Source organism: Lysobacterales bacterium, assembly GCA_014946745.1.
Lineage (GTDB): Bacteria > Pseudomonadota > Gammaproteobacteria > Xanthomonadales > Xanthomonadaceae > Aquimonas.
Map to the genome: position 1 here is coordinate 749,081 of JADCRD010000003.1, position 56,790 is coordinate 805,870.

A 56,790-nucleotide genomic window follows, 5' to 3' on the forward strand; every position below is an offset into this window, starting at 1 on the left:
CCGGGCTGCGAAGAAGTTCGGTTTGGTGACTTCAATGTCACCAATCCCGAGCCCCAAGAGATCGAGGATCCTGCAAAAATGAACCCTGCTGCCGCTATTCGCTACGCGAGGGAGGGGGAGTGGTGGCTGCTCAAGGCGCGGGGCGCCAAGACGTCTGGCTTCGGCCAGTACAACACCCTTTGTCGCGCGCTGGTGGCCAGTGCGGAGTATTCAGGCGCGGGCTTCAGCTACGGGGACAAGCGCTATCAGTTCCATGCGCTCAACAACAATAAGCCCGGCAACTTCATGACGTGGCGGCGAGATGCCGCAAGCCATCATCTGGTGCTGACGGTTCGTCGCCTGAACCAGCTGATTTGACGCGAAGCAGGTCACGATCCCGCAGGGACGGACGGGTTCGCAGGATGCTGGTGACCCACTGCTTGATGGTCACCAGGTCCGAGAGCTCGGTCAACTGGCGATAGAGCGTCGCCCGGTTGGCTGAGGAGGACACCCTCGCGCCGAGTTGATTGCGCAGGATCGTGAGCACCTCGTCGCGCCAAAGCAGCGAGACGATGCTCTCGGCCTCTTGTCGCGGATGGTCGGCCGTTGGGCGCACCCGCTGCAGCGAGATTTCGCCGTTGGGGCCGCGGGCGGCCTGCAGGATGCCCCACCAGGCGGGGAGTAGGCGTTCGACCTGCGGCACGAAGGCGGGGGTTGTGACGATGGTGAGGGTGTCGAAGACGCGGTGATAGGCGTGCATCTGCCGGGCCAGGCGATCGAGCGTGTCGAAGTCGCTCTTGATCTCGAACCCATCCAATCGTCGGCCCAGTTTGGCGACGTCCACGCGGGTGCTGCCATGCTCGATGCCCAGCTCCTCTACCAGCAACTCGTCTGGCGCCAAGCCGGGCAGCAGCCAGGCGGCCAAGGCCTGACGAAGCTCAAGTTCGCTGACGCGCGGATGGTGGCGGCTCATAGTGGGATTATGCCACAGGCTATGCCATAATGCCAGTATGCCGAAAGGAAAACAGCCTATCGATCCCCGCATTCTGGACGCCATACCGCGCATCCGGGCGGCGATGGCTGGCCAGGGGCACCGACAGCAGGATGTCGAAAAGATAACATCCGTGCCGCAATATCAGATCAGCCGGATCCTTCGGGGAAAGCGCGCCCGCATGAGCCCGGCGGTGGAAGCGCTATGCCGATATGCCGGAATAAAGGTCAGCGCCGTTCGTCCGACGTCTTCTGCCGAGCAGCGCGTGTCTCGCGCCGTAAGACAGGCTTTAGCGGACAATCCTCACGGCGCGGAGGTCTTGGCCCGAATCATTGAGGCCCTTACCCCTGCGTTGGCTCGCTTGCGTGACGCGCCGGCCGCCCGAGCTGACAAGGAGCTCCCATGACTGTCCTTCCCTACCGTGACCTGATGGCCACCCTGCGACGCCTTGGCTTGAACAAGCGCCAGGTCGGCGCCCTGCTGCCTGCGTGGTGGGAGCTGCCGATGGCGGCGGCGCCGTCGGGGGCGTGGGAGTTCGCGTTGATGATCAGCCGGCGACTGGGACTGGATGCGGTGGCCCTGGCGCGTGGTGAACTGGTGCCCTTGGGCGCTGTCTCGGCGCCGCGGTTCAAACACACCGCCCGCGTCACCGCTCAAGACCTGGACGTCTCGAGCCGCATTGCCGGCGCGCTGGCCAAGGCCATCGTCGCCGCGATGCCGCCCCAGCCCCCCGTGCCGAGCCTATCTGCCCAAGAGGTCCGGGCCGAGATTCTGGCCAAGCCCGGCGGACGCGTGGACTTCGACAGCTTGCTCACCTTCGCTTGGGAGCGCGGCATCCCGGTGATCCCGCTGCCCAATCTGCCCACGGGCGTGAAGAAGATGGACGCGGTGGCGCTGAAGGTCGAGTCGCGTCCGGCGATCGTGATCGCCCGCAAGAACGACTCCAAGGCTTGGCTGAGCTTCCTGCTGGCCCACGAGTTGGGCCACATCCTGCTGGGGCACGTCCCCGCCGGCGGCTCGATTGTGGAGGGGTCGCTGCGGGACACCGCGGACTTCGAGGCCGAGGCCGAGCTCGACCAGCAGGAGCAGGAAGCCAACGCCTTCGCCCACGAGGTGTTGGGAGGGCGCGAGGTTCAAGACGCCGTGTCCCAGTGGGGACCCCGGGCGACGATGATGCAGTTGGTGGATCGGGCGCTTGAGGGCGGGCCGCGGCTTCGAACGGCGCCGGGGCACCTCATCCTTCGCTACGCCTTCCTCTACCGGCGCTGGGCCGATGCCAGTACCGCACTCAAGTTCCTGACCGATGACATGGACGCCCAGGCCACTCTCGTCGATCGCATGGCGTCGCAGATCGACACCAATGCCATCGCGGATGACCTGCAGGAGTTCGTCGAGCACATCACCGGGGTGGCTGCCCGGGCCGCCTGATGCGTTCGGTCCTGCTGCTGGCCGACAACGATGTTCTCCTGAGTGCAGCGCACTGGGGACTGCTGGACCTTGTTCCGGGTCTTGTGGGGGCTACCTGGGAGCAGATGGCCGTCCTGGACTCGTTCCCTCACCGCGTTCGCCGGGCGGACCCCAAGCTCTTTCGGGACCCATCTGTGGCGGCCGACCTGTCGACCCGAGTGGACCGGTGTGCCGCCCTGCCTGAGCCTTCACCAGACGCGATTGCAGTCTTGCAGGGGCAAACAGGCATCGACCCGGGCGAAGCGGTGCTGGTGGCCGCCCTGCTCAACCAGTCGGGACGAAACCTGGTGACGGGCGACAAGCGAGCGCTGGGCGCCTTGAGCGCTCTGCACGCAGCGCTGGGAGAAGACGCTCTGACGGGGCGGTTCCTTTGCACGCCGCAGCTGCTTTGGCACGCCTTGTCCGCGCTCGGGGTCGATGCCCTGGTGGAGCACGTTCGGCGCTACCCGGACTACGACAAAGCGACCTTGGCCGTCTTTGGCCGGACCGGACCACGCTCAAAGGAAGACATTGAGGCGGGTCTGCGCTCATACCTGGCTGATCTGGACCGCGCCGCGCCGGGCCTGTTAGTCCGTGCGTTCGGACTTGATCCACCGGCGTAGGCAGCGGCGAGGGCGGGAAAGACCCCTGGTGCGTCTGACCCCTGCATTCTGACTGTCGCGTCGCGTTCCGGAGGCCAAGGGTCGCCTCTTCGTGCCGAGCGGGGTCGGAGGCGGACGCCCCGAACGGGCCGGCTGACGCCCTCTGCGATGGGTGGGGAGTCCCCCAGAGGGCCGTCTTTAGCGCGAAAACCCGCCTTCTCGCTATGAAATCCAATTGAAGACGGGACGGTCTGGTTAAACATGGAACTGTACCCTTGGCTTTTGGGCTCTTCGGGCTCTGGTCGGAACCAACGGCCGCTGCCGACACCAGGACGGCAGCGCGGCCCCAGCGGGTTTCAATCGAAACGGCTGAGAAAGTGGCCGCGCAGGCGGGGCGCGAGCGTCTCTAGAACGCTCGGGTTTCCGATCAAGTCAATGTCGCGGGTCAAAGGCCACGGCGGCAGCAGGGTTGAGGACGCCGAAGGTATCGGCCTAGATGGCGAGAGCGCAGCCTCGCGTCAAGACCAAGTCAGCCTAGATGTGGAAAACGGATGGAGATCGAGGTGCGCGAACGCTCCGCGGGCCACCAGAACTTCGCCGTCCCCCTGGTCTTCGCCCCCGGGTCGTTTCGATGCGGCAGCAGGACCGGAGCACGCAGCGATGGGTCGGCCGTGTAGCGCTGAATCTCAGCGGCACGCAATGCTGCAGCCATTGCGAACAGATCGTCGCTCGCGGAAGCGTGGTGCGGACTGGGGCAGGGAGCGTACGTCGCTGTGTCCGGCGCCGAGCTGCGCTCAGGAAGAGTGAGCGCACGGTGACATGAGGTCAATCGCGCGATGTCCGCGCCGGAGCATACGGACCTGACGACCCGCCCGGCGACGCTCCCTTCGCAACAACAGGGCCGGCCTCGGAATACTTGATGAGCCAGCGATTTGCTCGGTGGTGAGGCGACCCTTGCGCGTGTCCGTCCTATCAGGGTGACTGAACCTACCTAGCCTCGGATGGTACGGCTGGGCGGGGGCAGGTCAGGCCATAATCGGACGCCGACTGTATAACCATCGGGAACACCCATGACGCACAGAAACTGCGAGCAGCAACGTGTGCACGATCAGGCTTGGCGTCAGGCCCTGAAAAGTCGCTTTCCGAAGATCTTTCCCGCCCGGTGCGAAATTGCTGTCTCAGAGGGCTGGCTACCGTTGCTGACCGAACTCTGCGAGCAACTGCAGGGGCTGGCAGATGCTGGCGAAGGCCAACCCGAAGCTGTTGAGGTCAAGCAGAAGTTCGGTGAACTACGCCTTTACTGCAGGCTCGTAGGTGGCCCATCGAAAGAAATTGCGACGAGGGTCAGAGAGCATGCAGGTGGAGTGACCATTGACGTCGGTCAGGACTCAGCATTCGACAAGATCATCGACGAGGCCCGGCGGCGTTCGCTCCGAACTTGCGAGACCTGCGGCGACGCAGGCCAACTCTGTGAGGTGCGCGAAGTTGTCACGGTGCGATGTACGCGGCACGCGCAACGATAGTTGAAAGGCCTTAGTGACCTGCCCGTGGAGTAGCCCCGCCCAGAATCGTGAAGGCGGCAGAGAAGGCAGTCGCGAAGCGTTCGTAGGACACTCACTACCGACTCACTGGCCACCAGGCACGTAGAAGCCAATGCCCGACAAGCTCCTGATCCTGCCGGCGCCGCTGGAATCCGTCTCAGCCCTGATCTCAGGAATCGAAACGGAGCGTCCGCCCACCGCCGTCGATGCCGCGACCTTCGTCCTCCTGGCGTTCGCCGCCACAGGCACAATCGACAAGCCACTTGGAAACGCGAGCCGCTTTCTATCGGATGCTGTTCAGTCTCTGCGATCTCCTGAGCAGAGAACAAACGCGATCGAGCAGGCCCGAGAACTCGTCTACGCTCACCGGCTTGCGGCCACACTCATCAAGGCGTGCCGCAATCTCGGCCTCGGCCTCGTCACAGCGAAAGAGCTGGAAGGGATCCGGCTCTATGCGCCTGACGGATCGTTCTCCAGCGACATAGCGGACCAGATCGACGCCAGGCAGATCTTTACCGTCGAAACGCGACATACACCGTTCGCTGGTCCGCGTGACCAGGTGGCGGCGCTCATGGCGCTGCGCTCCGACTTCCGCGAGTTCTCGAACGTAGAGGCCTTCGCCGGCACCGGCAAGACGCACCTGATCCGCACTTTGCTCGCTGCTGATCCCCCAAAGGGCTCGATCTACATGGTCCAATCGCGGGACCAAGGAATTGGATTGGGCACGGATGCCAACCCGGATGTTGGCGTGCTGACGTGGTGGCAAGTCCTCAACATGTCGCTTGAGGCATTCGTTCATAGGCACCGCTTTGCCAAGATGCAGCGCCATCCCTACGGCGGCTTTGGCCAACACCCCGAACTTCTCAAGAAGCGCGCCGCGGAGTTCGAGGTATCGGAGTCGCTGATCGAAGCCGCGTATTGGACGCTACGCCGCTGGGCTCCTAGGAATGAGCGAGACATCGCCAGTGTCCACGTCCCCTATCCTCTTCGCCCTGATGGCCTAAGCGGAAATCTGGCTACCGATCAACAGAGAGTTGCTGAGCTCGCACGGCAACTCTGGTCCCAGCAGGATGGTCTCCTCCATGGTCGATCCGCAACGATCCCGCTGACTACGAGCCTCTACGCCAGATTTCTCGAGCGCAACAACATTCCGCTTGCAGTCCAGGGCACGATCTTTCTCGACGAAGCGCACAACACACCCGCAGCACTCGCCCGCCTCTTGGAGGCCCATGAGGGCGGTGCCGTATGCTTCGGAGACAGCTACCAGGCATTCGGCCGCCGACCGCCCGCATGGCAAAGAGGCCGGCAGCTCACGATGAGTCAATCAGTTCGCTTCGGCGGAGCCGCGACAAGCCTAGTCAACAGTGCGATCGATCTCCTTGACAAGGATGCGCTTGGCCAGCGTGTGTTGCCGAACGTCACCATCAACACCAAGGTGATGACGATGCGAGGTGACGAGGGCCGCAACGCCGCTGGGCTACATGTTTACGGGAGCCCAGCAACGCTGCTGCGGGACGCGATGAGGTTCCTCTCGCATCGCCAGCGCGTGTACATCAACGGCTTCAGCCAAAAAGCCTGTAAGGCATGGGCGGAACACGCCAGCACCGCGCTGTCCCAGGACCGCGCCGGCGCAGGCGCCGGACTACTTCATCGGATAGAGGCGCTGGCAAAAGCCTCGGACGATCCGCATCTCCTCGGGTGGGTCGTGCAGTCCTTCTCGCGCCTGCAGGACTCGGCGGGCGTCGATCTTGTACTCGACGCAAGCACAGACCCGAACCGGGCCACATGGCTCGTACTTGCTGAGTCTTCGCGGAACCTAGAGAAGCCAGTTGTCGCCATTCATCCCTGCTGCTTCGCCCGCGAGTTGACGAACGATCACATCAAACACTACTACGTCGCGGCATCGCGAGCGCGCGAGACGATCTGGCTGCCTTCGAACGCTTGGCGTTAAGGGACCCCGCGCGGACTTCACGCGTCGCCTGGACCTAGGCCGGTGTTGCGCCCTGGGTGTGTCGCCTGATCGCGGCCTCAACCAACTTGGCTGCCCTCGGGGCGTCAATCAGGTGGGCCGAGTTCGGGCGCGGGGTGATGATCGAAGAGATCTCGTTCGCGCTAACCACAGCGCCCGTGTCGAGATAGTCTGCTTTGCATCCGACCGCGGCAACCACCTCGCGCTTGATGGCAAACACAACGTGCGAGCAGTGCAAGCAGATTGTCGGCGAGCTCCCCCAAGCCCGGATATCGTGGGTTCCGAACTTCACGCGGTTGTCCTTCATGTAGACGGTCTCCGTCTTGCTCCGCCGGCAAACAGGGCAATGCCACTGGTCGTCGACTGCGTTCCAACGCTCCGCGTTGTAGGGTTCGGAGAAGAGGATCGCCAGAAAGTTTGACGGGAGCGAGCGCCCTCGCGCAGCTCGCTCGAGTCGCCAGCGAGAGAGGTTGGCAGAGGCCTTGGCTCGCACGGGCCCGAGCGCCTTCACCAAGCCCTCGGCGCTGATCCACTCCCGAACGGTCGCCGGGAGAGTGCGCCAATTGAGCACGGGAACCGGATCCAAGTCGGCAGCGTGCGGCTCGTACCAATGAGCATTTGTCGCCGCAGCGTGAGCGACCTCATGGATTAGGCGAATCCGGAACTCGTAGGTGGGCTTAGCTGCGTGCCAGATTCGAACTACGGCTTCTCCGTCGATCTCGTGTGGCGCGTGGTCGCGAACGCGTACGAAGTCTCTGATCTGGCCGGGTGTGAAGGAGAACGATCGAGGGGCTTCTACGAGCTTCTTGGCTGCGGTGTCAGCGTTGTTACAGTCCTCACAAACGAGGATCTCTTCAAACGCAGCAAACGCTTTGCCGATACGCGCAGCAAGCCCGAAGCCCGATTCCTGCGGCGCCTGCGTCCCAAAGGTTTCCAACGCGGTTCGGAACGAAGCCTTCAGGACCTCGCCCATGTGGTCATGGTGTATGACCAGCTTGGCTAGCACCTGCCCCTTCTGACCACGTCGCGACAGTCGAAACTTGTCACGTCCACAGCAAGGGCAGAGCCAGGCTTGCGGAGTTCCGATCCAATTGCTGTTGAGTTCGAGCGCGTCAGAACCGTGGAACGAACGGATCCGCTTGGACAAGGGGGAGTCGAACCCGTCCAGGTAAGTGATCTCGCCGGCAGCGACGGACGCGACCAAGACTTCAAGAGCTTCTCGACGCAGAAGCGCGCGCTCTTCATGGGTGAACCGCGCGTGCTCCGCACACCAGGCGTCGAAACGGCTGTACCCGAGAGCGTGACTCATCGTCTTTACCTGCCGTGCTCTTCGCCTTCCACGTATCGGAAGACCACGCCCTGTGAGGCGTCGAGTTCTGCCGGCGGCGGAGCGAAACGGGTCGCCTCACTGAACGCGTTGATGAACGAGCGATCGACGCGTCGCGTGCCGCTCTGGCGGATCCACTTGAGGTTCAAGAGGCGCCCTTCGGCGTCGATCTTCGCCATCACCGAAAGGGCCGTACCAGGTGCAATGTCTGCAGGCTTCTCCCAGCGCTCAAGCACCTGGGCCAGGACCGACGCCCTCCATTGGTCGCTTTGCGAGCAGCGATCAACGTCGACACCCGTTGCCGTCAGCAGGGCGTCCGCAGTCGTCGGGTCCAGCTGGAACTTGATGTCGCGCTGCGTCGAGTCGCTGGGGTAGTAGCGGACCAGCAACGATTCCCCGGCGTGAAGCTGCTGGAAGACCTCGCAGTACATCGAGCCCGCTGTTCGCATCCGAAACGCCACGAGTGTGGGGTTCCATTCGAACTCCGATTCGCGTGCGCCGGAGTAGCTGATGGGCGCATGCGAGTCCACGCGCAGCATCAGGCCTTGCCGGCTAGAACCGAACATCCTGCCGCCGCCCAAGCGGAGAAATCCCCAGATGCTGCCGTCACTGCGGCGCATGATCATTAGCCGATCGCCGCCGGTGTTCTCGATGAATGCTTCTTCGACTGTCCGATCCGTCATCGCGTCGACACGCGATTCGAGCTGCCAGCCGGAAGCGATCACTCCTGAAGTGAAGCAAAGAAAAACTAGGAAAACACTTGCGGATTTCATGAAGACACCAGGATCTGGGGTGGATAGGTGGGGCGGAACGGCGGTTGTGGGAGGAGGGTAGATCAGGCGCGTCCCGCCCGGGCCGCTAACCATCGAACTCGTATCAGCAGTTCTCCTACCGCTGAGCAGTTTTCCTACCGCAGCGCCGACGCCTCGCCATGGCGCTGACACCCGCATCGATTCCGGGCGGCTCTTGGCGATGTACCCATAAGCTCCACATCACTGCGGGTTGCGGCCAAAGATCCTTCTGCCACGCGATCACCCCCGCTCCCAAGGGGCCTCGTGGTTGAGGAGGGTCTTCAGTGCATCTGGGTTCGGCGGTGGCGCGTCCAGCGCATCCATGAACGCTTTCATCTGCCGGGCCGAAAGGCTGAAGCGCGTGCGATCGGTGAGCAGGGCCTGGGCACGCTGGACGCTCGCTTCGACAACAAAGGCGGAGACGGACGTCCTCAAGACCTCCGCCGCACGACAGATGAGCGCTTTCTCCGCTGCATCGACGCGAAAACTGACTCTGGTGTGGCGGGGTGGCCTGGGCACGCTCATCCTCCTGATCCCTGACACAGCGGCGCGCGTTCACGGTGCGCCGGTGGCTTCTCGGGTGCAACACCTCAGGCTGTTCGGCCCTGTGAGCTGGCTAGCTAGTCTCGAGGTAACGGTCGAGGGCTGACTAGCGCGCTTGGCGCGGTGGTTCCGTGGCTGGGCCAGGTGGTAGCGCCGTGTGCGCGTAGCTACACCTTGGCGCGGTAGTTTTCGGGCCACCTCACTTGGGCGCGCTTGGCATCGTCTTCCGGGATCCAGAACAGGTCCGACGGGTTGAGTTCGCCGCTCCGAGCCCTCCGCCGGTCACTTGCGTGGGCGCGCTCGATCGCATGGCGGAGTTCGCGTGCACGACGCTCTGTCGTCCGACGTGAGCTGCTGTCGTCACCGTCTGTGGCATCCATGGCGAGAGACTAGCACCCGCGGGACCGATCCCGCGCGCGGTCAAGTCCGAGCTGGAGCACCTAGCTCGTCAGCGCCACACTCGGCGAAGGCCTGGACGAGTTCAGGTAAAGTCATCAGTTATTCGAGCCGCGGAGGTTGCGTGTGATTGCAGTCGTCCTGGATGCGAGTTGTCTCAGAAAGGAGGGGCTGGTGTCTCCTGCGATGCTCGAACTCGCCCGGCTTGCCGAAAATGGACGGGTCGTCGTTGTGTTGCCAGAGATGGCCGTTCGAGAGCATTTGTCGCAGCAAGAGGACGAGCTGGCGGCAAATCTGGACGCTGCGGTGAAGAATCTGAAGTCTGTTGCGCGAGGCCTGCGGATTCCGGACCCACCTGTGCAGGAGCTCGATCGGTTGACGGGCGCTGTCGCCGAGCTCGAGCGCCCGCTCCGCAAAGCGTATACGGCGGGCTTCAATGCATGGGCCGACCGCTGCAAAGCGCGCCAGATAAAATTCGACGGCGCGCGCATTGACGAAGTGGTCAACGATTACTTCTCAGGGACGGGAGCCTTCAGTGTCCGCAAGGCGAGGAAGGATTTCCCGGACGCACTGATTCTGAGTTCTGTCCGCGCAGCGGCCTCTGAGTTCGAGCACTTCCATCTGGTGGCCGCTGACGAGCATCTCAGGTTCGCTGCCGGACGGCTCGGAATGGAATGCCACGAGAGCCTGCTGCATTTCCTTGACGCGCCAGCGACACGCCGAGTTAGAGAAGCGTTGGCCACCGAGCAAAAGATTTGGGAGTTTTCGGACGCACTTCTGAGTGCTGACAATCTCGACAGAATCGCGACTTGGTTGCGGGCAGGCAATGATGAGCTCGAAGGCATCCGTCTCGAACACGAGGAGATTGACGGTCTAGAGGGAGTCGGCGTTACCGTGTATGGAGCCACAATCGACTATCCAATCTCCGAAGCCATCAAGTTCTTGGTGATCTCGCTGGCTTCTCCCCGAGGCGACGACAAGTGGGCACTGTCGATGAGCTTCGAAACCAAGTGTGAGCTGAGATTCGTGACGTCCTGGCCCGAAAGCATTAAGCTCAAGAATGAGCGGGATATCACCATCGAATGTAGCGATGATGTGGTTGAGCTGGGTGAGTTGTGGTGGGCTCACTTCGACGCCGAAATCGTCGTGGACATGACGCAGTGGCAGCCTGGTGTCGACACGAGGACCTTCACTATCGAGATGTTGAAACCGAAGCTTCTCGTCAATCGGGCAGTGCTTCTCAGGCCTGCGTAGGACGACTTTTCCACTGGGCCCAAATTCGACTATTGATGGGAAAGTAGGCTGATGCGCGACAACGATCAGTTCGAGAACGTGCTTGCAACGGTGGTGGCGCTGCTGATCGCGGAAGATCAGCACGAAGCCGCCCGGTTGATGCGATGTCTTCCGGCCCGGCTTGAGGAAACGGGGTGGGATAATTGGAATGGCGGCACGGCTCTATGGACCGTGTTCCTTGAGGCCGCACCGGAGCAGTACGCCAAGCTGGGTGCACGTCGCGCTGCGCTGGAAGAGGCCATTTCCAAGCGACTGCAGGCGGTGATCGCGCCCTCCACGCAGGATGGCTACAGCGTTCAAATAGTTCCGCGGGTCGTTGGACAATCCGATTGGCGAGAAACGACCGGGGATGTTTCCGAAGCCACCAGGCGAAACATTTTCGATGGGCTGCGCCTAGACCAGGTACGGTGGCACGGCCGGCTAGACGAGGTCGAATTTCTCGCGCGAATCTTCGACCTTAAAGCGCTTCCGTCGCACGACCCACGCTTTCCAGACGCCGCCGGAGACATCTGGCAACACTGCATCAACAACAACGATTGGGGCGACGATTGGGTTTATGGCGACAATCGCTTAAATTTGCTGCGCTGCGCGGCACCCACCTTCCTGCAGTTCCTTTGTGAAACGGTCCATCCGGTGGTTCGCCCTGACCGAAGCGAGGCTCTGCAGCTCGTCAAGCACTATAACGATCAGCTGCGCACCGAGTCCTGGGAGCTTGTCGAGCAGGAGAAGATCGCCGGTCGACCGCGCTTTTCGTTTCGCAACCTGCGCGAAACCACGGCGCGCAGCGTATCGCGCGCTCGTACGGTCGCTGATGCGCTTGATGCGGCATGGATGCAGAAGGAAATTGAGCGGCTCGAGCAGTCGATCGAGCGTGATCCTGCGCTGGCGATCGGCACAGCCAAAGATTTGGTCGAATCATGCTGTAAGAGCATTCTGGCTAAGCAAGGCATCGATTCTCCGAAAGGCGCTGACCTTGGAGATCTAACAAAGCTGTTGGCGAAAGAGCTCAAGCTGGTGCCCGACGACATCTCTCAAGCGACCAAGGGTGCAGAGAACATCAAGCAGATCCTGCGCAACCTGACGGCATTGACGCACAACTTGGCGCAGCTACGCGGCCTGTACGGAACCGGCCACGGTCGGGACGGAAAACATCGGGGTCTGGAGCCGCGGCATGCACGGCTCGCCGTGGCATCCGCCGTCACCTTCATTGATTTCGTGTGTGATACCTATCGCGTTCGAGTAGCGGGCGAGTGATTCCGCGACAACTTCACGCACTGATGCGGAGCTGCTCTGGGGGGGGGCTGATGAGTTGGCTACCAGTAGACGGGCTTGATGATAGGGCGCTTGCGGGTGGGGACCCTTTCGGGCAACTGGCTCGATGCCAGTTCTGCAGTCTTGATCTCGCGACGGATCCAGTCTGCGTTCTCTGCAAGCGCAGCGTTTGAGGGCCTGGGTGCTCCTTCTGAACGCGGGTAGATGAGGCCTCGCCGGATGTGCGGAGCATCGCGCTTGAGTAAGCTCAGCGCGAGCCTAAGGTCGGTGTCACTTGTTACAAGAATGACCTGTTCGCACCGATTGTGCAGTGCGTCGCTGTACATGTGTAGCGCCAGGCTGACATCCGTTTCCTTCTCTTCAAGGCGCCAGACCGGGACGCGATCCGCTTTGCGTGGGGGGGCGTCCTGCTCGTATCGCAGCGCAGTCGAGGGTTCGAGGGAGTACCAGCCGTTGTGAACCTCGACCCTCCCGCGGGCTTCTAGAGCGCGATGGTAGGCCGCTTGGGCGTGGCCGGCAGCGTCGCCTTGCGTCGCCAGCTTCGTTCTGATGGGGGCAGTGAAGTACTTGACGAGCTCTAGCGTCGATGACGGATCTTGAATGCGTAGGATCTGACCGACCAAGGCGACCAAGTCGAGCCATTTGTACGGCGTGTGTTTGACGCACCCGTAGTACAGGTTGTACCCGTCGACGTACGCGATGGTCCGCAATTTTGCGCCCCCAGAAATGCAAACACCGGCTTTCGCCGGTGTTTGCGCCCTAAGGACGGTAGCGAACTGAATCGCGCGGCCGAAGGGTGAGTTGTGTGTTTAGCGTAGCTGCGCGTTGCGCTGGGTGCAACACCCCCCTCCCTCCTCCTACTTCCTTGCTCTACTCCTTCCCTGGCGCGTTGCACTCCGGGTACTCGATCCGCCGTCCGATCAGCCCCGGCACCATCCGCGGCAGCTCGGCCGCGATCGCGTCCGCGTGCTGCGCCCACCAGGCCAAGCAGGTGCTGCAGGCGGCCTCGTGCGTCGGCCGATACGCCGTGTGATGTCGCCGATAGTCGCGACGGTGCAGACCCAGCCGCACCAGCCAGCGATCGCCCTGCGCCGTCGGCGCGACCCGCGCGATTTCACAGCCTCTCCATTCGAGTGCGTGGTGGCCGAACTCGCGGCGCCAGGTGGGGCTTTCGTCCATCTCGCCATCGTCGCCGGGCCTGGGCTCAGGTGCTGAGACCGCGTGTGAGCAATTCTCCTACCCGGATGCGCGCTGTTTGCCGACTGTGCTGGCCACGGCCTGGAAGCAGACTGCCGGCATGGACACACGGCGCGCTGCCTTCCTCGACCAGCTGACCAGCGCCATCGACGCCGGCGACCGCCAAGCGGCGGCAATCCTGCCGATGTTTCGCGACTGGCTGACCGATCTCGCCCAGGACCCCGAGGCGGCACGGTATGAGCCCGGGAGCGTGGGCTACGTCGCCCGCATGTTCGCGCTGCGCGAACTGGACGAAGCCGCCGGCTGACGTGTTGGCCACGCTCGGCAGGCTGCCCCACCCCGGAGGGCAGGGACCGCGAGCGAGGCATCGGAGCCCCTGCCAAGGATTGGCGGGGGCTTCTTCTTGAGCGGCTGCTATCGTGCTGGCCACGGGTCGGGGAGTGCCGCCCCCGATGTGGCGGCTTCGGCTGCGATCCTTCCACGGGCCAGGCCAACCCCTGATGGCCCGCAGGGAGCGTCGCCGGGCGGGTTGGCGGGCCGGCGTGCAAAGGCAGAGCCCTGGGCGTGCAGTCACGCTCGCCGCCCCCAGAGCAGGGCTTAGCGCTGCAGATCTGCCCGGCTTCCGGCTTGGTCTCGTGAATCTACGTGCACATTCATGGACTTAGGGAGATCTGTCCGCCCCGACTGAGCGTCCCTGGAGAGCCCACCGAGCGCATCGTCAGTCCCATATTTAATCGGACAGTCCCATGATTAAGCGGATTTCACAGCCGCCACCGACCAAGGCGACCGCGCTGGCGGTGTGGTGGGGCTGTCGGTACGGAGGTACGCGCCAGCGCGCGGGGTCGATGCGTCCGGCGGCCACTGAAGCGATGGCGGCGACCTCCAGCGCGGCGTCTTCATCCAGCGGCGGCAGGATGCCCGGCAGCCGCTGCGCCAACATGGACTTGCCGCTGCCCGGTGGCCCGCACATCAGCAGGTTGTGGCCACCGGCCGCCGCGATCTCCAGCGCACGACGCGCGAGCGCCTGGCCGCGCACATCGGCGAGGTCAGGCACCGAAGCGACCTGCGCGTGCGCGAGCTCGCAGCGCGCCACGGGTAGGCTGGACTGGCCGCGCAGAAAGGCACAGACCTCCAGCAGGCTCGTCGCCGTATGCGCGCTGCCGCTGCCCACCAGGCCCGCCTCGTGGCCGTTGGCGTGCGGCAGCACCATCGCACGCCCCTCGCGGCCCGCTGCCAGAACGGCCGGCAAGGCGCCATCCACGCCACGTAGATCACCGGTCAAGGCGAGTTCGCCGAGGAACTCGTACTCGCGCAGGGCGGTCACCGGCAACTGGCCTGAGGCTGCCAGGATGCCCAACGCGATCGGAAGGTCGAAGCGTCCGCCATCCTTGGGCAGATCGGCAGGCGCGAGATTGATGGTGATGCGTCGCTGCGGCAGATCGAACTGGCCGCAGATCAGGGCTGCGCGCACGCGGTCGCGGCTTTCCTTCACCGCGGTCTCTGGCAGGCCAACGATGGACATCCCCGGCAATCCGCCGGAGAGATGCACTTCAACCTGTACGGGCGGAGCACTGACCCCGTACTGGGCCCGACTGTTGACCACGGCAAGCGCCATCCTTGCGCTGCTCCTTTGGAGCCGTCCGCGCCAGACTCAGTTGCGCGTGGCAGCGTCGTCGGCGGCGCGAGCGTCGAGTCGCGCTTCGAGGTCGGCCAGGACGCGCTCCAGCAGGTTCAGCTTCTCGCGGGTGCGCAGCAGTACCGCCCGCTGCACGTCGAACTCTTCGCGGGTGACCAGATCGAGCTTGCTGAACCCGCTGTGCAGGGCCGCCCGGAAGTTCTTCTCGAGATCGGTGCGGGCGTCTTCCAGGCCCGGCGGCAGCAGTTCGCTCAGGCGGTGGGCAAGGTCGTCGAGGGCCTTCAGGCGGATCATGTGGCTTTCCTTGGCGGGTTGGCGCGGTGGGGCGAGTCTAGCCAGCGCGGGTGAGAGGACGCAGTCATCGATCCGCCCGCCGCGGGGTAGGAGTTCTCCTACCCCCAGGCACTGAGCCGAAGCCGGCAGGGCGGCGATCGCTCAAGGCGGAAAGAGCGCGCGCGATTCCAAGCGTCCCAGACCGAGTCGTCCTTGATTCTCGCACCGGCACGGGGTGTCGCGGGGCACATGCGGCCTCTATCCGCGTGGGCTCGGCCCTGCGTTGAGCGCGAACTCGATCAGCTCCAGACGACCGGGACGAGGATTCGTTCCCTCAGGCAGCGGGTCGGCGGCCAGCTGAAAGCGCGGACAGGCTGGCTCCTCGCTGGCCGCGACCGCGCGCATCCAGAACGCGACCGGCGTGCCGAGCCAATCCAGGCGCAGGGGCAGGGTGATGTGATCTTCGAGCGGCAGCTCGCGGTACTGCAGCGCCTCGACTTCGGCGGCCAGGCGCCGCGCGTGATGCACGCCAACATGGCGATCGCGCGCGCCGTGGATCAGCAGCGTGCACGCCGACGTCGAAGCCAGCAGTGGTGCAAGTTCGACGGTCTCCAGGTCTACGCCGAGCCGCGCGCTGCTCGCGGCGATCGCCGCTTCCACCCGCTCGGGCGTGAGGCGCAGGCGCAGCAGAGTGCGGACGGCGCGCTGCCACAGGCGCGGATCGGGGCTGTCGAGCAAGGCGGGCACCATATCGCGGACGGCATCCGCGGCATTGGCGAAGGGCTCCAGCAAGGTCACCGACGCGAAGCGATCCGGCAGGCGATGGCTCAGGTGGGCGGCGGTCGCGGCGCCGTAGGAAACCCCGAACAGATGCAGCGGGCCCGACAGGGCTGACTGTGCGTCCAGAACGGAGATCAGTTCGACCAGATCGTCGGCTTCATGGCGACCGTAGCCGGGCGGGGCATCGCCGCTTTCGCCATGGCCGCGCAGGTCGACCAGTAGGACGCGATGGCCGGCCTCGGCAAGGCTGAGCGCCCACGGGTACAGGCTGGTGCGATCCATGCCCCAGCCGTGCAGCAGAAGCGCTGTGCTTTCCGGCGACTGGCCGATCTGGCGCGGGCTGAGGCTGAAGCGGAAGCGCGTCTCCGCAGCGCGCTGCACCTGCGAGTCGAATCCGTAGGCGCCGGGTTCGATCAGCGTGTAGGCGAGACGCAGGCCGGCGCGCGTGTGCAGGTAATGAGTCTGTGCCCCCAGCGCTTCCGACAGACCCTCCGTGCCCTGCGGGAGCGGCGCGCGCGACAGGCGCGGATCCACCAGGCGGTCTTCGAGCGAGGGCAGCGCGGGGGCGGCGCAGGCCGCGACCAGGGCCAAGCCGGCGATCACGAGCCCCAGGCGGAAGCGCAGCGTACTCATGCGAGTGCCGCCGCGCGCTGGCGCTGCGTGTTGAAGCCCTCCAGCGCGTACACCGCCAGCGCTGCCCAGATCAGCCCGAATCCAATCGCCTGCACGCTGCCGAAAGGCTCCTTGAAGATGAGCACGCCGAGCAGGAACTGAATGCTCGGCCCGATGTACTGCAGCAGGCCCAGCATGGACAGCGGGATGCGGCGCGCGCCGTAGGCGAAGGCCACCAGGGGCAGGGCAGTCAGCAGGCCACCGGTGATCAGCAGCGCATCGGTGGCCCAGTCGCCGTGGAAGATCGCCCCGCCGCCGCCCTGTTCGGCCATCCACAGCCAGGCGGCGGCCGGCAGGAACAGCAGCACGCTTTCAACGCCCAGCCCAGGCACCGACTCGACGGCAACCTTCTTGCGGATCAGCCCGTAGAGCGCGAACGAGCCGGCCAGGCCCAGCGCGATCCACGGCGGGCGATCCTGCTGCAGGCTGAGCCAGAGCACGCCGGCGGTGGCAAGGGCGACGGCGATCCACTGCGCACGGCGCAGGCGCTCGCCGAGCACGGCCACGCCGAGCAGCACGTTGACCAGCGGGTTGATGAAGTAGCCGAGGCTGGTTTCGACCACGTGGCCGCTGTTGACGCCCCAGATGTACAGGCCCCAGTTGAAGCTGATCAGCAGGCTGGAGGCCAGCAGCATCCACGCCGCGTGGCGCTGGCGCAGGGCCCGGAACAGCCAGCCGGGGCCGTCCTTCCAGCACAGCCAGGCGACCACGAAGACCGCGCACCAGACGATGCGATGGGCCACGATTTCGAACGCGGGCACGTGCTTCAGCAGCGCCCAGTAGAGCGGAAATACGCCCCACGTCAGGAAAGCGAAGACGGCCGCCGCAAGGCCTTTGCGGTCGAGGGGTTCGGGATGGGTGTTCACGGGCATCGACCTGCAAGCGGCATGCAGCGATTCCCCGTCGCGGGCGCGACGGGCGGGCATGGCGGGAAGGCGCGGGAGTATGCGCTTGTGGCGCCTGTGGCGCCGGGATTCGGGATTGGGGATTCGGGATTCGTTAAAGCAGAGTGGCGGTGAGGCGAAGCCCGAGCGGAATGTCTGAGCCTCGTCAGCCGCGTAGCGCCGCAGTGACCGGCAGGCGCGCGGCGCGCAGCGCGGGGGCGAGGCCGCCGACCAGGCCGATGCCGAGCGCGATGATCAGCCCGGTGAGCACCAGCTGTGGCGTCACCGCGAACTCGAAAGCGACCTGAGTGAAGCCACCGCCCAGCGTGCTGACCGCGTAGCCGTTGAAGGCGAAGTAGGCGAGTGCTGCCCCCAGCACACCGCCGAGCAGGGACAGCAGCAGGGCCTCGGCCATCACCGAAGCCACCACCGGTGCGGCACCGAAGCCGAGCGCGCGCAGGGTGCCGATCTCCTTCGTGCGCGCCGACACCGCCGAGTACATGGTGTTGAGCGCGCCGAACACGGCGCCCACCCCCATGATCGCGGCGACGATGCCGGCCAGCACGCCGATGGTCGCGGTGAGGTTGCCGCTCTGGCCGGCGAAGAAATCGTCCTGACTGCGCACGTCCACGTCGAGCTGCGGGTCGGCCTTGAGCCGCGCCTCCATCACCGGCAGCAGGCCCGGATCCTTGATGCGCGCCAGAATCGAGGACACACCTGGCCGACTGAAGGCGCCCTGCGCGGTCTCGCGGTCGGTCCACAGCTCGCTGTCGTAGGCGCCGCCGGATTCGAAGTGGCCGACGATGGTCCAGCGCCCGCCGCGGAAGCGCAGTTCACGCCCCACCTCCAGCCCGCTGAACTGCCTTGATGCGCCGATGCCGACGATGATTTCCTGAACCCCGGGGCGGAACATGCGCCCCTGCACCAGCCGGAACTTCGGCCGCAGCGCGAGGCCCACCGGCTCGATGCCGCGCAGGCTGACGTTGGCGCCTGTGTCCTGGCCCGGGCGCGGAACTTCGGTGATCACAATGAGTTCGCCCGAAGCCAGCGGCAGGCCGTCGGGCCCGCGCGCGATCGCCGGGTCCTGCTTGACCAGGGTCATGCTGGCCACGGCAAGAAAGCTCGAGATCTCGCCCTGGCTGCCGCCGCGGCTCACGACGACCTGATCGGGCTCGCCGGTGCTGCCCAGCGTCTGGCCCAAGCCGGCCGACATCGACAGCAGGGCCACCAGCACGCCGACCACGCCGGCGATGCCGACCACAATCACCAGCGAAGGCGCCAGCCGCTCGGGGATCGAGCGCAGGTTCATCAGGGTGATCTCGCGGATCTGGGCCAAGCGGCTCATGCGCTGGCCTCCTCGTTGCGGCCGCCGAGCAGGCGGCGAAGCGCGCGCTCGAAGGCGGAGGGCTCGCCGCGGCCGGCGAGTGCGTCGACGATCTTGAGTCGGCGCGCGGCCAGCGCCGGCGGCAGGCCCACGGCCAAAGTCAGCACCGCCACGCTGATGCCGGCGATCACCCACACCCGCAGATCGGTGCGCACGGGGAAGTCAGGCGGAAGAATGCCGGTGGCCGCACTCGCCACCGCCATGCCGAGCAGGGCGCCGACCAGACACAGGGCGAAGGCCTCGGCCAGCACCAGACCCATCACCTGGCGATCGGTGAAGCCCAGACACTTCAGCACGGCCAGCTCGGGAATGCGCTCGCGCACCGCCTGGCTCATGGCCACGCCGGTCAGGAACAGGATCGAGAAGAACACCGCGCCGGTGATCAGATTGACGATCAGGCCGATGTCGCCGAGCTGGCGGATGAAGCCCAGCTGGAACTCGGATTCCTTCTGGGTCTTGGTTTCGTCCGAGGAGTTCTCGAACTTCGCGTCGATGACGCTGGCGATGCGCTCGGACGCCTCCGGGTCGGCGATGCGCACCACGAAGATGCCGGCGAGACCCTTGCCGCCTGAGCGCGCCTCGTCGAACTGCGCATAGTTCAGATACATCAGGTTCGCGCGCTGCGACCAGTCCTCGTTGATGCCGTCGAAGATGCCGACCACCCGCCACTCCCAGGTGCGGCTGCCGCCGGCCTGGGTCCAGATGAAGCTGTTCAGCGGCACGATGTCGCCGACCTTCCAGCCGTACTGCTCCGCCAGATTGCGGCCGACGATGGCGCCGTCATTGGTGCTGATGAAGCGCAGCCAGCTCTCGTTGTCCATCACCCACTCGGGGTAAGTGTCGCGCAGGCGCTGCGGGTTGACTGCGAACTGCGGAAAGAAGCCGCGTCCGTCCTGGTACTGGCCGCCAAAGAACTGCGAATGATTGACCGCGGCCACGCCGGGCACAGCCTCGATCTGCGGCAGCATGCGCATGGGCAGGGGCTGGGTGAAGCTGGTGCTGGCCTGGGTGATGAGGCGGCTGGCGCCGAGGAAATCCCCAGCCCCGGAGAACAGCGAGTTCACCGCCTGCAGCAGGCCCAGCAGGCTGAAGGCCGCGACCAGCGAGGCCAGCGTCAGGAAGGTCCGCAGCTTCTTGCGGAACAGGCCGGCGTAGATCAGTCCGAGGTACTTCACGGCGGCAGTGTCCGAAGAGTGGGGGGTGGGCTCAGGCGGCGCGATCAAGCCTGAGGCCGGCGGCGCGCGCCGCGAACCAGTCGCGGGCCAGCGCAGTTTGCGCCTCGGCCGTCGTCGCTGCGTTGACGAGGCTGCGGAACGTCTCGCCGCCCCCGACGTCCTTGGCGTACCAGCCCAGATGCTTGCGCGCGATGCGCAGGCCCTGTTCCTCGCCGTAGAACGCATACAGCGCGTCGAGATGGCCGAGCAGGATGTCGCGCACCTCGCTCAGGTCCGGCTCGGGCAGGCGCTGGCCGGTGGCGAGGTAGTGCGCGACCTCGCGGAAGATCCACGGCCGGCCTTGCGCGGCGCGGCCGATCATCACCGCATCCGCTCCGGTCTCGCGCAGCACGGCAGCGGCTTTCTCGGGACCGGTGATGTCGCCATTGGCCAGCACCGGGATGCGCAGCTGCGACTTGATCTCAGCGATCAGCGCGTACTCGGCCTCGCCCTGGTAGAGGTCCTCGCGGGTGCGGCCGTGCACGGCCAAGGCCTGGATGCCCGCGGCTTCCGCGATGCGCGCGATGGCGAGCCCGTTGCGGTGGGCGCGCGCCCAGCCGGTGCGGATCTTCAGCGTCACCGGCACCTCAACCGCGCGCACCACCGCATCGAGGATGCGCCCGACCAGGGCTTCGTCGCGCATCAGCGCCGAACCGGCCCAGGCGTTACAGACCTTCTTGGCCGGGCAGCCCATGTTGATGTCGATGATCTGCGCGCCCTGCTCGACGTTGTGGCGGGCGGCGTTTGCGAGCTGCTCCGGCTCGGTGCCAGCGATCTGCACCGAGATCGGATCGGGCTCGCCGGCATGATCCATGCGCAGCCGCGACTTGCGCGTCTGCCACAGCTTGGGATCGGAGTGGGTCATCTCCGAGACCGCGAGCCCCGCACCCAGGCGCTTGCACAGCACCCGGAAAGGCTTGTCGGTGACGCCGGCCATGGGCGCCAGCACCACGCGCGGTTCGATGGGGTAAGGGCCGATGCGCATGGCGTGCAGTGTAGCGGCGACGTCCCCACGGCGCCTGCGCGGGCATGCGCTTTGCAGCCCGGGCAGCTGATCCTCGCAGGCGATCCGCCCGTGCCCAGAGACCCGACTCCGCCGGTGAGCGCTGCCGCGGCCTCTCCGGAGGAGCGCGAGGGCGCGCGTCTGCGCCGTTTGCGTGGGCTCGATCTGCTCGATACCGACCCCGAGCCGCTGTTCGATGCGATCGCGCGGGTGGCGGCGGCGGTCTGTGGCACGCCGATCGCCCTGGTCTCGCTGGTGGATCGCGATCGGCAGTGGTTCAAGGCCCAGCAGGGCCTGGGCGAGACCCGCGAAACCCCGCGCGAATGGGCCTTCTGCGACCACGCCATCCGGCAGGCCGCGCTGCTCGAGGTCACCGATGCGCGCCGCGATCCCCGCTTCCGCCGCAATCCCCTGGTGACGGGCGAGCCGCGGATCGCGTTCTATGCCGGTGCACCGGTGGGCCTGTCCAGCGGCGACCTGCTGGGGACGGTCTGCGTCATTGATCGCGTGCCGCGTCAGCTGCAGCCCCACGAGCGCGCCATCCTTACCGACCTCGCCGCCATTGCCGCCCACGCCATCGAGCTGCGCGAGCGCGGTCTGCGCAACGTCGAGCACACGCGCGAGCAGCTGGAGCAGGACGTCGACTCTGTGCAGGCCATGCTCGCCGCGCTGGCAGGGCGCGAGGCGACCTTCCGCGGCCTTGCCGAGCAGTTCCCGCTCGGTGTGTTCCTGACTGACGCAGCGGGCCAATGCACCTACACCAATCCGCGCTGGCAGCAGCTGCACGGCATGCGGGCCGAGGCCGCGCTCGGGCTGGGCTGGGTTTCGCACCTGCACCCGGACGACAGCAGCGCGGTCGGCCAGGCCTGGCAGCTGGCCGCCAGCACGCAGAGCGCCTTCGACCGCGAGTACCGCGTGGCACCTCCGAGCGGCGGCGTGCGCATCCTGCATGGGCATGCGGCGCCGATGCGCGATGCGCAGGGCGCGCTCACCGGCTTCGTCGGCTCGGTCAATGACATCACCCCGCAGCGCCGGCTTGAGCAGCGTCTGCGCGACAGTGAGGCCCTGCTGGACCGGGCCAATCGACTGGGCGGACTCGGCGGCTGGATGTACGACCTGCGCTCGGGTCAGGCGGTCTGGACCAGCGAGACGCGGCGCATCCATGAGGTGGCGGCCGACTATCGCCCGACCCCGCGGCGCGCGCTGGAGTTCTTTCCTGCCGATCAACGCACGCGCATCGATGAGGCCTTGCGCGACGTGGTGCGTGGGCACGGCCCGCGCAGCCTGGAGCTGCGCATGCGCACCGCCCGCGCTCGCGATATCTGGGTGCTGGCGAGCGCCGAGGCCGATTTTGACGAGACCGGACGACCGCTGCGGCTGGTCGGCACGCTGGCCGACATCACGCCGCGCAAGACGCTGGAGCTGACGCTTGCCGAGGAGCATGCGCTGCTGGCGGTGACGCTGGACTCGATCGGTGACGCCGTCCTCTGCGCTGACCCGAACGGTTGCGTGCTGCGCCTCAATCCTGCGGCCGAACGCCTGCTCGGCTGGCGCATCGAAGACGCGCGCGGACGGCCGGTCGAGGCGGTGTTCACCCTGCTCGACGAGAGCGGCGAGCAGGCCATGCCCAATCCCGTGCGCCTGTGTCTGGAGCGCGGCGGCGTGGTGGGCGTCGGCGAGTACAGCGTGCTGCGCAGCCGCGCCGGCCAGGAGTTCATGGTTGAGGATTCCGCCTCGCCCATCCGCGCTGCGGACGGTCGGCTGCACGGCGTCGTGCTGGTGTTTCGCGACGTCAGCGAGCAGCGCCGGCTGGTGCGCGAGATGCGGCATCGCGCCGCCCACGACAGCCTGACCGGGCTGGCCAATCGCAGCGAGTTCGAGCGCTGTCTGCGCGAGGCGCTGGAGGGCGCACAGCTTGCCCAGCAGTCCCACGCCCTGCTGTTCATTGATCTGGACCAGTTCAAGCTGCTGAACGATGCCTGCGGTCACTCGGTAGGTGACGAAGTGCTGCAGCGGGTCAGCGGCGTGATCGCTGCCTGCATCCGCAGCGGCGATCTGCTGGCTCGCCTCGGCGGCGACGAGTTCGGCGCGATTCTTCGCCACTGCCGCATGGATCAGGCCCAGCGCGCCGCCCAGCAGATCTGCGAGCGCATGGAGGATTTCCGCTTCGAGCACGACGGCAAGCGCTTCCGCGTTGGCGCCAGCATCGGGCTGGTGCCCATCGAAGGCGACTGGCCCGACATCGCCACCCTGATGCAGGCCGCCGACACCTGCTGCTACGCGGCGAAAGAAGCGGGACGCGGGCGCGTGCACGCCTGGATGAACACCGACGAGGCGATGCTGCGACGTCGCGACTCGATGCGCTGGGCCAGCCGCATCGAGTCCGCGCTGGACGAGGATCGCTTCGAGCTGTTCGCCCAGCGCATCCTGCCGGTCAGCGGCGAGCGCGATCCCGCAGGCGAGCACATCGAGATCCTGCTGCGTATGTGCGAGAACGGCAGCCGCGTGCCGCCGGGCGCTTTTCTGCCGGCCGCCGAGCGCTTCCATCTCGCGACCCGGATCGATCGCTGGGTCGTGCGCCAGGTCTTTGCCTGGCTCGATGCGCATCCCGACGCGGTCGAGACGATTGCGACGCTGGCCATCAACCTCTCCGGGCAAAGCCTGGGCGACCGCGCCTTCCATCGCTTCGTCGGCCAGCTGCTGCGTGAGGCGCGCTTCGATCCCCGCCGCCTGTGCTTCGAGATCACCGAGACCGCGGCGATCACTGCCCTTGCCGAAGCCAGCAGCTTCATCACCGAGCTGCGCCGGCACGGCGTGCGCGTTGCCCTGGACGACTTCGGCGCGGGCGCCTCCTCCTTCGGCTATCTGAAGCAGCTGCCGGTCGATGGCATCAAGATCGACGGCCAGTTCATCCGCAATCTTCACCTCGATGCGCTCGACCGCGCCGCCGTCGACTGCTTCTGCCAGGTCGCGCGCGTGCTCGGTCTGCACACCACGGCGGAGTTCGTCGACAGCGAAGAAGTGCTGGGCGTGCTGCGCGAACTGGGCGTGGAGCACGCCCAGGGTTACCTGCTGCATCGGCCCGAGCCCCTGGACGCGCTGCTGCCCGGCTGAGCACGCGATGCTTGATGCAGCGAAGGCGAGTTTGGACAGGCGCCACACTCGCGACCAGGGATCACGTTCAGGGTGGACTTGATCCGTGTTGCCCTAGAATCCGCGCCTCGCCGAGTCTCTCGGCAGCCCCCACACGGAACGCCCCATGAGCAAGTCCTCGCACGCCCACCATGGCCTTGGCACGCGCGCCATCCACGCCGGCCAGTCGCCGGACCCGACCACCGGCGCGGTGATGACGCCGATCTACGCGACCTCGACCTACGTGCAGCGCAGCCCCGGCGACCATCAGGGCTTCGAGTATTCGCGCAGCCACAACCCGACGCGCTTCGCCTACGAGGACTGCGTGGCCGCGCTCGAAGGCGGCCGCCGCGGCTATGCCTTCGCCTCGGGCCTCGCGGCTACGTCAACCGCGCTGGAAGTGCTCGACTCCGGCAGCCACGTGATCTGCATGGACGACGTGTATGGCGGCACCTTCCGCCTGTTCGAGCGCGTGCGTCGGCGCTCGGCGGGGCTGGAGTTCAGCTTCGTCGACCTCGACAACCTCAACGCCGTGGCCGCCGCGCTGCGGCCGAACACGAAGATGATCTGGTGCGAGACGCCGACCAACCCGATGCTGAAGCTGGTCGATATCGCGAAGCTTGCGGCGTTCGCGCGCGAGAAGGGTCTGATCCTCGCTGTCGACAACACTTTCTGCAGCCCGATCCTGCAGCGGCCGCTTGAGCTCGGCGCGCATCTGGTCATGCATTCGGCGACCAAGTACTTGAACGGCCACAGCGACATCGTCGGCGGCATGCTGGTGGTGGGCGACAACTCAGAGTTGGAGGAGAAGCTCACCTTCTTGCAGAACGCCGTGGGCGGCGTGCAGGGGCCCTTCGACAGCTTCCTCGCCTTGCGCGGCCTCAAGACCCTGCACCTGCGCATGCGCGCGCACTGTGAGAACGCGCTGGCGCTGGCGCAGTGGCTGGAAACGCATCCCAAGGTGCGCCGTGTGATCTATCCGGGGCTCGAATCGCACCCACAGCACGCGCTCGCCAAGCAGCAGATGCACGGCTTCGGCGGCATGATCAGCGTGGTGCTCGACACCGACCTGGCCGGCACGCGCCGGATGATGGAGCGCTGCCAGCTGTTCGCGCTGGCCGAATCGCTGGGCGGCGTGGAGAGCCTGATCAACCATCCGGCGATCATGACCCATGCGTCGGTTCCGGCGGAGAACAGAGCCAAGCTGGGCATCCACGACAACCTGGTGCGCCTGAGCGTCGGCGTTGAGGATCTCGTGGATCTGCACGCGGAGCTTGAGGACGCGCTCGGCGCGATCTGAATCGGAGCTGGGATTGGGGATTTGGAAGTCGGGATTCGGGATTCGGGATTCGGGATTCAGAAGAGCGCGGCCCATAGGGTGGGTCTCGACCCACCGGAGCTGGACCCTCGCCTCGACGAACAGGATCTCTCGCAGAGCTGGACCCTCGCGGCGGCCCACGAGATCTTTCGCGGTGCTCCCCTCTCCCCTTGTGGGAGAGGGGCCGGGGGAGAGGGGTAGGGTGCTTGCGGCAAGCATTGCCCCCTCTCCCCAACCCCTCTCCCTCAAGGGGAGAGGGGCTCGCCTCGGTGGCTTGCGATGCTGCGGCCGATCCCGAATCCCGAATCCCGAATCCCGATTCCGGAATCCGGAATCCGGAATCCGGAATCCGGAATCCCCAATCCCCAATCCCTAATCCCTAATCCCAACCAAAGTGTTGAGCCCCGCTTGAGATAGCCCCCGCACGCTCAGGCCTCGAATGCACGGTGGAGGCTCGGACATGTGGCGCAAGCGATGGGTGCGGTGGGTGGTTGGATTGGCGGCCGTGCCGCTGCTGCTGGTGTTCGGGCTGTGGGTCTGGTGGGCGGGCATCGATTTCAGTCACAGCATTGCCAACCCAGAGGCGACGCGGGCCGATCTGCGCTGGCTGCCGGCCGAGGCGCCACCCTCGCGCGGCCGCATCCTGGCGGTGCTGACCAGCGCCGAACGCACCCTGGGCGGCCCGGGTCGCGCGGGTTTCGAACTCACCGAACTGTCGCGCGCCTGGTGGGTGTTCGAGGCCGCAGGCTTCGAGGTCGAACTCGCCAGCCCCGAGGGCGGTGCGCCGCCCAAGGTGGTCGACACCGATGACGCGGTCGATGCCGACTACGCCTTTCTCAACGAGCCGCGCACGCGTCAGGCCATCGAGAGCACGCTGCGCCTCGATGCCGTCGATCCGACGCGCTACGACGCCGTCTATGTCGTTGGCGGCAAGGGCGCGATGCTCGATCTGCACGGCAACGCAGCGCTGCAGCGCATCCTCGCCGAGGTCTACACCCGCGGCGGCGTGATCAGCGCCGTCTGCCACGGCCCGGCCGCCCTGCTCGGCGTCGAGCTCGCGCCCGGGCAGACCCTGCTGCAGGGCCGCCGCGTCACCGGCTTCAGCAACGCCGAGGAGCTGTTCCTGATGGACGATCCTGTGCAGCGGCTGGGCTTTCTGCTGCAGGATGCGCTGGCCGATGAGGGCGAGTTCAGCGAGGCGCCGATGTACCTCGAACATGTGGTGGTGGATGGGCGCGTGCTGACGGGCCAGAACCCGTGGTCGACCTGGGCGCTGGCCGAAGCGACGGTACGCGCGCTGGGCGTGGAGCCCGCCGCGCGCCCGCGCGGCAGCGAGGAGCGTGCCGTCGATCTGCTGCATCGCCTGCACGCCGACGGCTACGACGCCGCGCGCGCGGCCAAGCCCGCCCTGGGGCCGGTCGACAACCGCCTGCTGCTGATGCACGGCCTGGTCGCTTCGATGCGCGGCGAGTACAAGCGCATGTTCGATCTGATGCGCCTGGCGCGTGTCTGATCGCCCAACGGAGCGCCTGCGCGTGTCTGAGTGCCGGCCCGAGCGCCTGCGCGTGCTGCTGGTCGAGGATGACCTCGACATCGCGGCAGGCCTGGTCGACTACTTCGAAGCGCGCGGCATCGAGGCCGAGCACGCCTACAACGCGCGCGAGGCGCAGGCGCGGCTGCTGGAGGGGCGCTTCGATCTCTGGCTGTTCGACGTGCAGCTGCCGGGCGAGGACGGCTTCAGTCTGTGCCGGCGCCTGAAGGCCGCGCAGCCCGACAGCCCGCCCGTGCTGTTCCTGACCGCGCGCGGCGCCTTGCAGGATCGCCTCGCCGGGTTCGAAGCGGGCGCTGTCGACTATGTGATCAAGCCCTTCGAGCCGGCCGAGCTGGTTGCGCGCATTCGCGCCCTGGCCCGACACGTGCCGGCGCGTGCGGGAGGATGGATCGTCGCCGAGGGCTGGCGCCTCGATCCGCAGCGCGGGCTGCTGGAGCATGCCGGTACGCAGCTGCAGCTGTCCGCCTCTGCGGCGCGATTGCTGCGCCGCCTGCTGCAGGCCAGCCCAGGCTGCGTCAGCCGCGCTGAGCTGGGCGAAGCGCTGTGGGGCGAAGCCGGCGAGGACGACGACCTGCGCACCCATCTCTACGCGCTGCGCCGCAGCCTGCGCGAGGCCTTCGGTGAGGCGCCCATCCACAGTGAGCGCGGCCTCGGCGTGCGCTTTGGCGGCGCCGCATGAAGCCGCGGTCGCTGAAGCGCGTGCTGGGCGTGCAGTGGGCACTGTTTGGCGGCGCTCTCCTGCTGGGCCTGTGCACCGTCGCGGCGCTGGCGCTGTACGTGCTGGAGGACAGCTTCATCGACGCCCGCCTGCTGGCGGCCGAGCGCGCGCTGGCGGGCGAGCGCGAGCCCCTGCCACAGGTGCAGCTGTGGCGGCTTGAGGCGTTCCCGGCAGCGAAGCGGGAACGCCTCGCCGCGCTGAAGCCGGGTGCGCTGCGCGAGTTCCGCTTGGATCAGGATCGTTACGTGCATCTGCGTGCGCTGACCGCCGACGCGCAGGGGCCGCGCTTCCTCGTGTTCAACGCGCAGGAGGAAATGCGCGTCAGCGAGGCCTTGTGGCGGGCAGCGCCGGTGCTCGCCGTGCTGCTGGTGCTTCTCCTACTGCATGCGGCCTGGCTTGCGCGGCGATTCGTTGGCCGCATCGAGGGCGCGGCCTCAGGCCTGCTGGACGCGCTGGAGCGCGAGCCCAGCGCTGCGTCACTGCGCAAGGCGGCGGATACCCAGCCCGTTGCCGAGTTCCAGCGCTTTGGCCATGCCCTGGCGGATGCGCTGGATGCGCGGCTTGCCGTGCTCAAGCGCGAGGAAGAGACGCTGCGCTTCCTCGCGCACGAGCTGCGCACGCCGCTGCAGAGCGCGCGGCTGGCGGTCGAGACCCTGGCGGGTCGAATCGACGGCGTCGCCGAAGCACGGCTGCGTCGAGCCTTGCAGCGGCTGGAGCGCGCCAGCGCGTCGGTGCTCTGGCTGGGCGAGTCGACACCGGTCGCCGAGGCGCTCGAAGTGGCGCCGATTCTCTCGACGCTCGTCGATGAGTTCGCGCCGCTTGCTGCAGCGCGGGGCCAGCGCATCGAGATTGGCGGCGACGCGGATGTGCGTTGGGCCTTGCCGCCTGCGGGCATCGAGGCGGTGCTCGCAAATCTGCTGATCAACGCGATCCAGCACGGCGCGCCGGGCGCGATCGACATCTCGATGGGCGCCAGACGGATCGCGTTCCGAAACGCGACCCGCGAGGGCGAAAGCCACTCGGGCTTCGGTCTGGGCCTTGAACTTGCGCGTCGGCTGCTGGCGAAGATCGAGTGGACGCTGGAGGCGCGCTTCGATGACCAGAGCGCCGAATTGATTCTGCGTCCGCTGCCTACGCCCGCGACTGAGGCCTTGGATCCTTCGAGCACGCCACGCGAAATCCGCGCCGGGGCTCTGCCTTGAGCTTCGCTTGAGGCGCGCAGCGCAGCCTTGACCTGCCGCGACTGGCGCGGCTTCCAGCTAAGGATGAGCCATGGACGATGTGCGCACCGGTGTTCTGCCCGGCCTCGACAGCGGCAGCGAATGGACCCGCTTTCTCGCCCGCACCCTGCGACACCCGCGCATCGTCGGCGCGGTTGCGCCTTCCAGCGCGGCCTTGGCCCGCGCCATGCTGCGCGCCGCGGCGCCGCTTGAGGGCCCGGTGCTCGAGCTGGGCGCGGGCACCGGCGTGTTCTCGCGCGCGCTGCTGCAGGCGGGCGTACCGGTACAGGCCCTGCACATCGTCGAGCGCCTGCCGGAGTTCGCCGCCGAACTGCGCGCTCGGCTGCCGCAGGTGCGGGTGCTGGAAAGCGATGCCGCTGCACTGCTGCCGACTCAGTTCGCGGAGCCGCCTGCTCTGGTCGTATCCGGTCTGCCCTTGAGGGCGATGCACGAGACCCAGATCGAGGCCATCCTCAGCGCCGTGCTGGGCTGCTGCCGACCCGACCTGCGCTTCGTTCAGTTCAGCTACGGTCTGCGCTGTCCAGTGCCTGCGTCGATCCTTGCACGCGTGGGGCTGCGCGCGGAGCGCCTGCGCTGGGTGCCGCTCAACCTGCCGCCGGCCTGGGTGTGGCGACTGCGGCCGGTGGATCACGCCCGCGACTGACAAACGCAGGCGTCAGCCCAACGCGTCCTGCAGCGTCAGCCACTCTTCTTCCAGCGCATCGCGCTCGCCGCGCAGCTTGCCCTGGCTCTGCACCAGCTTCTGGATCTCGCCTTTATCGCCCGCGTAGAGGGCGGGATCGGCGAGGCGCGTGTCGATCTCGACCAGCTCGCGGCCGATCTTGTCCAGCCGCGTTTCGATGGCCTTGACGCGGTTGCGCAGCGGCTTCTCGCGCTCGCGGTTCTCGGCGGCACTGCGGCGGCGATCGGCCTTGGATTCACCCGATTCGGGCTCACTGGCGCTGCTTTTGGCGACGCTGGCGCTGATCGCGGAGCTGCCCTTGCGCAGCCAGGCCGCGTAGTCGTCGAGGTCACCCTCGAAGGGCGCGACCTGACCGTCGGACACACGCCACCAGCTGTCGCAGACCAGGCCCAGCAGATGGCGGTCGTGGCTGACCAGCAGGATCGCGCCCGGGAACTCGGCCAGCGCATCGGCCAGGGCCTCGCGCATGTCGAGGTCGAGGTGGTTGGTGGGTTCGTCGAGCAGCAGCAGGTTGGGCTTGCTCCATGCGATCAGCGCCAGCGCCAGACGCGCGCGTTCGCCGCCGGAGAATCCGTCGACCGGCTCGAACACGCGGTCGCCGGCGAAGTTCCAGCCGCCGAGATAGGCGCGCAGCTGGGCCTCGCCCACACCGCGGGCAATGTCCACCAGATGCTGCAGCGGGCTGTGGCCTTCCGTGAGCTGCTCGACCGTGTGCTGGCTGAAGTAGCCGATGTTGAGTTCGAGATGCCCGATACGCTCGCCCTGCAGCGGCGCGATCTCGGCGGCCAGCGTCTTGACCAGGGTCGACTTGCCGGCGCCATTGCGGCCGAGCAGGCCGATGCGGTCGCCCGGCTCCAGGCTGAACTTCACGTCGCGCAGGATGGTGGTCTCGCCATAGCCGGCATCGACCTGATCCAAGCGCAGCAGCGGCGTGGGCAGCTTGGCCGGCTCGGCGAAGCTGAACTCGAAGCCGCGCTCGGCGCGCACGGCCTCGGTGCCGGCCAGCTTCTCCAGCCGCTTGACCCGCGACTGTGCCTGCTTGGCCTTGCTGGCCTTGGCCTTGAAGCGGTCGATGAAGGCCTTGAGCTTGGCCCGTTCGGCCTGCTCGCGCTCGAAGGCGATCTGCTGCTGGCGCAGCTGCTCGGCGCGCTGGCGCTCGAAGCTGGTGTAGTCGCCGCTGTACAGGCGCCCGCTGCCGCCGTGCAGGTGCAGGGTGTGGGTGGCGATGCCGTCAAGGAATTCGCGGTCGTGCGAAATCACCAGCACGGTGCCGGCGAAACGCTTCAGCCACTCCTCCAGCCACAGCACGGCGTCGAGGTCGAGGTGGTTGGTGGGCTCGTCGAGCAGCAGCAGGTCAGCCGGCGTCATCAGCGTGCGCGCCAGATTCAGGCGCACCCGCCAGCCGCCGGAAAAGCTCGACACGGCGCGCTCGTGGGTGTCGGCCGGAAAGCCGAGGCCGTGCAGCAGTCGACCGGCGCGGGCGCGGGCGTCGTAACCGCCGAGTTCCTCGATGGTCTGATGCGCGGTCGCGGCGGCTTCGTGGTCGCCGCGCGCTTCGGCCTCGCTGGCGGCGCGCAGGGCCTCGGCGACGGGCTTGTCGCCGCCCAGCACGAAGTCGAGGGCGGGGTCGGGCAGGGAGGGAGTCTCCTGCGCCACCGCCGCCATCCGCAGACCGCCGGGCAGATCGATGTCGCCGAGGTCGGGCTCCAGTTCGCCCTGGATGGCAGCGAAGAGGGTGGATTTGCCGCAGCCGTTGCGGCCGATCACGCCAACCCGCCAGCCGGCGTGCAGGGCGGCATCGAGGCCGGAGATCAACAGACGTTCGCCGCGGCGCAGGGCGAGATTGCGGAAGGCGATCATGGGCTGCAGCGGCTCGCGCGATCGACAGGCCAGAAAGAACAAAGGCCGGAACTTGCGTTCCGGCCTTTGTGAATGATGGCTCCCGAGGCCCGACTCGAACGGGCGACCCTCTGATTAACAGTCAGATGCTCTAACCGGCTGAGCTACTCGGGAACAGAGCCGCGCATTGTAGTCAGTCCGCGGCCGCGGTCAAGCCCCGTGTGGATGCCGTCGCCCGGCGCCTATCCACAGCCGCCGCCGATCGTCTCCGGGCTGGCCTGGCGCAGGCGGCCCGTGTTGTTCAGCACCAGCGCGCCGAGCAGGCGGCCGTCCTCGCTGCAGATGCGCAGGCTCAGGTTGCTGGCGCCGCTGCCGCCGTTGGGACGGAACATCGCCAACGGCCGCTGCGCGCTGCTGTGGATGCGCAGCGCGGGCGAGGGATCCAGATGCATCCGTTCGACGGCCTCGCCCGCGTCGCGCTGGTCGTTGCGATTGGCGTCGACGAAGACCAGCCAACCGTCGTCCCAGACGCCACCGCTGCGGCAGCGCTGGCCGTCGGTGGTCGGGCAGATTCCCGCCGGCAGCCCGCGGGTCACGGCCAGGGTGCGGGCCTGATGGAAGCCCGCCATCAGGCCGTGTTGGGTGGCGACGAAGCGATGTCGTTCCTGCATCTGCTGGACGCTGGGCAGAGCGATGCCGACCAGCACGCTGGCCACAGCCAGGCTCATGAAAAGCTCGATCAGGCTGAAGCCCCTGACCGAGCGATACGCGAAACCGATACGCATAAAGACAGTCCCCCAAGGCGTCGGCGGCGAAGGGCCGCGCTCGACGCCTGAGAGTCTCTGCAGATCGCCGCGCCGCGAACATCGGAGGCGGCTTCACGCTGGGGTAGGAGTTTTCCTAGGGAAGCTCTGATCTGTCGGAGCTTCGCGCGCGCAGGGGAAGGCGCGCACGCGGATCGAGCACCTGAGTGCTCTATCCGGCGTAAGCGAGTCGGGACCCGCGCCGGGCTCGCGACGTCTGAACAACTCCCGGGCGCCGTTGTTCAGTCCTTCCCTAGCCGAGGTGCTCACGCGTCGCCGCTTCCACTCAACTCACGCTGCTGTCAGTACCGTGTCAGCATCCCGGGTCCAGCCTTGCGCGGGTCGCGTGCAGCGGCGAGCCTCGGCCGATTCCCGATTCCCGATTCCCGATTCCCGCGTAAAGCCCATGACCCGTCCAGAAGCCGCCAACATTCCGTTCGAGCTTGTCTCGCCCTACCAGCCTGCGGGCGACCAGCCGCTGGCGATCGCGCGTCTGATCGAGGGCTTCGAGGATGGGCTCGCGCACCAGACCCTGCTGGGCGTGACCGGCTCGGGCAAGACCTACACCATCGCCAACGTGGTCGCGCAGATCCAGAAGCCGACCCTGGTGCTGGCGCCGAACAAGACGCTCGCGGCCCAGCTCTACGGCGAGTTCAAGCAGTTCTTCCCGAACAACGCGGTGGAGTACTTCGTCAGCTACTACGACTACTACCAGCCCGAGGCCTACGTCGTTTCCAGCGACACCTTCATCGAGAAGGACAGCTCGATCAACGAGCACATCGAGCAGATGCGCCTGTCGGCGACCAAGGCCCTGCTGGAACGTCGCGATGCGCTGATCGTGGCCTCCGTGTCGGCGATCTACGGCCTGGGCGACCCCAACGAGTACTTCCAGATGGTGCTGCACATGGTGCGCGGCGAGCGCATCGACCAGCGCGAGCTGATCCGGCGCCTGACCGAGCTGCAGTACACCCGCAACGAGTTCGACCTGCGCCGCGGCACCTACCGCGTGCGCGGCGAGGTCATTGATGTGCATCCGGCCGAGAGCGACAGCGAGGCTGTGCGCATCGAGCTGTTCGATGGCGAGATCGAGCAGATCGCGCTGTTCGACCCGCTGACCGGCGAGGTCCAGCGGCGCATCCCGCGTTACACCATCTATCCCAAGACCCACTACGTCACCACCCGGCGCACCGTGCTGGAGGCGATGGAGGCGATCAAGGTCGAGCTGGCCGACCGGCTGGAGTGGTTCTACGCCAACAACAAGCTGCTGGAGGCGCAGCGCCTGCAGCAGCGCACCACCTTCGACCTCGAGATGATGGGTGAGATCGGCTATTGCCAGGGCATCGAGAACTACTCGCGGCATCTGACCGGGCGCATGCCCGGCGAGGCACCGCCCTGCCTGTTCGACTACCTGCCGCCCGATGCGCTGCTGGTGGTCGACGAATCGCATGTCACCGTCCCGCAGATCGGCGGCATGTACAAGGGCGATCGCGCGCGCAAGGAAACGCTGGTGGAGTACGGCTTCCGCCTGCCCAGCGCGCTCGACAACCGGCCGCTGAAGTTCGAGGAGTGGGAGCGCCGCGCGCCGCGCAGCATCTTCGTCTCGGCCACACCGGCCAAGTACGAGCTGGAGAAGTCGCAGGGCAACATCGTCGAGCTGGTGGTGCGGCCGACCGGCCTGATCGATCCGGAGGTCGAAGTGCGGCCGGTGCGCACCCAGGTCGACGACCTTTTGTCGGAGATCCACGAGCGCGTCGGCTGGGGCGATCGCGTGCTGGTCACCACCCTGACCAAGCGCATGGCCGAGAACCTCACCGAGTACCTCGGCGAGCACGGGGTCAAGGTGCGCTACCTGCATGCGGACGTCGACACCGTCGAACGCATGGAGATCATCCGCGACCTGCGGCTCGGCGTGTTCGACGTGCTGGTCGGCATCAACCTCCTGCGCGAAGGCCTGGACATGCCCGAGGTCTCGCTGGTCGCGATCCTCGATGCCGACAAGGAGGGTTATCTGCGCTCGGCGCCGTCACTGATCCAGACGATTGGCCGCGCCGCCCGCAACGTGCGCGGCAAGGCCATCCTCTACGCCGACCGGATCACCGGCTCGATGCAGACCGCGATGGGCGAGACCGCGCGCCGCCGCGACAAGCAGATCGCCTACAACGCCGAGCACGGCATCACGCCCAAGACCATCGTTTCGCGCATCAACGATGTGATGGAAGGCGCGCGCAGCGAGCCGGCGGAATCCAAGAAGGGCCGCGGCCGCACCAGCGCCAGCGAACGCCGCGTGGCCGAGCCGCGCGACGACTACCGGCAGATGAACCCCGACCAGCTCGGTGCCGTGCTGAAGAAGCTCGAAGCGCAGATGTACAAGCACGCCAAGGATCTGGAGTTCGAGGAGGCCGGCAAGATCCGCGATGAGATCCGCCGCATCAAGGCAGAAGGGCTGGTGGGGTGAGACGGCGCGTTTGCGCGGCATGCCGCGCGCGCCGTCGAACGCCCGAGCGCTGCGCGCGAGGGCCGGGGCCGGAGGCAGACGGCGCGTTTGCGCGGCATGCCGCGCGCGCCGTCGAACGCCCGAGCGCTATGCGCGAGGGCCGGGGCCGAAGGCAGACGGCGCGTTTGCGGGGCATGCCGCGCGCGCCGTCGAACGCCCGAGCGCTGTGCGCGAGGGCCGGGGCCGGAGGCAGACGGCGCGCTTGCGCGGCATGCCGCGCGCGCCGTCGAACGCCCGAGCGCTATGCGCGAGGGCCGGGGCCGGAGGCGGTCGCTGCGCCGCCGCAACCGCGCGCTGCCCGGCAGCGGCCATTCGTCTGCGAACTGCATAGGGTGGGTCTTGACCCACCGGCGAAGCGTCCGGGTCTGGCGACGCCGATCGAAGTCCTTGGCCGCGAGATGCGACGTCCACCTCGGGGGGCGCCGGCGATGCGCTTGCCGCAGCGCATCCGTACGCCCTGCGAAGGCGGGGCGCGCGGCGTGTGTGAAGTATCGGTGGGTCAAGACCCACCCTATGGAGCCTCGTGGCTTCCCGCGCACGCGCTGCGCTACGCGTGGAACCCGTCGATCTCCACCGCCAACTCGCGGCGGCAGATATCGCCCTGCAGGATCAGGCGCGGCACGTCGGCGGGCAGCAGGCGCGCCAGCGCGGCCTGCAGCTCCGGCAGCGCGCTGGCGTCGCGCAGATAGACCTTGAGCAGGCTGTGCGCGCCGAACCCGGGCGCAATCCGCGCATCGGCGGCGCGCGCCGCACCCAGCAGGCTGTCGAAGTTGTCGAAGGTCTCGCGCAGCTGGGCCACCACCGAGTCGTGGTGCAGGCTGGCGTGTCCGACCACCGCCGCCGTGCCGGACAGCAGCAGCGGCAAGGCATCGGCGGCGTCGGCGCGCATCGCGCGGGCAAAGCTGGGCGCGCGCGGGCCGTAGCTGCGCGGATAGCGGTAGGCCGGCACCTGGCGCGGGTTCTCCACCGCCGAGCCCGGGCGCGTGGAGCTCAGCCAGTAGATCTGCAGCAGGCGCGTGCCTTCGCGGTGGCCGATCGCGGTGGCCGCCGGCAGCGCGGCGTCGGGGATGTCCAGCGCCTCGGCGCGACCGACGCAGAACTGCCGGTAGCGCTCGGCGTCACCTTCGCCTTCGACGATGGCGTCGAGGTAGTTCCACAGGCGCAGCAGATGCGGGTGCGCGGCGCTGTGGCGATGCCCTGCGAGCAGTCGATACGCCTGTTCGGCAGTGGCGGCCGGGCCGGCCCCGTCCTCGTTGAGCTGCAGCGTGCCGAAGCACAGCGAGGCGCATCTGCCGCCGCCGATGTGCCCCTCCCGCCAAGGCTCCACCGCTTCGCTGCAGGTCCAGACCTCGTAGGTGTCAGCGCCCTCGGCTTCCAGCGGCTGCAGCGGTACGCGCAGGTAGCGCGGATCGTCGAGCCTTTCCGCTGCAGCGGCACCGAAGCCGAACAGCGCCAGCGTGCGCGGGCCGAGCAGGCTGCGCGGATCGCGCGAGTGCACGTAGCTGGGCGTCAAGGCGAAGGCCGGTGGCGTCAGTCGCGGTTGCGCGCTCATGCGGCCTCCTTGCGCGCCGAGCCCGACAGCGTCGGCGCACGGCGCTCGCCGCGCAGCTTCTGCAGCAGGGCGGTGCAGGCGTAGATGACGCGGAACGCGCGCAGGCGCTTCAGCACGGCGCGGTCGTCGAACACGTTGCCGGCCAGCATGGCGATCACCGCCTGCTCGATCTGCCAGGCATTGCGCGGGTGCTGGAACAGCTCGCGCATCACCGGCGTGGTGAAGCGCTCGATGAACCAGCTGAACACGCCGATGCCGGCGTCGATACGCTGGTGGTAAGCCTTCTGCAGCGCGGCCTCGCGGGCCGGTTCGCGCAGCACGGCGTCGACCAGCGCGGCCGCGCGCTCGGCGCCGTGCATGGCGAGGAACACGCCCGACGAAAAGATCGGATCGACGAAGGCATAGGCGTCGCCGGCCATCACCCAGCCCGGCCCGGCGATGCGCCCGCAGGCATAGCTGTAGTTGCCGGTGGCTTCAGGTTCCGACGCGCGCTCGGCGCCCTGCATGCGGCGCGCGGCGTCGGGGTGCTTCAGGATCGTGTCCAGCAGAAATTGATCCAGCGGCCCGCGCCGCGTCTTGAGGTACTCGGGCGAGCAGACCGCGCCGATGCTCATCACGTCCTCGGGCAGCGGGATCATCCACATCCAGCCGCTCGGCAGGCGATAGATCGTGATGTTGCCGGCGGCCGCGCCCGGCTGCCGGGCAACGCCGCGGTAGTGCGCGTACACGGCCGCCGAGCGGTGCCGCGGGTTCGCCCGCTTCAGATCGAACTGCCTGCCGAGCAGGGTGTCGCGACCCGAGGCATCGACCACGTAGCGCGCTTCCAGGCTGCGCTCGCTGCCGTCGAGACGCAGGCGCAGGCGCGAGCGCCCGGACTCAAGATGCTCGATGCCCAGCACTTCGACGCCCTCGCGCGCCTCGGCGCCGGCTGCCGCCGCGTTGGCGAACAGCAGCTGGTCGAACTGGTCGCGGCGCACCTGGAAGGCGTGGTCGGGGACATCGCCGAGCGCGCGATGGAAGTCGAAGGTGCTGTAGCCGCCGATGTCGGCCGGAAAATCCGCTGCCGGCTTGCGCACGCCGATCGCCTCGACCTCGGCCAGCACGCCCAGGCGTTCGAGAATCGGCAGGTTCATTGGCAGCAGGCTTTCACCGATGTGGAAGCGCGGGTGACGGGCTTTCTCGAACAGGCCCACGCGCCAGCCGGCCCGCGCTAGCAGGGTGGCCGCCGTGCTGCCCGCGGGGCCACCGCCGATCACTGCGACGTCGAGGTGTTCAGGGAGGTCGCGTGCGGCGCTGGAACTCATGCGGACATCGTGGGGCGAAAGGGCGCCAGCAGGGCGGGCGAAAGTGGCGTGAATGATACACTCCGCGCCCGCCCGAGGCCGGCTGCGACGTGCTGCCCCTCGATTACGTAAAGACGGGCACGCACAGCGCAGGCCCAAGGATGCACGCCCCATGTCGAACCAGTCGCCCGCCGAGCGCGAGCTCGCCGAACTCCTGATCGAAGCCCTGAACCTTGAGGATATCGAGGCTGCATCGATCGACCCTGCCGCGCCGCTGTTCGGCGACGGCCTCGGCCTCGACTCGATCGACGCGCTCGAACTCGCGCTGGCGATCTCGAAGAAGTACGGCTTCCAGCTGCGTTCGGACAACGCCGACAACCGCCGCATCTTCGGCTCGCTGGGCGCGCTGTCGGCTCACGTGCAAGAGCACCGCACGGTGTGAGCCGTCTGCTGCCGATCGCACTCGCGCTGGCGTTTCCCCTGCTGGCGCATGCCTCGGCGGTGACCGCCTCGCTGCAACTCGCCACGGCGGCCGTCGCCTGCCTGCTGATCCTCGTCTGCCTGCCGCTGCGAGCGAAGCCCGCGCTGGCGCTCGCCCTTTTTGCGGCGGGCGCGGCCGTGCTTGCGCTGCTGTACGCGAGTGGGCATGCACATCTGCCGCTGATGCTGCCGCCGGTGCTGTTCAACCTCGCTATCGGCCTGTACTTCGCGCGCAGCCTTGCCCCGGGCCGTATGCCGCTGATCGAGCGCATCGTGCGGGCTCTGAATGATGGCCAGGTGCACGATCCCGCCGTGCCGGCCTACGCGCGTGCGTGGACGCGGGCCTGGGCCTGGATCCTGCTGGGCCTGGCCGCGGTGAACGCGGTGCTGGGCCTGCTCGCCGAGCCCAAGGGCCTCCTGCTCAGCCTCGGTGTCGCTCCGCCGCTGACCGTGCCCTTGGCGCTGTGGTCGCTGTTCGCCAACCTGCTCAACTACCTGATCGTGGCCCTCGTCTTTGTCGGTGAGTACGCCTATCGCAGCCGGCGTTTCCCGCACAGCGACTACGGCGGGTTTCTCGGCTTCATGAAGCGCGTGGGCCGGCTCGGGCCCGCGTTCTGGCGCGGCAGCGATGCCGCTGCGGGCTCGAACGGATGAGCGGCTTCCGCATTGCTGCAGAGCATCCGTGTCTGCCCGGCCACTTCCCCGGCCAGCCGGTGGTGCCTGGCGTGGTCGTGCTCGATGAAGTGCTGGCGCTGACACGGGCGCAGTTCGGCACGCGCGCGCTGCTGCGGCTGCCGCAGGTGAAGTTCGCAGCGCCCCTGCTGCCCGAGCAGGACGCGACGGTCGAGTTCGAGCCGCGCGGCGAGCGTCTGCGCTTCCGCGTGCTGCGCGGCGAGGATGTCATCGCCAGCGGCGAGCTGGTGTTCGCGGATCCCGTGTCCGTCTATCCGCCATGAGCCGCGCTGGCGAGGCCGAATGGCAGCAGCGCCCCGAGGGCGGCGGGCGCTTCGCGATCTGGCTGATCCGCAGCATCGCCCGCTACGGCGGCCGCTGGCTGTCGCGGCCGCTGCTGATTCCGATCACCCTGTACTTCCTGATCGTGCGCGGGCCCGAGCGGCGTGCGTCCCGCGCCTATCTGCAGCGCGTGCTGGGCCGACCGGCCACGCTGTGGGACTGCGCTCGCCACGTGCATGCGTTCGCGTCGACCATCCTCGATCGGGTGTTCATGCTCTCCGGCCAGTTCCGCCGCTTCGATCTGGAGATCACCGGGCTGAAGGAGCTGCACGATCAGATCGATCTCGGCCGCGGCGTGCTGCTGTTCGGCTCGCACCACGGCAGCTTCGAGGCGCTGCGCGTGCTCTCCCGCGAACGCCCCGACGTGACCGTGCGGGTGGTGATGGATCGCGGTCAGAACGCCACCGTGACCCAGCTGCTGGAAGCGCTCTGCCCCGACATCGCCGAGACCGTGATCGATGCCGCCCAGGACGGCACCGCGATCACCCTGGCGATCCGCGATGCCACTGAACAGGGCGCCCTGGTCAGCCTGCTGGTCGATCGCGCCCGAGGCGCCGAGCCGGTGCAGTGGATCGATTTCCTGGGTTCGCCCGCACCGTTTCCGAGCGCGCATTTCTTGATCGCCGCGGCACTGAAGGTGCCGGTGCTGATCTGCTTCGGCCTGTATCTGGGCGGCCGGAAGTACGCCCTGCACTTCGAGCTGTTCGACCCCGGCATCGAGCTGCCGCGGCGCGAGCGCGCGCAGAAGCTGCACGCCCTGCAGGAGCGCTACGTTCGCCGGCTGGAGCACTTCGTGCGGCTGGCACCCTACAACTGGTTCAACTTCTACGACTTCTGGAGAAGCGATGACCCCGCGCATCCGCATCGCCGCGACACTGCTGCTGGCCAGCCTCACGGCGACCGCTGAGGTTCCGGAGATCGACGCCCTGCTGGCGGGCTTCGCCCAGCCGGCGCCGGCGCGCACCGCTTACTTCGAGCGCCGCGATTCGCCGCTGCTGACGCAGCCCCTGCTGTTCGGCGGCGAGCTGTCGCAGCCGGCCGCCGATGAGCTGGTCAAGACCGTCGAAGGTGCGCAGCCCGAGCGCCTGCGCATCGCCGGCGAGCGCGTCGAGGTGCAGCGCGAAGGGCAGGGCACGCGCCGGTTCTCGCTGAAGCGCGCGCCCGAGCTGGGCGCGCTCGCGGCCAGCCTGCGCGCGCTGCTGGGTGGCGACCGCGGCCTGCTGGAACGGCACTTCGCGATCGAACTCACGCCGTCCGGCGCGGGCTGGACGCTCGACCTCACGCCGACCGACGCCCGCGTCGCCCGCAAGGTGCGCGGCATGCGCCTGCACGGCGTGGCCGGCGAGTGGCGCTGCTTCGATCTGGACCTGGCCGAGGACGAACGCAGCCGCATGTGGCTGGGGCCGTGGGCCGAGTCCGCACGTGCCGCCGCCGATGAAGTCACGCGCGACGCGCTCTGCGGTACGGCCGCCGAATGAGCGCACCCAGCGTCGGCGCGCGCCTGCTGCGCGTGGGCCTCTGGCTGGGCGCGCTGGCCCTGATCGCCCTGCTTGCGCTTGGCGAGCTGAAGCTGAGTGGAGACCTGCGTCTGTTCATGCCGGCCGCGCGCACCGCCGATCAACGGCTTCTGCTGGAACAGCTGGGCGAAGGTCCTGGGGCGCGTCTGCTGCTGGTCGCGCTGTCGGGCGCGGAGCCTGATGTCCTCGTCGAACGCTCGCGTGCGCTGCGCGAGCAGCTTGAAGACAGCGCCGAATTCGTCTGGGTCGGCAACGGCGAGGAGGGGCTCGATTCGATTCCCGAGACCCTGGCCGACTACCGCTACCTGCTCTCGCCCGCCGTGCAGCCCGGCGCGTTCGAGGCGCCTGCACTGGCGGAGGCCCTGAAGCAACGCCAGCAGGATCTGGCCTCGCCTGCCGCAGCCCTGATCGCGCCCCTGCTGCGTGTTGATCCCACGCTCGAAACCCTGCGCGTGCTCGAAGCCTGGACGCCAGCGATCGAGCCCGAGCGCCGGGACGGCGTGTGGTTCGGCGACGCCCGCGGTGAGGCCCTGCTGCTGGCTGAAACCGCCTCGCCGGGCTTCGACCCCGATGGCCAGACCCGCGCGCTCGCCGCCCTGCGCGCCGCGCATGCGCAGGTGCTGGCCGATGAGGGAGAGGCTGCGACCGGCGCGCTCGAAGTGAGCGGCCCCGGCGCGTTCGCTGAGAAAATCGCGGCACAGACCCGCGGCGAGGCCAGCCTGCTTGGATCCATCGGCACGGCCGCTCTGCTGCTGCTGATGGCCCTGTCCTACCGCAGCCTGAGTCTGCCCCTGCTGGGCGCGCTGCCGCTGGCCACCGGCGCTGTGCTCGGGCTCTCGGCCACGGCCTGGCTGTTCGGTGAAGTCCACGGCATCACGCTTGCCTTTGGTCTGACCCTGCTGGGCGTGGCTCAGGATTATCCGGTCCATCTGTTCAGCCATCGACGCAAAGGCGAGCCCGCCGCGCACAGCGCGCGCCTGATCTGGCCGACCTTGGCCGCAGGCGCGTTCTCCAGCGCGCTGGCTTATCTGGTGTTCTTCTTCGCTGGCGTCGACGGCCTGCGCCAGCTGGCCGTGCTGACCGTGGTTGGCCTGACCAGCGCGGCGCTGGCGACGCGCTTCCTGCTGCCCGGCGTGCTGGGGGAGTTGCGCCGCGAAGTCGGCGAGGGGCGGCTGGTGCACGCGCTGCAGCGGATGCTGGCCCGTGTGCATCGCATGCGCTGGCTGGCCCTGTTGATCGCGGCAATCGCAGGGCTCGCCCTGCTGCGCCCCGGCCCCTGGTGGCAGGACAGCCTGGCCGCACTGACGCCGGTGCCCACCGAACTGTTGCTGCGCGATCGCGAACTGCGGCAGGCCCTGAACGCGCCCGACGTGCGCTGGCTGCTGGCCCTGCGTGCGGACAGCGAAGAGGCTGCGCTCACCCGCAGCGCCGAGCTGATGCCCGGCCTGCGGGGTCTGGTCGAGGACGGCGCGCTCGGCCACTTCGAGCTGGCCGCGCGCTACCTGCCGCCGGCCGCGGTGCAGCGCGCGCGCCAGGCTGCGCTGCCTGAACCTGCCGCGCTGCGCGCGGCGTTGACGGAAGCGCAGCAGGGTCTGGCCTTCCGGCCGGATGCCTTCGAGGGCTTCCTCGGCGCGATCGAGCGTGCGCGTGGCCTGCCGCCGCTGACGTCCGAAGCTCTGATCGGCACGCCGCTGGAGCTTCGCCTCGCCGGCCTGCTGATCCGCGATGGTGCGGAGACGGTGGCGCTGGTGCAGCTCTCCGACCTGCGCGATGTCGAGGCCGTGCGCGCTTTCGCCGCCGCGCATGCCGATCTCAACCTGATCGACCTGAAGGCCACGGCGGATTCGCTGGCGGCGAGCTGGCGCGCGCAGGTGCTGCTGGCGATGGCGGTCGGCGCCGTGTTGCTCGCGGCGCTGGTCTTCATTGCGCTGCGATCGCTCGGGCGCAGTACTCGCGTGCTGCTGCCGGTGGTGCTGTCCAGTGTCGTGGTCTTGGCCCTGCTGCACGGGTTTGGCGTGGGGCTCACCCTGTTCCATCTGATTGCGCTGGTCCTCGGCGCCGGGTTGGGCCTCGACTACGCCCTGTTCTTCGAGCGCAGCGCTGGTGCTGCAGATGCCGAAGCCGCGGCCGAGCAGCGGCGTACCCTGCATGCGCTGCTGGTCTGCGTGGCCTCGACTGCGCTGGTCTTCGGCCTGCTGTCGTTCTCCAGCATTCCGGTGCTGAAGGCGCTCGGCGGCACGGTGGCGCTGGGCGTTGCCGTTCACTTCGTCCTGGCCCTGCTGCTGGCCGGCAGCCGCCGACCCCACACCGGGATTGCGCCATGAAGCTGCCGGCCACCGCTGCAGGAATCGTGCAATTCATACTCGCGTTGCTGCGTGCCGGCAGCCGCCGACCCCACGCCGGGATTGCGCCATGAAGCTGCCGGCCACCGCTGCAGGAATCGTGCAATTCATACTCGCGTTGCTGCGTGCCGGCAGCCGCCGACCCCACGCCGAGACTGCGCCATGAAACTGCCGGCCACCCGTGCAGAAATCGAACGATTGATCCCGCACGCCGGCGGCATGTGCCTGCTGGAGCGCGTGCTGGCTTTCGACGACAGCGGTCTGCATGCGCAGAGCGAGGCCCATCGCGACCCCGCACATCCGCTGCGCTGCGACGGCCGGCTGTCGGCCCTGCATCTCTGTGAATACGGCGCCCAGGCTATGGCCGTGCACGGCGGCCTGCTGGCCGCACGCGAGGGCCGCAGCGCGCCGCCCGGCCTTCTGGTCTCGCTGCGCGGGGTCGAGCTTGCCCGAGAGTTCATCGACGAGCTGCCGGGGCCGCTGGATGTGTACGCGCAGGAGGTCGCCGACAGCGGTGCGGGCTGGCAGTGCAGCTTCCGCATCGAGCATGCGGGCGAGGTGCTCGCCACGGGCCGCGCAGCGGTACTGCGCCGCGATCCATAGGGTGGGTCTTGACCCACCACGAGCTCCGCTTCGGCCTCGGGCCTCCAAGCCCATAGGGTGGGTCTTGACCCACCATGAGCTCCACACTCGCCTCGGGCTCGCTTCGTCGCATCGTCGGGTGAAGCCAAGAGCAAGAGCTTTCGGTCAGCCCTTCGGCCTGCCCGACCTACCTTTCTTTGCGTGGCCAAAGAAAGGTAGGCCAAAGAAAGGTAGGCCAAAGAAAGGCCACCCCTCGTCCGCGCCCTCTGCGCATCCGTGCGCAGAGGGTTCGCGTGAGTCCGTGGGTGTTCGTGGACAGGCCGTCCCTGGCCTGTCACGAACATCGGCCGCATCCCTGCGGCCGCCCCTGCGGACTGATCCACGAACTCCCGCCGCTCCCCAGGGGCCCCGTGGAAGAGCGCGGGCTCCTGCCCGCAACAGCCGAAGCGAGAAGCCGAAGCGAGAAGCCGAAGCGAGAAGCCGAAGCGAGAAGCCGAAGCGAGAAGCCGAAGCGAGAAGCCGAAGCGAGAAGCCGAAGCGAGAAGCCGAAGCGAGAAGCCGAAGCGAGAAGCCGAAGCGAGAAGCCGAAGCGAGAAGCCGAAGCGAGAAGCCGAAGCGAGAAGCCGAAGCGAGAAGCCGAAGCGAGAAGCCGAAGCGAGAAGCCGAAGCGAGAAGCCGAAGCGAGAAGCCGAAGCGAGGAGCCGAAGCGAGAAGCCGGAGCGAGGAGCCGAAGCGAGGAGCCGAAGCGAGGAGCCGAAGCGAGGAGCCGAAGCGAGGAGCCGAAGCGAGGAGCCGAAGCGAGGAGCCGAAGCGAGGAGCCGAAGCGAGGAGCCGAAGCGAGGAGCCGAAGCGAGGAGCCGAAGCGAGGAGCCGAAGCGGGGCCGCTGTTGGCCTTGCGTTCCTTCGAGTCCATTTGCGCTAGGGATCCCCCGGTTTCGAGCCCGCCCGCCCCAGTAGGATCGTTCGCCGAAACTGCTCACGGCCCTGCTCCACCCGTGCATGGCGGATCTCCCCTCTCCCCAACCCCTCTCCTACAAGGGGAGAGGGGCTAGATGCTGAGCCTTCGCCGCAAGGCGAACGTCTGCGGCGAATTGCAAACCCCAAGTCCCGAATCACTCAAACTCCAATCCCAGCTCCTACCCATGACCACCCCAAAACGCGCCCTCGTCACTGGCGGCAGCGGCGATCTCGGCAGCGCCATCTGCCGATCACTCGCCGAGGCCGGCCACCATGTCTACGTCCACGCCAACAGCGGCCTCGATCGCGCGCAGGCGCTGGTCGATGAACTTTGCGCGGCAGGGCATTCCGCCGAGGCGATCGCTTTCGACGTTGCCGACGCCGCGGCCTGCGCCCACGCCACCGCGAAGATGCTCGAAACCGGCCCCATCCAGATCATCGTCAACAACGCCGGCATCCACGACGATGCGCCGATGGCCGGGATGAGCGAAGCGCAGTGGAAGCGCGTCATCGACGTCAGCCTGCACGGCTTCTTCCACGTCACCCAGCCGCTGCTGCTGCCGATGGCGCGCACGCGCTGGGGCCGCGTCATCAGCATTTCCTCGGTGGCGGCCGTGCTCGGCAACCGTGGCCAGACCAACTACGCCGCCGCCAAGGCCGGCCTGCACGGCGCCACGCTGTCGCTGGCCCGCGAGATGGCCAGCCGCGGCATCACCGCCAACGTGGTCGCGCCGGGTGTCATCGCCGGGCGCATGGCGGCGGATGCGTTTCCGCCCGAGATGATCAAGGCCACCGTGCCTGCGGGGCGCGCGGGTCGACCCGAGGAAGTCGCAGCGGTGGTGGCCTTCCTCGCGTCGGAGGGCGCGTCGTATGTGAACGGGCAGGTGATAGGGGTCAACGGTGGGATGGGGTGACGGATAACGCAGACGGAGCGCAGTTGGGGATCGAGGCTGATACCCGCGACCCGGAATGCTGCGCCAGGGCGAAAGTCGGCGACTGAGGGGACGAAAGACGTGCGCAGGGCGGACTCCGTGGACTTCGAACTGAACATCGCGCTGTATTCGGAGGCGGACGCGTGCTTTCGCAAGGGCCGGTATCGTGAAGCCTTGCGTCTGTTCAAGCGCGCAGCGCGGGCGGATCCGCTCGACAGCGACTGCTGGTTTGCGATTGGTAGCTGCCTTGATGCGCTGAATCGCCCGACTCGGGCCGAGACTGCCTACCTGAAGGCGCTGTCGATGGCGCCTGAGGAAGACCATCCCGCCCTGTACTTCAACATTGGCAACGCGCTGCTTGACCAGCAGCGTTTCGAAGCAGCGGAGAGCTGGTACGCGAGGGTTCCTGCCGAGCACGAAGTCTTCGTGCGCGCCGACCGCAATCGGCGGCTGGCGGAATCCATGGCGAAGCGCTCTACGTAGGTTGGCGCCGAGCGCAGCGAGGCCCAACGTCGCAGCCCCAATGCCTGTCACAAGATTCGAGTGCGCGACGTTGGGCCTCGCCTTCGGCTCGGCGCCAACCTACCGTGTGGAATGCGTGCGCTTGCGTTGAAGGCCTGATGTCGCTGGGGGTGGCGTCGACACTGGATTCGACACCTGCTTTGGCTTTGGCTTGCGCTATTGCGGGCAGGAGCCCGCGCTGTTCGACGGGGCCCCTGGGGGGGGCGGCGGGAGGCGGTCGATGCGCCCGAAGGGTTGGCCGCAGGGATGCGGCCAAAGGTTTTCGACAGGCCACGGACGGCCTGTCCGAAAACCCCGACCGGCTCGCGCGAACCCTCTGCGCAGGGATGCGCAGAGGGCGCGGACGAGGGGTGGCCTTCTCTTTGGTTACTTTATCTTTGCCACTCAAGAGAAAGTGACTCGGGCAGCCCGCACGCGGGAATGGCCATGGATGGCCATGCTTTGGGAGCGCGGAAGGGCTGACCGAAAGCTCTTCGCTTTGCGCAACAGCGCGACCAGACAGGACCGAGGCCGAGGCGAAGCTCATGGTGGGTCGAGACCCACCCTGTGGCTCGAAACACCGGGGCCGAAGCGAAGCGCAGGGTGGGTCGAAACCCACCCTATGCGGCGCCTTTCCACTCCGGCGTCAGCAGTGTGTCACTCGAATCCGCGACGGGCGCATTCGCCAGCAGCGCTTCCAGCGCCGACACATCGAGCGTGGGATGGGTGTCGCGAGCCAGCGCCAGCAACTCGCCAGCGAGCCGTCGCAGGCACTCGAGATTCGAACGCATCCGCGCCTTGAAGGCCGCATCGTCGAGCGGATCACGCAGCGCACGGTTCAACTCGGCGAACCAGCCCAGCCGCGCCTGATCCAGGAAGGCCGAGGAGTCCACCGCCGCGTGCGGTCGCGCATTCGCCGCGCACCAGCGCTGGAAGAGATCCTGCAGGGCGAAGTTGAGCGCCTTGGCTTCGGCCAGTTCGGGCTTGAGTCGCGACAGCGTCGTGAGGTCATCGATGCGGCGGCCGAAGAACAACGCGGCGAGCACGCCCCAGTAGTAGCTGTAGTCCCACAGCACCTTGAGCGGCATCAGCTGGGCGTCGCCGAACAGGCCGTACTGGCCGCGGTACATGGCCAGGGTGCTTTCGTAGAAGCTGAAGTAGAGCTGCTCGTAGACGCCGGCATAGGGCTGCCAGGCTTCGTCCGCGCGGTCCTTCTCGATCAGCCGGCTGATGTAGGTGTTGCTGATCGCGATGAAGTCGCTGCCGGGTGAATAGAACGGATCGAGGAAGACGCCCGCCTCGCCGGTGAGCGCCCAGCGGTTCGCGCTGAACACCTGCTTGCAGCCGTAGGAGAAGTTGCGGAAGAAGGCGAAGTCCTGAAGCTCGCCGCGCATCGGCTCGATGGCCTGATGCACGCGCGGCTGGTGCACGGACAGCCAGTCCATCGCCTTCTCGAAGCTGTTCATCGTCTCCAGCGGGTGCATCTCGGCATCGCAGACGATGCCCACCGAATGCGAGCCCGAGGACAGCGGGATCAGCCAGACCCAGTAGCCGGGGCCGACGAGATGATTGGTGCTGCGCCAGCGCTCGGGCGGCGTGCAGCGGCTCAGCCAGTCGGCGTTGGCCGACCAGTCGTGCGGATCGATCATGCCCTTCACCCGGAACCACACCGCATTGGCCTTGTGGCCGTTGTCCTCGGCCAAGCCCAATTTCCGCTTGATGAGCCCTGCGCGGCCGCTGGCATCCACCACCCAGCGTGCCTGCGCCGTGCTGCGTTCGCCGGCGCGCTCCCACTCGACGCGGTGCGCGCTGTCGTCTTCGCTGAGATCAATCTGCTTGACCGATGCGCCGTCGATGAACTCGACCCCCAGCGCCTGCGCGCGCTCGGCGAGGAAGTTCTCGAAGCGGCCGCGGTCGATCTGCCAGGCGCCGGTCGGAAGCGATTTGCTGGCGCCGAGTTCAGCGCAGCGGTCCGGTGCTGAGTGGCCTTCGGAAAAGAAGAAGCGGAAACCGAACTTGACGATGTGTTCCTGATCCAGATGCTCGCGCAGGCCGAGCACGTCGCCGAAGTAGTTGGCGGCGATCTCGACCGTGCTCTCGCCGATCTTGAAGGCGGCCTCCGGCACCGGATGCGCGCGCCGCTCGATCACGCGGATGCGGGTGTCGGCGTCGCGCTGCTTCAGCTGCAGGGCGAGCGTGAGGCCGGCGAGGCCGCCGCCCAGGATCAGGACATCGTCAGCTGTCTGCGCGGTGATGGCGTTCATGCGGTGCGGCTCTCGAACACGGGTGTGGCGGGCGTCGGCAGGGTGGCTGGGCCGGGATCAAAAATGCGTGGCGGCGAGCGTCGCGCCTCAAGGTAGCGCCGGACCACGCGCCCATAGGTCCAGACTCGGCCGACCACATGCGAGGTGATGCGGTAGAGGTCGGTGAGCGGGCGGAAGTGGCTGCGCCGGAACTGTCCGGCCAGGCCGTCACCGGCGTAGCGCGATTCGATCGGCACCGACACGCAGCCCATGCCCAGCCGGCGCGCGGCCTGGATCAGGATGTCGGCTTCGAACACGAAGCCCTCGCCGGCGACGTCGGCAATCGCGCAGACCGCGCGCGGGTAGTAGCGCTGGCCGCTCTGGGTGTCGGCGATGCGGTAGCCGGTGGCCCAGGCGATGCCCCAGTCGCCGAACTCGTTGGCGAGCCGGCGGTGGATCGGCTGCTGGGCGCGCTTCTTCAGGCGCGCGCCGATGATGATGTCGTTCGGGAACTGCGCGGCCGCCGCGACCAGACGCGGCACGTCCGAGGCCAGGTGCTGGCCGTCGCCGTCCATGCTGACCACGCCATCGACATCGAGCGTGAGTGCAGCGCGGAAGCCGCTGCGCAGACCCTCGCCCTTGCCGCGGCGAGTCTCGTGCTGGATCAGGGTGATCGGCAGGTCGGCGAGCGCGGCGACGGTGCCGTCGGTGGAGCCGTCGTCGATCACGATCACATGCGACGTGCAGGCCAGCGCGCCTGTCACCACTTCGCGGATGCGCAGGGCTTCGTTCAGGGCGGGAATGATCACTGCGGTGCGTGCGAGCTCAGCCATGTCGCAGCTCCAGCACAAGGCGGCTGTCGCGGCCGGCGGGCAGTTCGCAGGTCGACTCGCCGCAGGCGAGTGCTTGAGCCAGACGCGCGGCCGGGGCCATCGCATTGCGCGCGGTGGCTTCGATCAGCGGGCCGGTGGCCTCGGCGCAGTCGCCCGTTGCCATGCGGGGGGCGAGTGTAAGTCCCGTGCCATCGGCGCGGTCCAGCACCAGGGCGAAACCGAACAGGCCCGCGCTCGTCGAGGTGTGCTGCAGCGGGCCGCCGGCGGGGCTGTCGTAGGCCACCAGCAGCACCGGGCCGCCGTCGATGGTGATCTGCAGCGCGGCCTCGATCAGGCCCTGTGCGAAGCTGGCATCGAAGGCCGAGATCGCGGTGGCCGGCGCATGGCAGCCGACGCCGATGGTCCAGTAGCCGGCAGCGGCGTTGTGCACCGAGTTGTGGAACTTGGTCGGCGAGACTTCGGTCGGCGCGCTGGCCAGCGTCGCGCACATGTAGTCGGTGATCGCCAGATCGCCGTGGGTGGAGGTGAACACCGAAGGCAGGGCGGCCGGATCGGCGCCGGCGTGCTCGCAGGCGGCCTCGGCCACGCGCAGGGCCAGCAGCACCGAGTCCGGCGCGCGGCGGCGCTCGTTGGCCGGCAGCATCGTGGGCGCGGGCTTCTTCGGCGCGCCTTCAATCAGGCCTGCTTCGGCGCGCGCGAACGCGGCCATCGCGTTCCAGTCGGGCAGGCCATCAGCAAACGCACCGATGCCCAGCACTTTCAGCGCAGTGAGGACGCTCATGCGCGTGCCTCCGCACCAAACACCAGCGAGCAGTTGTTGCCGCCGAAGCCGAAGGAATTGTTCATCGCGTAGCGCACTTCGCCGCGCGTGTTCTCGCGCAGGATCTGCGGGCCGCAGGCGGGGTCCGGATCGTCGCAGTTGAGCGTGCCGGGCATCAGGCCCGATTCGATCGCCTCGATCGCGATCAGGCTTTCGACGATGCCGGCCGCGCCCAGCGTGTGGCCGGTGTAGGCCTTGGTCGAGCTGGCGCGCAGACGCTCGCCGAACAGGCGCGCGACCGCGCCGGCCTCGATCTCGTCGTTCTTCGGCGTGGCGGTGCCGTGCAGGTTGAGGTAGTCGATGTCGGAAGGCGCGAGCCCCGCGCGTGCGATCGCCGCCTGCATGCACATCCGCGCGCCGAGGCCTTCGGGATGCGGGCTGCTCATGTGGTGGGCGTCCGAGGACTCGCCGTAGCCGAGCAGGCGCGGGCCTGTGCCTTCGCGCTCGACAATCGCATAGCCGCCGGCTTCGCCCAGCGACAGCCCGTTGCGGGCCACATCAAACGGCCGGCACTGCGCGGTGGAGACGAGGCCCAGCGCGTTGAAGCCGAACAGCACGCTGCCGCAGAGGGTGTCGACGCCGCCGACGAGTGCCGCATCGACCACGCCGGCCTGGATCAGCCGCGCCGCTTGCGCGAACACCTTGGCGCTGGACGAACACGCGGTCGCCACGGTCACGCAGGGCCCGCGCAGGCCGGTCGCCGCAGCGAGGAAGCTGCCCAGCGAATGCGGCGTGTGGATGATTGGGCGGTGCAGATCGGCCGGGAAGCGATCGCCGTCCAGGCGCGTGTAGGCCTCTTCGGAGGCGCCGATGCTCGAGGTGCTGGTGCCGATGATGAGCGCGACGCGTGCGGCGCCGTAGCGCTCACGCAGGGCGGCGACCCGCGCCGCCACGCCGTCCTGCTGCAGGGCGAACCAGGCCAGCCGGTTGTTGCGGCAGTCCCAGCCCATGAGTTCGGCGGGCAGCTGCACATCCTCCAGCCCGTCGACGCGGCCGATCCAGGTGTCCAGCGGATGCGCGGAGAAATCATTGCGACGCAGCCCGCTGCGGCGGGCCGCCAGCGCCTCGCGCATCGAGTCCATTCCCGCGCCGCAGGCGGTGGTCAAGGTGCGGGCGGTAATCGCCAGCGGCGGCATGGCTACAGCAGACATCAGCTCAGGGTGTCCTCATAGAATAGCTGCGGATTATAGAGAGCGGGGATTCGGGATTCGGGATTCGGGATTCGTCAGGGCAGGCTGCGGCATGGCGACCGTCGCGGAGCATTTGAAGGCTGCGCGACAGTAGGGGCTGGCCGACGGTCTTCACGTTCGCTCAGGAAGAGTGCCTTGGCCCAGCGATCCCGGAGCTTGCCCCGCACAGCGGAAACAGCCTGCCGAAGACCCTCGGCGCCAAGGCCACGGCGTGCCGTGCTGGAACGTCGCCGTGCGCTCGCGCGACGCGCTGTGAACAAGGACAATGCGCGGCTGAGTGCTCGCCGTGCCAAGACGCTCGCGCGCTTTCACGAATCCCCTCCCGGCCCTCGCGCATGGCGCTCGGGCGTTCGGCGACACGCGCGGCATGCCGCGCAAACGCGTCGCCTGGCTCCGCCCCCGGCCCTCGCGCATAGCGCTCGGGCGTTCGGTGACACGCTCGGCATGCCGCGCAAACGTGTCGCCTGGCTCCGCCCCCGGCCCTCGCGCATAGCGCGCGGGCGTTCGGCGACACGCGCGGCATGCCGCGCAAACGCGTCGCCTGGCTCCGCCCCCGGCCCTCGCGCATAGCGCGCGGGCGTTCGGCGACACGCGCGGCATGCCGCGCAAACGCGTCGCCTCACCCCTAATCCCGGCTCTCCAGTGTCCTCCCGCCAAGCCCACCGCCTGCGTCTCCTGCGCGATACCGATGCCCTGCAGGGCCTGGTGGTCGCGCTGCTGTTGTTGGTCGCGACCGGCGGCCTGCTCTACGTCTACTACGCGATCCGGGTCTGGAATCTCGCACGCCGTGCGCCGGCCTGGCCGGATCTCGATCCGCAGCGGCCGGCGCGTCTGCTGCTGTTCGGGAAACGCTGCGAGGACGGCGAGCCCGACAGCGACTTCCAGCAGCGCATCCAGCGTGCGCTGAGCCTGGCCGGCCGCCATCCACAGCTCGAACTGCTGCTGTTGGGCGGCGGACCCCATCCGACCGAGGCCGAAGTTGCCGCGCGTGAGCTGCGTGCGGCCGGGCTGAATGAGTCAGCACGCATCACCCTCGAAGACCAGTCGCGCGACACCCTGGAGAACCTGCGGCACGCGCGCTCGCTGCTGCAGCAGGGCGAAGGCGAAGTGCTGCTGCTGTCCAGCCGCTACCACCTTGCCCGCTGCAGCCTGTTCGCGCACTGGCTGGGCATCGAACACCGCCTGTGTGCGGCGGAAGAGCGCTGGGCGCCGAGCTGGAGTGAACGCGGTCGCCTGCTGCTGGAGGCGGCCTACATGGTCTGGGTCGAATCCGGCCGCGCCTGGGCGCGCCTGCTGCGCAGCAAGCGGATGCTGGCGAAGGTGAGTTGATCATCGCGAGGCCTGCGCAACGAATCTTGCTTCCCTCCCCCCTCGTGGGGGAGGGGGCGGGCTTCCAGCGATTGAGCGACATCGATCCGCGCCTGCGCCTCATATGGCGCTCTCGTTGGGCCGCGCTGCGCTTGGCCCAAACTACGGAGTGCGCTGGGAATCGACCCTCGCTGGGACCCCAGGCTCGCGCCACGTCGGTCCTGCTGCGCGTGGCAGATTCATCCTTGCCTGCTGACACGCAGCGACGCGCAGGTTGGTGCCGAGCGCAGCGAGGCCAAACGTCGCGCGCGCGAGGGTCAACGCAGACCTTGAATGCGCGCCGGCAGACTTGCCGAGCCTACGCTTCGAATCCCGAATCCCGAATCCCGAATCCCGAACCCCGAATCCCGAATCCCGAATCCCCGCCCCTCACCACTTGGTCGGCTTGGGATTGCGCTCGTCGAAGCCGCGCTGGTGCCAGTACGGATAAATCGGCGTGCGCTGGCTGGCGGCATCGAGCCTGGCGACCTGTTCGGGCGTGAGCGCCCAACCGACCGCGCCGAGGTTCTGGCGCAGCTGCGTTTCGTTGCGCGCGCCGATCACCAGGTTCACCACGCCGGGCCGCTGCAGCAGCCAGTTGAGCGCGACCTGGGCGACGGTCTTGCCGGTTTCCTCGGCGACCGCATCCAACGCATCGACCACGCGGTACAGGAACTCATCCTCGACCGGCGGCCCGCCGACATCGCCACCGGCGGCGATGCGGCCTTCGCTGGGCGTGACACCCCGGCGGATCTTGCCGGTCAGCCGGCCCCAGCCCAGCGGGCTCCAGACCATGGTGCCGAGGCCCTGGTCGATCGACAGCGGCATCAGCTCCCACTCGTAGTCGCGACCGATCAGCGAGTAGTAGCCCTGGTAGCAGACGTAGCGATTGAGGCCGTAGCGTTCGGACGTCGCCAGCGCCTTCATCACCTGCCAGCCGGAGAAATTGCTGCAGCCGATGTAGCGGATCTTGCCGGCGCGGGTCAGGTCGTCGAGTGCGCGCAACGTCTCTTCCACCGGCGTCAGCGCATCGAAGCCGTGCATGAAGTAGAGATCGATATGGTCGGTCTGCAGGCGCTTCAGGCTGGCCTCGCAGGCGCGAATCAGGTGATGCCGCGAGCTGCCCTTGTCGTTCGGCGAGGTGCCGGTGGTGAAGGTGGCCTTGGTGGCGATCAGGGCCTGATGGCGGCGGCCCTTCAGCGCCTCCCCCAGAATTTCCTCCGAGGCGCCGGCCGAATAGATATCGGCGGTGTCGAAGAAGTTGAGCCCGTGCTCGAAGCAGAGGTCGAGCATGCGCCGGGCATCGTCGACATCGGTGGCGCCCCAGCGGCCGAAGAACTCGCCAACGCCACCGAAGGTACCGGTGCCGAGACTCAGAACAGGCACTTTCAGGCCGGAATGGCCGAGACGACGGAATTCCATGCGGCGAGACTCCTAGAGTGAAGAGCAGGCAAGGCTGCCACGCCACCCGTTAGGCGGGCGGCAACGCTGGCGCATTCAGGGCACAGGACGGATCCCTCACTCCGCACGCAGCCCGCGCAGCCCGCCCTGAGGCGAGCCACCGGTGCGCGGCCCTGAGACTCGCTGGGTGCGGTTCAGTCGCAGCAAGGCGACCAGGGCCAGCGCAGCCAGCAGCACTTCCACGCCGAGCGCGAACCACAGGAAGGGGGTGCCCACGCTGCCGACGAGCATGCCGATCGTGCGGCCGATGGCGATTCCGCCGTAGGCGCCCAAGGCCAGCATCAGGCCGTAGGGTCGGTGACGGGCAGCGAGGTCCGAGGCCAGGATCAGCGCGCCCACGCCGAGCTCGAAGCCACCATAGAACGCGCGCAGCTCTGCGGCCGCAAGGTCGCCACTCAAGACGATGCCGGTGCTCGCGAGCGTGCCCAGCGGATCGAGCATGAAGGCTGCACCGAAAGCGATGAAGCCGAGGCCCGACAGCCAGAGCACGATGCGCGCGAATCCCATGGAGCATCCCCCGCTGAATGAGGCCGCAGGATGGGGCAGTACGGATCAATCCGGGGTGAGGGGAACCCGTCGCTGCGAGCTGCGCCTTGGGGGAGCGCACCCATGCGCTCGCATCGATTCTCGGTGCCTCGCGGCGGGCAGCTGCCGGTTGCTGCGGAGCTCCCCTCTGCCCGGATGTGAGAGGAGCTGGGCGAGCGGGGTGAGTACCGCGCGCTCCTTCGCTTCCCACCCTTGTGACAGGGGCGGTCCCAGCCCCTCGCGCCCAACGCCCAGGCCTTGGGTGAGTGATGCGCGCACCAGCAGCGTGTTGAAAAACTCCCTTCCGGGGAGTTTTTCATGTCGGCGGTCCGGCGCAGGTCCGTACCGCCTCACGACACATCCATCGCTTGCGCGCTTGCTTCGTCGTCCCGGCCATCCCTGGCCGGCCTAGCAGGCTGTTTTCCAACAGCCTGCTAGGCCGCACGAGCGCGCCGCCTCACGCTGCGCTGGCGAATCCCGAATCCCGGCCTTCAAGCCCTGCGTACAATCCGCCCCATGCATATCACCCCCGAACACCTGGCGCGTCTGCGCGGCATGGGCTGGCGCGAGGACGCGCCGGCGGCGTCCGCCTACGCCGAAGCGACCGAGGGCCGACTGGCCCGGGTCATCGAGCAGCACCGTTCGGGCTACGTGGTCGACGACGGCGAGCGCGAGTTCCCTGCGCAGGCCCCGGCGCCATGGACGCGCAAGGGCTTCGCCCCCGAACAGCGCGCGGCGGTTGGTGACTGGGTGCGGCTGAAGCAGGACGAGGACCTCATCCTCGACTGGCTGCCGCGCTTCGGCGTGCTGAAGCGGGCGGCGGCCGGCGAGCACTACAAGCAGCAGCTGATCGCCGCCAATATCGATCGCGTGCTGGTGGTCTGCGGGCTCGACGGCGATTTCAACCCGCGCCGGCTGGAGCGCTACCTCGTACTGGTGCGCGGCTCGGGCGCGGAAGCGGTGTTCGTGCTGACCAAGGCGGATCAGCTCGACGACGAGGACGTCGAGATGGCGATGGACGTGCTGCAGCCGCTGGAAGAAGCCGGTGCGCGCCTGATCGCCCTCAACGCCCGCTCGCTCGACTCGGTGCGTGTGCTGCATCCGCTGCTGGGGCCGGGCATCACCGCCGTGCTGGTGGGTTCCAGCGGCGCCGGCAAGTCCACGCTCACCAACGCCCTGCTGGGCATTGAGCGGCAGAAGACCAATGCCGTGCGCGCCAACGACAGTCGCGGCCGCCACACCACCACCCACCGCGCCCTGCTGCGTCTGCCTTCCGGCGGCTGTCTGATCGACACCCCCGGCATGCGCGAGCTGAAGCTGACCGGCGAGGAGACGCTGGACCGCAGCGGCTTCGACCGTATCGAAGCGCTGGCCGCCGAGTGCCGATTCCGCGACTGCCAGCACGAGCGCGAACCCGGCTGCGCGGTGCAGGCCGCGCTGGAGGCCGAGGAGATCGATCCGGGCGCGCTCACCAACTACCGCAAGCTGCAGGGCGAGCTGGAACAGGCGCGGCAGGTGCTGAAGCAGCGCGAGCGCCAGGGGCCGCGCGGCCCGCGGCGGCGCTGAGTGCACATCGCCTCAGCCTGATCTGGGGTGGGCTGGCGTGCGCGGGAGCCGTGGCCCAAGCCGGGCAGGGGTTTCTTGGTGATCGCTCATCCTCATGCCGCTCCGGTACGACAGTTGCTGTCACCACTCTGGCCGACTCGATATGCCGAGCGGCGAGCCAGCGGTTAGCCGCGCGGGCTTGGAGGGAAGGTCTGATCGACGCCACCCTGGCCCTGGTCAGGCGGCGCGAATCCGGCGCCGGCCGGGATTCGCGCGTGCTGGATCCAGCGTTCTGGATCCAGCGTGCTGGATCAGGCGCATGCCTGCTCGATCCGCGCGCGCGCCGTTCCCGGTGTGCGGGAAGCTGCGACGAATCAGGGCGTTGCTAGTCGAATCCCGCCTTGCCGACCCCCACTGCACCGCGAGTGCGACAAGCCGCTGGCATACTCCGCCCCCTTTGCTGCCACGCGACACTTCCCGTGATCACCGCCGCCGAATTCGATTCGCTCGCCGCCCAGGGCTACAACCGCATCCCGCTGGTGCGCGAGCTGCTGTCCGACCTCGACACGCCCCTGTCGGTCTACCTGAAGCTGGCCGACGGGCCCTACGCCTACCTGTTCGAGTCGGTGCAGGGCGGCGAGAACTGGGCGCGCTACTCGATCATCGGCCTGCCCGCGCGGCGCGTGTTCAGCCT

Annotated in this window: 50 protein-coding genes and 1 tRNA gene (2 of these 51 only partly in view); 27 read left to right on the plus strand and 24 right to left on the minus strand. The window is 67.8% G+C overall.

Annotated features, from left to right (window positions below):
- A protein-coding gene (locus H4O13_18865; GenBank protein MBE5317460.1) for a hypothetical protein crosses the window boundary here: on the plus strand, window positions 1-357 show its 3' portion. Its footprint begins 669 nt before the window's first position; only the last 357 of its 1,026 coding nucleotides appear in the window; its start codon lies beyond the left edge, outside the window; it ends in the stop codon at window positions 355-357.
- Here H4O13_18865 and H4O13_18870 read toward each other — a convergent pair.
- Entirely contained in the window at window positions 284-952 is a 669-nt protein-coding gene (locus tag H4O13_18870) for a sce7726 family protein (GenBank protein ID MBE5317461.1), read from the minus strand. The genes H4O13_18865 and H4O13_18870 overlap by 74 nt on opposite strands.
- Before the next feature lie 447 nt (window positions 953-1,399).
- Between H4O13_18870 and H4O13_18875 the strand changes: the two genes are divergently transcribed.
- From H4O13_18875 to H4O13_18890, 4 genes are all read left to right on the plus strand, one after another.
- Window positions 1,400-2,398, plus strand: coding sequence for an ImmA/IrrE family metallo-endopeptidase (locus H4O13_18875; GenBank protein MBE5317462.1), 999 nt, complete (start codon window positions 1,400-1,402; stop codon window positions 2,396-2,398).
- The gene (locus H4O13_18880) at window positions 2,398-3,039 is read left to right on the plus strand and encodes a hypothetical protein (GenBank protein MBE5317463.1); all 642 of its coding nucleotides are present in this window, start codon (window positions 2,398-2,400) and stop codon (window positions 3,037-3,039) included. Before H4O13_18875 ends, H4O13_18880 begins: the two co-directional genes overlap by 1 nt.
- A 1,049-nt stretch (window positions 3,040-4,088) precedes the next feature.
- Window positions 4,089-4,541 (plus strand): hypothetical protein, encoded by a 453-nt coding sequence (locus H4O13_18885; protein ID MBE5317464.1) that lies wholly within the window; start codon window positions 4,089-4,091, stop codon window positions 4,539-4,541.
- A 130-nt stretch (window positions 4,542-4,671) separates the two neighbouring features.
- Window positions 4,672-6,510, plus strand: coding sequence for a hypothetical protein (locus tag H4O13_18890; GenBank protein MBE5317465.1), 1,839 nt, complete (start codon window positions 4,672-4,674; stop codon window positions 6,508-6,510).
- 34 nt (window positions 6,511-6,544) lie between these two features.
- Here the strand turns inward: H4O13_18890 and H4O13_18895 are convergent, their stop codons facing one another.
- From H4O13_18895 to H4O13_18905, 3 genes are all read right to left on the minus strand, one after another.
- Complete coding sequence (locus H4O13_18895) at window positions 6,545-7,837, minus strand: hypothetical protein (GenBank protein MBE5317466.1); 1,293 nt, start codon at window positions 7,835-7,837, stop codon at window positions 6,545-6,547.
- Window positions 7,838-7,842: 5 nt separating this feature from the next.
- Window positions 7,843-8,721 carry a TonB C-terminal domain-containing protein gene (locus H4O13_18900; GenBank protein MBE5317467.1) on the minus strand — a complete coding sequence of 293 codons (879 nt, stop codon included), beginning with the start codon at window positions 8,719-8,721 and terminating at the stop codon, window positions 7,843-7,845.
- 165 nt (window positions 8,722-8,886) lie between these two features.
- Complete coding sequence (locus H4O13_18905) at window positions 8,887-9,171, minus strand: DUF1778 domain-containing protein (protein ID MBE5317468.1); 285 nt, start codon at window positions 9,169-9,171, stop codon at window positions 8,887-8,889.
- Window positions 9,172-9,759: 588 nt separating this feature from the next.
- Between H4O13_18905 and H4O13_18910 the strand changes: the two genes are divergently transcribed.
- Both H4O13_18910 and H4O13_18915 read left to right on the plus strand, forming a co-directional pair.
- Window positions 9,760-10,839: a DUF4935 domain-containing protein gene (locus tag H4O13_18910; GenBank protein MBE5317469.1), complete on the plus strand. Its 1,080-nt coding sequence runs from the start codon at window positions 9,760-9,762 to the stop codon at window positions 10,837-10,839.
- A 51-nt stretch (window positions 10,840-10,890) separates the two neighbouring features.
- A complete protein-coding gene (locus H4O13_18915; protein ID MBE5317470.1) occupies window positions 10,891-12,132 on the plus strand; it encodes an abortive infection family protein in 1,242 nt (413 codons plus the stop codon).
- Window positions 12,133-12,191: 59 nt separating this feature from the next.
- Here H4O13_18915 and H4O13_18920 read toward each other — a convergent pair whose 3' ends face one another.
- Entirely contained in the window at window positions 12,192-12,860 is a 669-nt protein-coding gene (locus H4O13_18920; protein ID MBE5317471.1) for an NYN domain-containing protein, read from the minus strand.
- A 160-nt stretch (window positions 12,861-13,020) separates the two neighbouring features.
- On the minus strand, window positions 13,021-13,329 hold the full coding sequence (locus H4O13_18925) for a hypothetical protein (GenBank protein MBE5317472.1): 309 nt from the start codon (window positions 13,327-13,329) through the stop codon (window positions 13,021-13,023).
- Window positions 13,330-13,447: 118 nt separating this feature from the next.
- Here H4O13_18925 and H4O13_18930 point away from each other — a divergent pair, with 118 nt between their 5' ends.
- Window positions 13,448-13,654, plus strand: coding sequence for a hypothetical protein (locus H4O13_18930; GenBank protein ID MBE5317473.1), 207 nt, complete (start codon window positions 13,448-13,450; stop codon window positions 13,652-13,654).
- A gap of 423 nt (window positions 13,655-14,077) precedes the next feature.
- On the opposite strand, the gene H4O13_18935 is transcribed toward H4O13_18930, so the two are convergent.
- From H4O13_18935 to dusB, 7 genes are all read right to left on the minus strand, one after another.
- Window positions 14,078-14,962 carry an ATP-binding protein gene (locus H4O13_18935; protein ID MBE5317474.1) on the minus strand — a complete coding sequence of 295 codons (885 nt, stop codon included), beginning with the start codon at window positions 14,960-14,962 and terminating at the stop codon, window positions 14,078-14,080.
- Between the two features lie 36 nt (window positions 14,963-14,998).
- A complete protein-coding gene (locus H4O13_18940) occupies window positions 14,999-15,277 on the minus strand; it encodes an accessory factor UbiK family protein (protein ID MBE5317475.1) in 279 nt (92 codons plus the stop codon).
- Window positions 15,278-15,514: 237 nt separating this feature from the next.
- Window positions 15,515-16,669: an alpha/beta fold hydrolase gene (locus tag H4O13_18945; GenBank protein ID MBE5317476.1), complete on the minus strand. Its 1,155-nt coding sequence runs from the start codon at window positions 16,667-16,669 to the stop codon at window positions 15,515-15,517.
- Complete coding sequence (gene rarD / locus H4O13_18950) at window positions 16,666-17,580, minus strand: EamA family transporter RarD (GenBank protein ID MBE5317477.1); 915 nt, start codon at window positions 17,578-17,580, stop codon at window positions 16,666-16,668. The genes H4O13_18945 and rarD overlap by 4 nt, the downstream gene beginning before the upstream one ends.
- Before the next feature lie 178 nt (window positions 17,581-17,758).
- A complete protein-coding gene (locus H4O13_18955; GenBank protein MBE5317478.1) occupies window positions 17,759-18,937 on the minus strand; it encodes an FtsX-like permease family protein in 1,179 nt (392 codons plus the stop codon).
- Entirely contained in the window at window positions 18,934-20,151 is a 1,218-nt protein-coding gene (locus H4O13_18960) for an ABC transporter permease (protein ID MBE5317479.1), read from the minus strand. The genes H4O13_18955 and H4O13_18960 overlap by 4 nt, the downstream gene beginning before the upstream one ends.
- A gap of 31 nt (window positions 20,152-20,182) precedes the next feature.
- A complete protein-coding gene (gene dusB / locus H4O13_18965; protein ID MBE5317480.1) occupies window positions 20,183-21,175 on the minus strand; it encodes a tRNA dihydrouridine synthase DusB in 993 nt (330 codons plus the stop codon).
- A 114-nt stretch (window positions 21,176-21,289) separates the two neighbouring features.
- On the opposite strand from dusB, the gene H4O13_18970 reads away from it, so the two are divergent.
- The 6 genes from H4O13_18970 to H4O13_18995 all read left to right on the plus strand — a co-directional run bounded on the left by H4O13_18970 (window position 21,290) and on the right by H4O13_18995 (window position 29,797).
- Complete coding sequence (locus H4O13_18970; GenBank protein ID MBE5317481.1) at window positions 21,290-24,307, plus strand: EAL domain-containing protein; 3,018 nt, start codon at window positions 21,290-21,292, stop codon at window positions 24,305-24,307.
- Between the two features lie 145 nt (window positions 24,308-24,452).
- A complete protein-coding gene (locus H4O13_18975; protein ID MBE5317482.1) occupies window positions 24,453-25,625 on the plus strand; it encodes a cystathionine gamma-synthase in 1,173 nt (390 codons plus the stop codon).
- Between the two features lie 478 nt (window positions 25,626-26,103).
- Window positions 26,104-27,156, plus strand: coding sequence for a type 1 glutamine amidotransferase domain-containing protein (locus tag H4O13_18980; GenBank protein MBE5317483.1), 1,053 nt, complete (start codon window positions 26,104-26,106; stop codon window positions 27,154-27,156).
- A gap of 22 nt (window positions 27,157-27,178) precedes the next feature.
- On the plus strand, window positions 27,179-27,874 hold the full coding sequence (locus H4O13_18985) for a response regulator transcription factor (GenBank protein ID MBE5317484.1): 696 nt from the start codon (window positions 27,179-27,181) through the stop codon (window positions 27,872-27,874).
- Window positions 27,871-29,115 (plus strand): HAMP domain-containing histidine kinase, encoded by a 1,245-nt coding sequence (locus H4O13_18990; protein MBE5317485.1) that lies wholly within the window; start codon window positions 27,871-27,873, stop codon window positions 29,113-29,115. The genes H4O13_18985 and H4O13_18990 overlap by 4 nt, the downstream gene beginning before the upstream one ends.
- 70 nt (window positions 29,116-29,185) lie before the next feature.
- Window positions 29,186-29,797, plus strand: coding sequence for a methyltransferase domain-containing protein (locus H4O13_18995; GenBank protein ID MBE5317486.1), 612 nt, complete (start codon window positions 29,186-29,188; stop codon window positions 29,795-29,797).
- Window positions 29,798-29,809: 12 nt separating this feature from the next.
- On the opposite strand, the gene H4O13_19000 is transcribed toward H4O13_18995, so the two are convergent.
- The 3 genes from H4O13_19000 to H4O13_19010 all read right to left on the minus strand — a co-directional run bounded on the left by H4O13_19000 (window position 29,810) and on the right by H4O13_19010 (window position 32,460).
- Window positions 29,810-31,696: an ATP-binding cassette domain-containing protein gene (locus H4O13_19000; protein ID MBE5317487.1), complete on the minus strand. Its 1,887-nt coding sequence runs from the start codon at window positions 31,694-31,696 to the stop codon at window positions 29,810-29,812.
- A gap of 76 nt (window positions 31,697-31,772) precedes the next feature.
- A tRNA-Asn gene (locus tag H4O13_19005) sits at window positions 31,773-31,849 on the minus strand.
- Window positions 31,850-31,917: 68 nt separating this feature from the next.
- Complete coding sequence (locus tag H4O13_19010; GenBank protein ID MBE5317488.1) at window positions 31,918-32,460, minus strand: GspH/FimT family pseudopilin; 543 nt, start codon at window positions 32,458-32,460, stop codon at window positions 31,918-31,920.
- A 424-nt stretch (window positions 32,461-32,884) separates the two neighbouring features.
- Here H4O13_19010 and uvrB point away from each other — a divergent pair, with 424 nt between their 5' ends.
- The gene (gene uvrB, locus H4O13_19015) at window positions 32,885-34,933 is read left to right on the plus strand and encodes an excinuclease ABC subunit UvrB (GenBank protein MBE5317489.1); all 2,049 of its coding nucleotides are present in this window, start codon (window positions 32,885-32,887) and stop codon (window positions 34,931-34,933) included.
- Between the two features lie 586 nt (window positions 34,934-35,519).
- Here the strand turns inward: uvrB and H4O13_19020 are convergent.
- Window positions 35,520-36,422 carry a pteridine-dependent deoxygenase gene (locus H4O13_19020; protein ID MBE5317490.1) on the minus strand — a complete coding sequence of 301 codons (903 nt, stop codon included), beginning with the start codon at window positions 36,420-36,422 and terminating at the stop codon, window positions 35,520-35,522.
- A 98-nt stretch (window positions 36,423-36,520) separates the two neighbouring features.
- Window positions 36,521-37,828: a tryptophan 7-halogenase gene (locus H4O13_19025; protein MBE5317491.1), complete on the minus strand. Its 1,308-nt coding sequence runs from the start codon at window positions 37,826-37,828 to the stop codon at window positions 36,521-36,523.
- A 151-nt stretch (window positions 37,829-37,979) separates the two neighbouring features.
- Here H4O13_19025 and H4O13_19030 point away from each other — a divergent pair, with 151 nt between their 5' ends.
- The 9 genes from H4O13_19030 to H4O13_19070 all read left to right on the plus strand — a co-directional run bounded on the left by H4O13_19030 (window position 37,980) and on the right by H4O13_19070 (window position 46,114).
- The gene (locus H4O13_19030) at window positions 37,980-38,249 is read left to right on the plus strand and encodes an acyl carrier protein (protein MBE5317492.1); all 270 of its coding nucleotides are present in this window, start codon (window positions 37,980-37,982) and stop codon (window positions 38,247-38,249) included.
- Window positions 38,246-38,941 (plus strand): ketosynthase, encoded by a 696-nt coding sequence (locus H4O13_19035; GenBank protein ID MBE5317493.1) that lies wholly within the window; start codon window positions 38,246-38,248, stop codon window positions 38,939-38,941. Before H4O13_19030 ends, H4O13_19035 begins: the two co-directional genes overlap by 4 nt.
- Window positions 38,938-39,243: a hypothetical protein gene (locus tag H4O13_19040; GenBank protein MBE5317494.1), complete on the plus strand. Its 306-nt coding sequence runs from the start codon at window positions 38,938-38,940 to the stop codon at window positions 39,241-39,243. The genes H4O13_19035 and H4O13_19040 overlap by 4 nt, the downstream gene beginning before the upstream one ends.
- Window positions 39,240-40,208 (plus strand): acyltransferase, encoded by a 969-nt coding sequence (locus tag H4O13_19045; protein MBE5317495.1) that lies wholly within the window; start codon window positions 39,240-39,242, stop codon window positions 40,206-40,208. The genes H4O13_19040 and H4O13_19045 overlap by 4 nt, the downstream gene beginning before the upstream one ends.
- Window positions 40,147-40,779 carry an outer membrane lipoprotein carrier protein LolA gene (locus H4O13_19050; GenBank protein MBE5317496.1) on the plus strand — a complete coding sequence of 211 codons (633 nt, stop codon included), beginning with the start codon at window positions 40,147-40,149 and terminating at the stop codon, window positions 40,777-40,779. The genes H4O13_19045 and H4O13_19050 overlap by 62 nt, the downstream gene beginning before the upstream one ends.
- Entirely contained in the window at window positions 40,776-43,142 is a 2,367-nt protein-coding gene (locus H4O13_19055) for an MMPL family transporter (protein MBE5317497.1), read from the plus strand. Before H4O13_19050 ends, H4O13_19055 begins: the two co-directional genes overlap by 4 nt.
- Window positions 43,143-43,322: 180 nt before the next feature.
- The gene (locus tag H4O13_19060) at window positions 43,323-43,763 is read left to right on the plus strand and encodes a phosphotransferase (protein ID MBE5317498.1); all 441 of its coding nucleotides are present in this window, start codon (window positions 43,323-43,325) and stop codon (window positions 43,761-43,763) included.
- Window positions 43,764-44,884: 1,121 nt separating this feature from the next.
- A complete protein-coding gene (fabG, locus tag H4O13_19065; protein ID MBE5317499.1) occupies window positions 44,885-45,613 on the plus strand; it encodes a 3-oxoacyl-ACP reductase FabG in 729 nt (242 codons plus the stop codon).
- A 117-nt stretch (window positions 45,614-45,730) separates the two neighbouring features.
- Window positions 45,731-46,114 carry a tetratricopeptide repeat protein gene (locus H4O13_19070; GenBank protein MBE5317500.1) on the plus strand — a complete coding sequence of 128 codons (384 nt, stop codon included), beginning with the start codon at window positions 45,731-45,733 and terminating at the stop codon, window positions 46,112-46,114.
- A gap of 638 nt (window positions 46,115-46,752) precedes the next feature.
- On the opposite strand, the gene H4O13_19075 is transcribed toward H4O13_19070, so the two are convergent.
- From H4O13_19075 to H4O13_19090, 4 genes are read right to left on the minus strand one after another with little or no spacing between them, the layout of a single operon-like run.
- Window positions 46,753-48,396, minus strand: coding sequence for a tryptophan 7-halogenase (locus tag H4O13_19075; protein MBE5317501.1), 1,644 nt, complete (start codon window positions 48,394-48,396; stop codon window positions 46,753-46,755).
- Window positions 48,393-49,208 carry a glycosyltransferase family 2 protein gene (locus H4O13_19080; protein ID MBE5317502.1) on the minus strand — a complete coding sequence of 272 codons (816 nt, stop codon included), beginning with the start codon at window positions 49,206-49,208 and terminating at the stop codon, window positions 48,393-48,395. The genes H4O13_19075 and H4O13_19080 overlap by 4 nt, the downstream gene beginning before the upstream one ends.
- Window positions 49,201-49,989, minus strand: coding sequence for a beta-ketoacyl synthase chain length factor (locus H4O13_19085; protein MBE5317503.1), 789 nt, complete (start codon window positions 49,987-49,989; stop codon window positions 49,201-49,203). The genes H4O13_19080 and H4O13_19085 overlap by 8 nt, the downstream gene beginning before the upstream one ends.
- Entirely contained in the window at window positions 49,986-51,164 is a 1,179-nt protein-coding gene (locus H4O13_19090) for a beta-ketoacyl-[acyl-carrier-protein] synthase family protein (protein ID MBE5317504.1), read from the minus strand. The genes H4O13_19085 and H4O13_19090 overlap by 4 nt, the downstream gene beginning before the upstream one ends.
- A 696-nt stretch (window positions 51,165-51,860) precedes the next feature.
- Between H4O13_19090 and H4O13_19095 the strand changes: the two genes are divergently transcribed.
- A complete protein-coding gene (locus tag H4O13_19095) occupies window positions 51,861-52,547 on the plus strand; it encodes a YdcF family protein (GenBank protein ID MBE5317505.1) in 687 nt (228 codons plus the stop codon).
- Window positions 52,548-52,955: 408 nt separating this feature from the next.
- Here H4O13_19095 and H4O13_19100 read toward each other — a convergent pair whose 3' ends face one another.
- Together H4O13_19100 and H4O13_19105 are read right to left on the minus strand one after the other, a co-directional pair.
- The gene (locus H4O13_19100) at window positions 52,956-53,987 is read right to left on the minus strand and encodes an aldo/keto reductase (protein ID MBE5317506.1); all 1,032 of its coding nucleotides are present in this window, start codon (window positions 53,985-53,987) and stop codon (window positions 52,956-52,958) included.
- A gap of 96 nt (window positions 53,988-54,083) precedes the next feature.
- On the minus strand, window positions 54,084-54,533 hold the full coding sequence (locus H4O13_19105) for a DUF4345 domain-containing protein (GenBank protein ID MBE5317507.1): 450 nt from the start codon (window positions 54,531-54,533) through the stop codon (window positions 54,084-54,086).
- 534 nt (window positions 54,534-55,067) lie between these two features.
- Between H4O13_19105 and rsgA the strand changes: the two genes are divergently transcribed.
- Complete coding sequence (gene rsgA, locus H4O13_19110; protein ID MBE5317508.1) at window positions 55,068-56,117, plus strand: ribosome small subunit-dependent GTPase A; 1,050 nt, start codon at window positions 55,068-55,070, stop codon at window positions 56,115-56,117.
- Window positions 56,118-56,575: 458 nt separating this feature from the next.
- Window positions 56,576-56,790, plus strand: the 5' end (the start) of a protein-coding gene (locus tag H4O13_19115; protein ID MBE5317509.1) for an anthranilate synthase component I. Its footprint extends 1,261 nt past the window's final position; only the first 215 of its 1,476 coding nucleotides appear in the window; its start codon is at window positions 56,576-56,578; the stop codon falls past the right edge of the window.

Excerpts from the sequence above, each read along its gene's own strand:
- H4O13_18870 (MBE5317461.1), bottom strand. The coding sequence starts at position 952 with ATGAGCCGCCACCATCCGCGCGTCAGCGAACTTGAGCTTCGTCAGGCC.
- H4O13_18875 (MBE5317462.1), top strand. The coding sequence starts at position 1,400 with ATGGCCACCCTGCGACGCCTTGGCTTGAACAAGCGCCAGGTCGGCGCC.
- H4O13_18880 (MBE5317463.1), top strand. The coding sequence starts at position 2,398 with ATGCGTTCGGTCCTGCTGCTGGCCGACAACGATGTTCTCCTGAGTGCA.
- H4O13_18885 (MBE5317464.1), top strand. The coding sequence starts at position 4,089 with ATGACGCACAGAAACTGCGAGCAGCAACGTGTGCACGATCAGGCTTGG.
- H4O13_18890 (MBE5317465.1), top strand. The coding sequence starts at position 4,672 with ATGCCCGACAAGCTCCTGATCCTGCCGGCGCCGCTGGAATCCGTCTCA.
- H4O13_18895 (MBE5317466.1), bottom strand. The coding sequence starts at position 7,837 with ATGAGTCACGCTCTCGGGTACAGCCGTTTCGACGCCTGGTGTGCGGAG.
- H4O13_18900 (MBE5317467.1), bottom strand. The coding sequence starts at position 8,721 with ATGGTTAGCGGCCCGGGCGGGACGCGCCTGATCTACCCTCCTCCCACA.
- H4O13_18905 (MBE5317468.1), bottom strand. The coding sequence starts at position 9,171 with ATGAGCGTGCCCAGGCCACCCCGCCACACCAGAGTCAGTTTTCGCGTC.
- H4O13_18915 (MBE5317470.1), top strand. The coding sequence starts at position 10,891 with ATGCGCGACAACGATCAGTTCGAGAACGTGCTTGCAACGGTGGTGGCG.
- H4O13_18925 (MBE5317472.1), bottom strand. The coding sequence starts at position 13,329 with ATGGACGAAAGCCCCACCTGGCGCCGCGAGTTCGGCCACCACGCACTC.
- H4O13_18930 (MBE5317473.1), top strand. The coding sequence starts at position 13,448 with ATGGACACACGGCGCGCTGCCTTCCTCGACCAGCTGACCAGCGCCATC.
- H4O13_18935 (MBE5317474.1), bottom strand. The coding sequence starts at position 14,962 with ATGGCGCTTGCCGTGGTCAACAGTCGGGCCCAGTACGGGGTCAGTGCT.
- H4O13_18940 (MBE5317475.1), bottom strand. The coding sequence starts at position 15,277 with ATGATCCGCCTGAAGGCCCTCGACGACCTTGCCCACCGCCTGAGCGAA.
- H4O13_18945 (MBE5317476.1), bottom strand. The coding sequence starts at position 16,669 with ATGAGTACGCTGCGCTTCCGCCTGGGGCTCGTGATCGCCGGCTTGGCC.
- rarD (MBE5317477.1), bottom strand. The coding sequence starts at position 17,580 with ATGCCCGTGAACACCCATCCCGAACCCCTCGACCGCAAAGGCCTTGCG.
- H4O13_18955 (MBE5317478.1), bottom strand. The coding sequence starts at position 18,937 with ATGAGCCGCTTGGCCCAGATCCGCGAGATCACCCTGATGAACCTGCGC.
- dusB (MBE5317480.1), bottom strand. The coding sequence starts at position 21,175 with ATGCGCATCGGCCCTTACCCCATCGAACCGCGCGTGGTGCTGGCGCCC.
- H4O13_18975 (MBE5317482.1), top strand. The coding sequence starts at position 24,453 with ATGAGCAAGTCCTCGCACGCCCACCATGGCCTTGGCACGCGCGCCATC.
- H4O13_18980 (MBE5317483.1), top strand. The coding sequence starts at position 26,104 with ATGTGGCGCAAGCGATGGGTGCGGTGGGTGGTTGGATTGGCGGCCGTG.
- H4O13_18990 (MBE5317485.1), top strand. The coding sequence starts at position 27,871 with ATGAAGCCGCGGTCGCTGAAGCGCGTGCTGGGCGTGCAGTGGGCACTG.
- H4O13_18995 (MBE5317486.1), top strand. The coding sequence starts at position 29,186 with ATGGACGATGTGCGCACCGGTGTTCTGCCCGGCCTCGACAGCGGCAGC.
- H4O13_19000 (MBE5317487.1), bottom strand. The coding sequence starts at position 31,696 with ATGATCGCCTTCCGCAATCTCGCCCTGCGCCGCGGCGAACGTCTGTTG.
- H4O13_19010 (MBE5317488.1), bottom strand. The coding sequence starts at position 32,460 with ATGCGTATCGGTTTCGCGTATCGCTCGGTCAGGGGCTTCAGCCTGATC.
- uvrB (MBE5317489.1), top strand. The coding sequence starts at position 32,885 with ATGACCCGTCCAGAAGCCGCCAACATTCCGTTCGAGCTTGTCTCGCCC.
- H4O13_19025 (MBE5317491.1), bottom strand. The coding sequence starts at position 37,828 with ATGAGTTCCAGCGCCGCACGCGACCTCCCTGAACACCTCGACGTCGCA.
- H4O13_19030 (MBE5317492.1), top strand. The coding sequence starts at position 37,980 with ATGTCGAACCAGTCGCCCGCCGAGCGCGAGCTCGCCGAACTCCTGATC.
- H4O13_19040 (MBE5317494.1), top strand. The coding sequence starts at position 38,938 with ATGAGCGGCTTCCGCATTGCTGCAGAGCATCCGTGTCTGCCCGGCCAC.
- H4O13_19045 (MBE5317495.1), top strand. The coding sequence starts at position 39,240 with ATGAGCCGCGCTGGCGAGGCCGAATGGCAGCAGCGCCCCGAGGGCGGC.
- H4O13_19050 (MBE5317496.1), top strand. The coding sequence starts at position 40,147 with ATGACCCCGCGCATCCGCATCGCCGCGACACTGCTGCTGGCCAGCCTC.
- H4O13_19055 (MBE5317497.1), top strand. The coding sequence starts at position 40,776 with ATGAGCGCACCCAGCGTCGGCGCGCGCCTGCTGCGCGTGGGCCTCTGG.
- H4O13_19060 (MBE5317498.1), top strand. The coding sequence starts at position 43,323 with ATGAAACTGCCGGCCACCCGTGCAGAAATCGAACGATTGATCCCGCAC.
- fabG (MBE5317499.1), top strand. The coding sequence starts at position 44,885 with ATGACCACCCCAAAACGCGCCCTCGTCACTGGCGGCAGCGGCGATCTC.
- H4O13_19075 (MBE5317501.1), bottom strand. The coding sequence starts at position 48,396 with ATGAACGCCATCACCGCGCAGACAGCTGACGATGTCCTGATCCTGGGC.
- H4O13_19080 (MBE5317502.1), bottom strand. The coding sequence starts at position 49,208 with ATGGCTGAGCTCGCACGCACCGCAGTGATCATTCCCGCCCTGAACGAA.
- H4O13_19085 (MBE5317503.1), bottom strand. The coding sequence starts at position 49,989 with ATGAGCGTCCTCACTGCGCTGAAAGTGCTGGGCATCGGTGCGTTTGCT.
- H4O13_19090 (MBE5317504.1), bottom strand. The coding sequence starts at position 51,164 with ATGCCGCCGCTGGCGATTACCGCCCGCACCTTGACCACCGCCTGCGGC.
- H4O13_19100 (MBE5317506.1), bottom strand. The coding sequence starts at position 53,987 with ATGGAATTCCGTCGTCTCGGCCATTCCGGCCTGAAAGTGCCTGTTCTG.
- H4O13_19105 (MBE5317507.1), bottom strand. The coding sequence starts at position 54,533 with ATGGGATTCGCGCGCATCGTGCTCTGGCTGTCGGGCCTCGGCTTCATC.
- rsgA (MBE5317508.1), top strand. The coding sequence starts at position 55,068 with ATGCATATCACCCCCGAACACCTGGCGCGTCTGCGCGGCATGGGCTGG.